We start from the raw sequence: 56337 nt of genomic DNA on the forward strand, positions 1-56337 counted from the left end.
CAGGCAGCCGGAATGACCATGGGAAAACCGTTACCCATGTGTCCCGACAAGCGTTACCTATGTGTCCCGGCAGAACACTTGCGATACCCATCGCCATGGCCTGATGGGTATCGCTTCGCTCGACCCATCCTACGAAGAAGCCCCGAGACAGCCATGACGCGCCATGCGTCATCCGCCTGGCGCAAGCCGAGCGGATACGTCCAAGTTCGGGTCGGATTCGTGCAAAAGAGCGCCCCGGCCTTCTGCTGCAATGCCTTCCAACGACGGGCCAGAAAGGCGCGTCGACCGACAGGAAGCAGCGAGGACGTACGCCATGCAAATGCCCCAGACGATCAGGATCCGCAACGGCCAGAAGGTCCGCCCGACCTTCTCCGAGCAGGAATACGCCAACCGCCAGGCCAGGCTGCGCGCCCACCTGGCCGAGGCGGGCATCGATGCCGCGGTCTTCACCTCCTACCACAACATCAACTACTACTCCGACTTCCTCTACTGCTCCTTCGGCCGCCCCTACGCCCTGGTGGTGACCCAGGACGCCGTGGTCAGCATCAGCGCCAACATCGACGGCGGCCAGCCCTGGCGCCGCACCCAGGGCACCGACAACATCGTCTACACCGACTGGCAGCGCGACAACTACTTCACCGCCATCCAGCAGGCCCTGCCCAGGGCCCGGCGCATCGGCGTGGAGTTCGACCACCTGAACCTGCAGAACCGCGACAAGCTGGCCGCCCGCTACCCCGGCGCCGAGCTGGTGGACGTGGCCGCCGCCTGCATGCGCATGCGCATGATCAAGTCCGCCGAGGAACACGCCATCATCCGCCACGGCGCCCAGGTGGCCGACATCGGCGGCGCCGCGGTGGTCGAGGCGCTGCACGACCAGGTGCCGGAATACGAGGTGGCCCTGCATGCCACCCAGGCCATGGTCCGCGAGATCGCCAAGCGCTTCCCCGACGGCGAGCTGATGGACACCTGGACCTGGTTCCAGTCCGGTATCAACACCGACGGCGCGCACAACCCGGTGACTTCGCGCAAGGTGAACAAGGGCGACATCCTCAGCCTGAACTGCTTCCCGATGATCGCCGGCTACTACACCGCGCTGGAACGCACCCTGTTCCTCGACCACTGCTCCGACGAGCACCTGCGCCTGTGGGAGGTCAACGTCAAGGTCCACGAGGCCGGCCTGAAGCTGATCCGGCCGGGCGCGCGCTGCTGCGACATCGCCCGCGAGCTGAACGAGATCTACCTGGAACACGACCTGCTGCAGTACCGCACCTTCGGCTACGGCCACTCCTTCGGCACCCTCAGCCACTACTACGGGCGCGAGGCCGGCCTTGAGCTGCGCGAGGACATCGACACGGTGCTGGAGCCGGGCATGGTGGTCTCCATGGAGCCGATGATCATGCTCCCCGAGGGCCTGCCGGGCGCCGGCGGCTACCGCGAGCACGACATCCTGATCGTCAACCAGCAGGGCGCCGAGAACATCACCCGGTTCCCCTACGGGCCGCAGCGCAACATCATCCGTAAATGACCCCGCGAGCCGCGTGCGCACAGCACGCGGCTCGTTCGCTTCTGGAGCAAGCACCACCGCCAGTGGCGGTGCCACGACCGATAACGACAACAAGAGGCTGCGCCCGCCGTACCCGCGCAAGCCATGACTCACCCGCTGCCGAACTTCCATTTCGATAACAACAGAGGTATGGGCAATGGTCACCTTCCCGCACGGCGCCAGCGGCGCCCCCGACATCCCCACGCGGCACTACACTGATTCCCACGCACGCCCGGCGGCGCAACGCCCGGGGGGTGCGCAATGAGCCTCTCCCAGCAACCCCTGGCCTACGGCCGAACCGCCATGAACGCCCCCCTCTGCGAGGAACGCCGCGTCCTGCGCCGGGCCGCCGGCGCGGCCTTCATGGGCAACTTCGTCGAGTGGTTCGACTACGCCGCCTACGGCTACCTGGCGGCGGTCATCGCCGTGGTGTTCTTCCCGCAGACCGACAAGGTCTCCGGCCTGCTGGCGACCTTCGCGGTGTTCGCCCTGTCGTTCATCGTGCGGCCCATCGGCGGCATCGTCTGGGGCCACATCGGCGACCGCTTCGGCCGGCGCAACGCGCTGTCGCTGTCGATCCTGATCATGTCCGGCTCGACCTTCTGCATCGCCCTGCTGCCCAGCTACGCGCAGGTCGGCCTGGCGGCGCCCGGGCTGCTGCTGGCCATCCGCCTGGTGCAGGGCTTCTCCGCCTCGGGCGAATACGCCGGCGCCTCGGCCTTCCTCGCCGAGTACGCCCCGGAAGGCAAGCGTGGCTTCTACACCTGCCTGGTGCCGGCCAGCACCGCCGCCGGGCTGCTGGTGGGCTCGCTGTTCGCCGCGCAGCTGTATGCGCACCTGGACGGCACCCAACTGCACGAATGGGGCTGGCGCCTGCCCTTCCTGCTGGCCGCGCCCCTGGGCCTGATCGGCCGCTACATCCGCCTGCACCTGGCCGACACGCCCAAGTTCCGCGAGATGGAAGCGGCCATGGAGCACAGGCAAGGCCAGCACCGCACGCCCATCCGCGAGCTGTTCGGCACCCACCGCAAGCAGCTGCTGGTGGCCGTGGGCGCCACCTGCCTGAACGCGGTGGCCTTCTACCTGATCCTCAGCTACATGCCGACCTACCTGTCCGCCGAGATGGGCATGAGCGAGAGCGACTCCTTCCTCGCCTCCACCGTGTCGCTGGCCACCTACATCGGCTTCATCTTCCTGATGGGCAAGCTGTCCGACCGCTTCGGCCGCAAGACCATGCTGGTGGCCGCCTCGCTGCTGTTCCTGGCGCTCACCGTGCCGCTGTTCCGCCTGCTGGGCGACCAGGGCTTCGCCTTCATCCTGCTGATCCAGATCGGCTTCGGCCTGATGCTGGCGATGAACGACGGCACCCTGCCCTGCTTCCTCGCGGAGATCTTCCCCACCCGCGTGCGCTACACCGGCTTCGCCTTCAGCTTCAACACCGCCAACGCGCTGTTCGGCGGCACCGCGCCCTTCATCGCCACCTGGCTGATCAGCCTCACCGGCAACAAGCTGGCGCCGGCCTGGATGCTGGTGGCCGCGGCGGCGGTGGCGCTGCTGGCGATGCTCTGCGTGCGGGAGACGGCGCACCGGCCGATGGAGGACTGAGCCGGCCCGTGGCAATGAGCGCAAGGCCGTACCCGCGAGGGTACGGCTTTTCGCGTTTCAGGCCCCCAGCGGGCTCTGCTTGCGCTGGCTGCGCGGCGAGCAGCCGAAGAAGCGGCTATAGCACTTGGAGAAGTGCGCCGGCGAGGTGAAGCCGCAGGACAGGGCGATCTCGCGGATCTGCGCCTCGCTGCGCAGCAGCAGGTCGCGGGCGCGGTTCAGGCGCAGCTCCAGGTAGTACTGGCTGGGGGTGCGCTGCAGGTACTTGTGGAACAGCCGTTCCAGCTGGCGCACCGACACCTCGTTGAGCTGCGCCAGCTCCTCCAGCTCCAGCGGCTCCTCCAGGTTGGCCTCCATGATCGCCACTATCTGGCTCAGCTTGGGCTGGGCGCTGCCCAGCTTCTGCCGCAGGGGGATGCGCTGCTGCTCGCGGGAGCCGCGCATGCGGTCGCACAGCAGCAGCTCGGCGGCGCGGGTGGCGATCTCCACCCCGCCCGGCTCGCGGGCGATCAGCTGCAGGGTCATGTCCATGGCCGCGGTGCCGCCGGAGCAGGTGTAGCGGTCGCGGTCCAGCTCGAACAACTGGTTGGAGATGACGATGCCGGGGAAGCGCTCCTTGAGCTGCTCGATGTCTTCCCAGTGGATGGTGCAGCGGTAGTCCTTGAGCAGCCCGGCGCTGGCCAGCAGGTGGCTGCCGGTGCAGATGCCGCCCAGCGGCACGCCCTGGCGGGCCAGCTTGCGCAGCCAGTCGAGCAGGCGCCGGTCGCACTTGGCCGGGATGGGGTTGGAGCCGACCACGAAGAGCGCATCCAGGTGCGGCACCGCCTCGATGCCGTGGTCGGGCACCACGCGCATGCCGTTGCTGGCGCGCACCGGCTCCAGGTCGGCGGCGATCTGCAGGGTGCGGTACAGCGGCCGGTGCGCCGCCAGGTTGGCCATGCGCAGGGTTTCCACCGCCGAGGCGAAGCCGATGGTGGTGAAGTTGGGCACCAGCAGGAAGCCGAAGGTCCTGGTGGCGGTGGCCGGAACGGCGTCGGGGAGACGTTCGCGGCCGCGGGTCGGTACAACGCTGAGCATCATTTCGATACCTCCACTGCGATGGCTGGCGCGGCGATTTCCGCGGGGCGGGGCGACGGCAGTCAGGGCAGCCTGCTTTTCTTGTTCTTCTGCGACATGCGCGGGGGCGATGCCGGCCTCAAGCTTACACCCTTGTCGATGTCGCGCCGACGCCTTCGCGGCCGCCGCGGGCCCGGCGCAGACGAAGCAGGGACGGGCGGTGCAGCGCGTGGGTAGGTTTGGGCATTTTGACGTCGCAAACAGGCAAATGGGGGGGCGGGCTATTGAGCACAATCGATCACAACTGGCTAATACCGACCCCTTCGCGCCGAGCCCCGCAGGCCCCCGGCGCGGGCGGTCAGGGCAGCCTCCACCCACAAGCGACGCGCCTGTCGCACGGAGACCGCGATGTTCAGCAAGCATGACCAGATCCAGGGCTACGACGACGAACTCTTCGCCGCCATGGCCGCCGAGGAAGAACGCCAGGAAGACCACCTCGAGCTGATCGCCTCGGAGAACTACACCAGCAAGCGCGTCATGCAGGCCCAGGGCAGCGGGCTGACCAACAAGTACGCCGAGGGCTACCCGGGCAAGCGCTACTACGGCGGTTGCGAGCACGTGGATAAAGTCGAGCAGCTGGCCATCGACCGCGCCAAGCAACTGTTCGGCGCCGACTACGCCAACGTCCAGCCGCACTCCGGCTCCTCGGCCAACTCGGCGGTGTACCTGGCGCTGCTCAACGCCGGCGACACCCTCCTGGGCATGAGCCTGGCCCACGGCGGCCACCTGACCCACGGCGCCAAGGTCTCCTCCTCCGGCAAGCTGTACAACGCCGTGCAGTACGGCCTGGACACCGCCACCGGGCTGATCGACTACGACGAGGTCGAGCGCCTGGCCGTGGAGCACAAGCCGAAGATGATCGTCGCCGGCTTCTCCGCCTACTCCAAGACCCTCGACTTCCCGCGCTTCCGCGCCATCGCCGACAAGGTCGGGGCGCTGCTGTTCGTCGACATGGCCCACGTCGCCGGCCTGGTGGCCGCGGGCCTGTACCCCAACCCGCTGCCCTACGCCGACGTGGTCACCACCACCACCCACAAGACCCTGCGCGGCCCGCGCGGCGGCCTGATCCTGGCGCGCGGCAACGAGGAGATCGAGAAGAAGCTCAACTCCGCGGTGTTCCCCGGCGCCCAGGGCGGCCCGCTGATGCACGTGATCGCCGCCAAGGCGGTGTGCTTCAAGGAAGCCCTGGAGCCGGAGTTCAAGGACTACCAGGCCCAGGTGATCAAGAACGCCAAGGCCATGGCCGAGGTGTTCATCGACCGCGGCTACGACGTGGTCTCCGGCGGTACCGACAACCACCTGATGCTGATCAGCCTGGTCAAGCAGGGCCTGACCGGCAAGGAAGCCGACGCCGCCCTCGGCCGCGTGGGCATCACCGTCAACAAGAACGCCGTGCCGAACGACCCGCAGAGCCCCTTCGTCACCTCGGGCATCCGCGTCGGCACCCCGGCCATCACCACCCGTGGCCTGAAGGAAGACCAGTGCCGCGAGCTGGCCGGCTGGATCTGCGACGTGCTCGACCACCTGGGCGATGCCGACGTCGAGGCCAAGGTGGCCACCCAGGTCGCCGGGCTGTGCGCCGACTACCCGGTCTATCGTTGAGATTCCCGCTGCCCTCCTTGTAGGAGCGAGCTTGCTCGCGAACCAACCCCCGCTGCGGGGCCATTCGCGAGCAAGCTCGCTCCTACGAAAAGAAAGGGCCGCCTAGAGATACCAGGAGCACCCACATGCAACGCTACTCCGGCTTCGGCCTGTTAAAGCACTCACTGAGCCACCACGAGAACTGGCAGCGCATGTGGCGCACGCCCACGCCCAAGCCGGTGTACGACGTGGTCATCGTCGGCGGCGGCGGCCACGGCCTGGCCACGGCCTACTACCTGGCCAAGGAACACGGCATCCGCAACATCGCGGTGGTGGAGAAGGGCTGGCTGGGCGGCGGCAACACCGCGCGCAACACCACCATCGTCCGCTCCAACTACCTGTGGGACGAGTCGGCGCAGCTCTACGAGCACGCCATGAAGCTGTGGGAGGGCCTGTCCCAGGACCTAAACTACAACGTCATGTTCTCCCAGCGCGGCGTCTACAACCTCTGCCACACCCTGCAGGACATGCGCGACGGCGAGCGCCGCGTCAGCGCCAACCGCCTCAACGGCGTGGACGGCGAGCTGCTGAACGCCCAGCAGGTGGCCGAGGAAATCCCCTACCTGAACTGCACCAAGAGCGCCCGCTACCCGATCATGGGCTCCACCGTGCAGCGCCGCGGCGGCGTGGCCCGCCACGACGCCGTGGCCTGGGGCTTCGCCCGCGCCGCCGACGCCCTGGGCGTGGACCTGATCCAGCAGACCGAAGTCATCGGCTTCCGCAAGCAGGACGGCGCGGTGATCGGCGTCGAGACCAACCGCGGCTTCATCGGCGCCAAGCGCGTCGGCGTGGTCACCGCCGGCAACTCCGGGCACATGGCCAAGCTCGCCGGCTTCCGCCTGCCGATCGAATCGCACCCGCTGCAGGCGCTGGTTTCCGAGCCGCTGAAGCCGATCATCGACAGCGTCATCATGTCCAACGCCGTGCACGGCTACATCAGCCAGTCGGACAAGGGCGACCTGGTCATCGGCGCCGGCATCGACGGCTACAACGGCTACGGCCAGCGCGGCTCCTACCCGGTGATCGAGCACACCCTGCAGGCCATCGTCGAGATGTTCCCGGTGCTCTCGCGGGTGCGCATGAACCGCCAGTGGGGCGGCATCGTCGATACCACCCCGGACGCCTGCCCGATCATCGGCAAGACGCCGGTGAAGAACCTGTTCTTCAACTGCGGCTGGGGCACCGGCGGCTTCAAGGCCACCCCCGGCTCGGGCAACGTCTTCGCCGCCACCCTGGCGACCGGCGAGCCGCACCCGCTGGCCGCGCCTTTCTCCATCGAACGTTTCCACAGTGGCGCGCTCATCGACGAGCACGGCGCTGCGGCTGTCGCACATTGAACATTCGCCCGCAGGGCGACAACTGATTCCCCTCTCCCGCTTGCGGGAGAGGGTGCCCGAAGGGCGGGAGAGGGTGGTTCGGCGAAGAGCCGGCGCCCCGCCTCCCACGGAAGGCAACCCCGGAGGTTTAGACCATGCTTCACATCTTCTGCCCCCATTGCGGCGAGCTGCGCTCCGAAGAGGAATTCCACGCCAAGGGCCAGGCGCACATCCCGCGCCCGCTGGACCCGGGCGCCTGCACCGACGAGGAGTGGGGCGACTACATGTTCTTCCGCGACAACCCGCGCGGCATCCACCACGAGCTGTGGGTGCACGCCGCCGGCTGCCGGCAGTACTTCAACGCCACCCGCCACACCGTGACCTACGAGATCCTCGAAACCTACAAGATCGGCGAGAAACCCAGCGTGACCAGCGCCGAGAAGAAACCCGCCGCCCAGCCCGCAGTCGCGAAGGCCTGAACATGAGCCAGATCAATCGCCTTTCCCGTGGCGGTCGCATCGACCGCAGCAAGCCGCTGACCTTCACCTTCAACGGCCAGCAATACCAGGGCTTCGCCGGCGACAGCCTGGCCGCCGCCCTGCTGGCCAACGGCGTCGACGTGGTCGGCCGCAGCTTCAAGTACTCCCGCGCCCGCGGCATAGTCGCCGCCGGCGCCGAGGAGCCCAACGCCATCCTGCAGATCGGCTCGCGCGAGGCCACCCAGGTGCCCAACGTGCGCGCCACCCAGCAGGCCCTGTACGCCGGCCTTGCGGCCAGCAGCACCAATGGCTGGCCGAACGTGCAGAACGACCTGATGGGCGTGTTCGGCAAGGTCGGCGGCAAGATGATGCCCCCCGGCTTCTACTACAAGACCTTCATGTACCCGCAGTCCATGTGGCTGACGTACGAGAAGTACATCCGCAAGGCCGCGGGCCTGGGCCGCGCGCCCACCGAGGTCGACCCGGACAGCTACGACTGGATGAACCGCCACTGCGACGTGCTGGTGGTCGGCGCCGGCCCCGCCGGCCTGGCCGCGGCCCTGGCCGCCGCGCGCAGCGGCGCCCGGGTGATCCTGGCCGACGAGCAGGAAGAGTTCGGCGGCAGCCTGCTGGACACCCGCGAAACCCTCGACGGCAAGCCCGCCGCCGAATGGGTGGAACAGGTGCTGGCCGAGCTGAAGTCGCTGCCGGAAGTGGTGCTGCTGCCGCGCGCCACGGTGAACGGCTACCACGACCACAACTTCCTCACCATCCACGAGCGCCTCACCGACCACCTCGGCGAAACCGCGCCGCTGGGCCAGGTGCGCCACCGCGTGCACCGGGTGCGCGCCAAGCGCGTGGTGCTGGCCGCCGGCGCCCACGAGCGGCCGCTGGTATATGCCAACAACGACCTGCCGGGCAACATGCTGGCCGGCGCCGTCTCCACCTACGTGCGCCGCTACGGCGTGGCGCCGGGCAAGAAGCTGGTGCTCTCCACCAACAACGACTACGCCTACCGCGTGGCCCTGGACTGGCAGGAAGCCGGCCTGGAAGTGGTGGCCATCGCCGACGCCCGCGCCAACCCGCGCGGCGAGTGGGTGGAAGAAGCCCGCAAGCGCGGCATGCGCGTCATCACCGGCAGCGCAGTGATCGAAGCACGCGGCAGCAAGCGCGTGACTGGCGCGAAAATCGCCGCCATCGACCCCATCCGCCTGAAGGTCACCGCCCCCGGCGACTGGCTGGACTGCGACCTGATCGCCAGCTCCGGCGGCTACAGCCCGGTGGTGCACCTGGCCTCGCACCTGGGCGGCAAGCCCGAGTGGCGCGAGGACATCCTCGCCTTCGTCCCCGGCGAAGGCCTGCAGAAGCGCATCTGCGCCGGCGCCGTGAACGGCGTGTTCCGCCTCGCCGACAACCTGCAGGACGGCTACAACGCCGGTACCCAGGCCGCCGAGGACGCCGGCTTCAAGGCCGCGCCCGGCGAACTGCCGAAGGCCTCCGAGCGGGTCGAGGAGCCGACCGTGGCGCTGTTCCAGGTGCCCCACGAGAAGCCCACCTCCCGTGCGCCCAAGCAGTTCGTCGACCCGCAGAACGACGTCACCGCCGCGGCCATCGAGCTGGCCTGCCGCGAGGGCTTCGAGTCCATCGAGCACGTCAAGCGCTACACCGCGCTGGGCTTCGGCACCGACCAGGGCAAGCTGGGCAACATCAACGGCCTGGCCATCGCCGCCCGCGCCCAGGGCAAGAGCATCGCCGACACCGGCACCACCATGTTCCGCCCGAACTACACCCCGGTGACCTTCGGCGCCGTGGCCGGCCGCCACTGCGGCCACCTGTTCGAGCCGGTGCGCTTCACCGCCCTGCACGCCTGGCACGTGAAGAACGGCGCCGAGTTCGAGGACGTCGGCCAGTGGAAGCGCCCCTGGTACTTCCCCAAGGCCGGCGAGGACATGCATGCCGCCGTGGCCCGCGAATGCCGCGCGGTGCGCGAGTCGGTGGGCCTGCTGGACGCCTCCACCCTGGGCAAGATCGACATCCAGGGCCCGGACGCCCGCGAGTTCCTCAACCGCGTCTACACCAACGCCTGGACCAAGCTGGACGTGGGCAAGGCCCGCTACGGCCTGATGTGCAAGGAAGACGGCATGGTCTTCGACGACGGCGTGACCGCGTGCCTTGCGGACAACCACTTCGTCATGACCACCACCACCGGCGGCGCGGCCCGCGTGCTGGAGTGGCTGGAGCTGTACCACCAGACCGAATGGCCGGAACTGAAGGTGTACTTCACCTCGGTCACCGACCACTGGGCCACCCTGACCCTGTCCGGCCCCAACAGCCGCAAGCTGCTGGCCGAGGTCACCGACATCGACCTGGACAAGGACGCCTTCCCCTTCATGACCTGGAAGGAAGGCAAGGTGGCCGGCGTGCCGGCGCGGGTGTTCCGCATCTCCTTCACCGGCGAGCTGAGCTATGAGGTGAACATCCAGGCCAACTACGCCATGGGCGTGCTGGAAGCCATAGTCGAGGCCGGCAGGAAGTACAACCTGACCCCGTACGGCACCGAGACCATGCACGTGCTGCGCGCCGAGAAGGGCTTCATCATCGTCGGCCAGGACACCGACGCCTCGGTGACCCCGGACGACCTCAACATGGGTTGGGCCGTGGGCCGCACCAAGCCCTTCTCGTGGATCGGCTGGCGTGGCATGAACCGCGCCGACTGCCTGCGCGAGGACCGCAAGCAACTGGTCGGGCTGAAACCTACCAACCCCATGGACGTGCTGCCCGAGGGCGCCCAGCTGGTGTTCACCACCCAGCAGTCGATCCCGATGAACATGGTCGGCCACGTCACCTCCAGCTACATGAGCAGCACCCTCGGCTACGGCTTCGCCCTGGCGGTGGTCAAGGGCGGCCTGAAGCGCATGGGCGAGAAGGTCTACGCGCCCCTGGTCGACGGCCGGGTGATCGAGGCGGAAATCTGCAGCTCGGTGTTCTACGACCCGAAAGGCGAGCGGCAGAACGTGGATTGATTGAAAGCAGCTCCAGGCGGCAAGCCGCAAGCTGCAAGCAAAAGCCGATCCGCCCCCTCTCCCTTCCGGGAGAGGGCTGGGGAGAGGGAAAGCGCCAGAATCCCAAGGTGAACAGAACATGAGCAAAGCGAACCTCTACCAGCAATGCCCCGAGGCCGGGGTGAAAGTCGAGACCCCGCTGCACCACGCCGAGCTGGACAAGCTGGCCTCGCGCAGCGTCGCCAATGCGGGCGTCACCCTGCGCGAGAAGAAGCTGCTCGGCCACCTGGTGCTGCGCGGCAGCGCCCATGACGCGGCCTTCGCCGAGGGCGTGCACAAGGCCCTGGGCCTGGAGCTGCCGGTGGCCCTGACCCTGGTGGCCAAGGGCGACACCTCGCTGCAGTGGCTGGGCCCGGACGAGTGGCTGCTGATCGTCCCCGGCGGCGAGGAATTCGCCGTCGAGCAGAAGCTGCGCAAGGTGCTCGGCGAGGAGCTGCACTACTCGGTGGTCAACGTCGGCGGCGGGCAGACCCTGCTGGAGCTCTCCGGGCCGAAGGTGCGCGAGCTGCTGATGAAGTCCACCAGCTACGACGTGCACCCGAGCAACTTCCCGGTGGGCAAGGCGGTGGGCAGCATCTTCGCCAAGTCCCAGTGCGTGATCCGCCACACCGGCGAGGACACCTGGGAACTGGTGGTGCGCCGCAGCTTCGCCGACTACTTCTGGCTGTGGCTGCAGGACGCCAGCGCCGAGTACGGCCTGCAGATCGCCGCCTGATCCCGGCGGGCGGGCCAGCCGGCCCGCCTTCCCGCGTCGCCACCGGAGCCACGCCATGAGCCGCACCCCCGATACCTGGATCCTCACCGCCGACAGCCCGAGCCTGCTCGGCACCGTCGACGTGGTGACGCGCCACCTGTTCGAACAGCAGTGCTACGTCACCGAGCACCACTCCTTCGACGACCGCCTGGCCCAGCGCTTCTTCATCCGCGTGGAGTTCCGCGCCCCCTCGGGCTTCGACGAGGCAGCCTTCCGCGCCAGCCTGGCCGAGCGCGTCGAGCCCTTCCAGATGAAGACCGAGCTGACCCCGCCGGGCTACCGCAGCAAGGTAGTGATCATGGTCTCCAAGGCCGACCACTGCCTGAACGACCTGCTCTACCGTCAGCGCATCGGCCAGCTGCCGATGGACGTGGCGGCGGTGGTCTCCAACCACCCGGACCTGGAACCCCTGGCGCGCTGGCACGGCATCCCCTACCACCACTTCGCCCTCGACCCGCAGGACAAAGCCGCCCAGGAAGCCAAGGTGTGGCAGGTGATCGAGGAAAGCGGCGCGGAACTGGTGATCCTCGCCCGCTACATGCAGGTGCTTTCGCCGGAGCTGTGCCGCAGGCTGGACGGCTGGGCGATCAACATCCACCACTCGCTGCTGCCCGGCTTCAAGGGCGCCAAGCCCTACCACCAGGCGTACCAGAAGGGCGTCAAGCTGGTCGGCGCCACCGCCCACTACATCAACAACGACCTCGACGAGGGCCCGATCATCGCCCAGGGCGTCGAGGCCGTGGACCACGCCCACTACCCCGAGGACCTGATCGCCAAGGGCCGCGACGTCGAGTGCCTGACCCTGGCGCGGGCGGTGGGCTATCACATCGAGCGGAGGGTTTTCCTCAACGCCAATCGGACGGTGGTCCTTTAGAGCGGCTGCAGGCTGCAAGCCACAAGCTGCAAGCGGGGGCCGCCTGTCGAGCCCCGCGCCGAACAAACCCCCTCTCCCTTCAGGGAGAGGGTTGGGGAGAGGGGCTCTTCATGCTCCTCCCGCCACCCGAGCAACACCGACAGACCCGCCGGCTGCCAGTTGTACCCCGGCCCTGTCGCGCAACAGACGACATCCCAGTGCAAAGCCGCGTGGCCGCCGTGCCGCGCATTTGTACCCACAACGACAAAGAGGAATGCGTATGTCTGGCAATCGTGGTGTGGTTTATCTCGGCCCAGGTAAGGTCGAGGTGCAGAACATCCCCTATCCGAAGATGCAGGACCCGCAGGGCAAGCAGATCGACCACGGAGTGATCCTGCGGGTGGTCTCCACCAACATCTGCGGCTCCGACCAGCACATGGTGCGCGGCCGCACCACCGCGCCCCAGGGCCTGGTGCTCGGCCACGAGATCACCGGCGAGGTGGTGGAGATCGGCCGCGGCGTGGAGACCATGAAGATCGGCGACCTGGTCTCGGTGCCCTTCAACGTCGCCTGCGGCCACTGCCGCACCTGCAAGGAGCAGCACACCGGCGTCTGCCTGACGGTCAACCCGGCCCGCGCCGGCGGTGCCTACGGCTACGTCGACATGGGTGGCTGGGTCGGTGGCCAGGCCGAATACGTGCTGGTGCCCTACGCCGACTTCAACCTGCTGAAGCTGCCGGACCGCGAGAAGGCCATGGAGAAGATCCGCGACCTGACCTGCCTGTCCGACATCCTGCCCACCGGCTACCACGGCGCGGTCACCGCCGGCGTCGGCCCGGGCAGCAGCGTGTACATCGCCGGTGCCGGCCCCGTGGGCCTGGCCGCTGCCGCCTCCGCCCGCCTGCTGGGCGCCGCGGTGGTGATCATCGGCGACGTCAACCCGACCCGCCTGGCCCACGCCAAGGCCCAGGGCTTCGAGATCGCCGACCTGTCCAAGGACACCCCGCTGCACGAGCAGATCGCCGACCTGCTGGGCGAGCCGGAAGTGGACTGCGCGGTCGACGCGGTGGGCTTCGAGGCCCGCGGCCACGGCCACTCGGGTTCGCAGCACGAAGCCCCGGCCACCGTGCTCAACTCGCTGATGGGCATCACCCGCGTGGCCGGCCAGATCGGCATCCCGGGCCTGTACGTCACCGAGGACCCGGGCGCGGTGGACGACGCCGCCAAGCATGGTGCCCTGAGCATCCGCTTCGGCCTGGGCTGGGCCAAGTCGCACAGCTTCCACACCGGCCAGACCCCGGTGATGAAGTACAACCGCCAGCTGATGCAGGCGATCATGTGGGATCGCATCAAGATCGCCGACATCGTCGGGGTGGAAGTCATCACCCTGGACGACGCGCCGAAAGGCTACGGCGAATTCGACGCCGGCGTGCCGAAGAAATTCGTCATCGACCCGCACAACCTGTTCCGCGCCGCGTAACCCGCGGCCAACGCTCCGACCGCGGCGTCCCCCGCCGCGGTTTCTCTCCAGGGGAGCCTTCGGGCTCCCTTTTTTTGCGCCGCGCCTACAGGGACACCCCTTACCTCAACGACCCCCTCACCCTAACCCTCTCCCGGAGGGAGAGGAGACCGTTCGGCGTGTGCAGGGAGGCTGGAGTCAGCCGGAGACAAAGGACCCACAGCCGGCACGCGCCGCATGCTCTTCGTAGGAGCGAGCTTGCTCGCGAACCGCATGGCACCGCGTTTGTTCGCGAGCAAGCTCGCTCCTACGAGAAGCCGTGCCCCCTTGGGGTAGGAGCAGCACGGCCGGCAAGCCCGGACTAAGCTGACCGCTCCCCTTTCCCGGAGCCCGCCATGTCGCTGACCAGCCTTCTCGTCCCCTCGTTCACCCACATGCTCACGAACCTCTCGCAATGGCTCGACAAGGCCGCCGCCCGGGAAAGCGCCGCCGGCAACGACGTCGACGGGCTGATGGCGCAACGCCTGGCGCCGGACATGTACCCGCTGGCCGCGCAGGTGCGCTTCGCCTGCTTCCAGGCGCTGGAGCCGACCTACCGGCTACGCGGCCTGGCCGTTCCGCAGGCGTGGCTACAGGTGCGCAATGACGGCTGGGCGTCGAACGAGCGGCCGGGCACCCTGGCCGAGGCCCAGGCCTGCATCGCCGAAGCACTGACAGCGCTCGCCGACCTGCCCGGCGATGCGCTCGATGGCCGGCCCGAGGCGCCGATCGCGCTCGACCTGCCCAACGGCATCATCTTCGACATGGACAGCGAGCAGTACGCCCGCGATTGGTCGTTCCCGCAGTTCTATTTCCACTGCATCACCGCCTACGCCATCCTGCGCAGCCTGGGCGTCGAACTGGGCAAGGCCGACTACGTCGCGCACGTGCTGGCCTACGTCCGCCCGGGCACGCTGCCGCAGGGCTGAGGCCGCGGTGCCCGGCGAGCCGGGCACCTGCAGCGGCCGTCAGCGCGCCGCCCAGGCGTTGAAGCGCAGTTCCAGTTCCTCGCCGTGGTCGACCCAGAAGGCCGAGTCCACCGAGCGGGCGCCCTGCAGGTTGGCCGGGGCGGTGGGCAGGGCGGCCTGGACGTCGGCCGGCAGCAGTTCCAGGGTGCCCTTGTGCACCGGGCCGTAGGGGATGTTCTCGGAGAACACCTTCTGCGTCTGCGGCTGGCTGGCGAAGGCGATGAACTTCTCGGCCAGGGCCTTGTTCGGCGTGCCCTTGACCACCGCCCAGTATTCCGGGTCGTAGAGGCTGCCCGGCCAGACGATGGCCAGCGGCACGCCTTCCTTCTGCGCGGCGGCGATGCGGCCGTTGTAGGCGGCGCTCATCACCACGTCGCCGGCGGCCAGCCACTGCGGCGGTTGCGCGCCGGCTTCCCACCACTGGATGTAGGGCTTGATCTCGTCGAGCTTCTTGAAGGCGCGGCTGACGCCCTCGGCGGTGCCCAGCACCTTGTACAGGTCCTCGGGCTTCACGCCGTCGGCCAGCAGGGCCACTTCCAGGGTGTACTTGGCGCCCTTGCGCAGGCCGCGCTTGCCCGGGTAGTCCTTGACGTTCCAGAAGTCCGCCCAGGAGGTCGGCGCCTTGGCCAGGCGCTTGCTGTCGTAGGCCATGACCATGGACCAGACGTAGGTGGCCACGCCGCACTCGCTGAAGGTGCCGGGGACGAACTTCGACTCGTCGCCGATGGTGGCCGGGTCGATGCGCTCGAACAGGCCCTCGTCGCAGCCGCGCAGCAGTTCGGGGCTTTCCACCTCGACCACGTCCCAGGTGACCTTGCCGACGTCGACCATGGCCTTCACCTTGGCCATCTCGCCGTTGTACTCGCCGGCGATCACCTTGCCGGCGCCGCTGGCATCGAAGGGTTTGAAGTAGGCCTTATCCTGGGCGGCCTTGGTGGCGCCGCCGAAGGAGATCACCGTGAGATCCTGCGCCTGGGCGGCGCCGGTGGCGGCGAGGACCGCGCAGGCGAGGATGCAATGCAAGGACGATTTCATGGAACGAACTCCCACAGCCGGTTGGCGTTGTTGGTTGAATTGCTGGGCAGTTGCCGAACGGGCGGCAAAAAGGTTCCACGGCACGGGCCTGCGTGGGCCCGCGGCGTTGTTGTTGTTCGTTTTTCGTAGGAGCGGGCTTGCTCGCGAAGTCCGGCGCAAGATGGATTCCCTCTCCCCCCGCCCTGGCTGCGCGCCCCGCTCCGAAGGGAGAGGGCGCTGTTCGGAGCCGCCGGCTGGATCGGTGCTTACCGGCAGCTCGGGCCCAGGGAGAGGGGCCTTTCCGGCCCTTCGCGAGCAAGCTCGCGCCTACAGGTCGTGCCTTAAAGCACGCCGATCTCCTTCGCGGTGCGGTCCACCGCGATGCGCGTCTTGTCCACCAGCTCGTCCAGCTCGGCGCGGCCGGCCACCAGGGCCGGGGCCATGATCATGCGGCCGAGGGTGGAGCGGATGATCACGCCTTCCTCGAAGCCGATGGTGCGGCAGCGCCAGGCCAGGTCGTTCTCGTTGTCGAAGCGCTTGCGGGTGGCCTTGTCCTGCACGAACTGCAGCGCCGCCACCAGGCCTGCGCCCTGGATCTCGCCGATCAGCGGGTGGTTGCCGAACACCTCGCGCAGGCACTGCTGCAGGTAGGGGCCGGTGTCGTTCTTCACCTGGGTGACGATGCCCTCGTCGCGCAGCGCCTTGAGGTTGGCCACGGCCACTGCCGCCGCCACCGGGTGGCCGGAATAGGTCAGGCCGTGGGCGAACACGCCGCCCTGCTCCACCAGCACCTCGGCGATGCGCTTGCTCAGCACCAGGCCGCCCATGGGGATGTAGCCGCTGGTCAGGCCCTTGGCGATGGACAGGGTGTCCGGCTCGAAGCCGAAGTGCTGGTGGGCCATCCATTCGCCGGTGCGGCCGAAGCCGCCGATCACTTCGTCGGCGCACAGCAGCACGTCGTACTTGCGGCAGATGCGCTGGATTTCCGGCCAGTAGCTCTCCGGCGGGAAGATCATGCCGCCGGCGCCCTGGAAGGGCTCGGCGATGAAGCCGGCGACGTTCTCGGCGCCCAGCTCGAGGATCTTGTCCTCCAGCTGCTGCGCGCAGCGGCGGCCGAATTCCCCGGGGGTGAGGTCGCCGCCGTTGGCGAACCAGTAGGGTTCGTCGATGTGGGCGATGTCCGGGATCATGCCGCCCATCTCGTGCATGAACTTCATGCCGCCCAGCGCGGTGGCCGCCAGGGTCGAGCCGTGGTAGCCGTTCCAGCGGCCGATCATGATCTTCTTCTGCGGCTTGCCGAGGATCTGCCAGTAGCGGCGCACGGTGCGGATCAGCACCTCGTTGGATTCGGAGCCGGAGTTGGTGTAGATGGCGTGGCTGTAGTGGCCCGGCAGCAGGCTGAAGAGCAGCTCGGACAGCTCGATCACCGCCGGGTGGGTGGTGTGGAAGAACATGTTGTAGTACGGCAGCTGGTCCATCTGCGCGCTGGCCGCGGCGGTCAGGTCCTTGCGGCCGTAGCCGAGCTGGGTGCACCACAGGCCGGACATGCCGTCCAGGTAGCGGTTGCCATCGTTGTCCCACAGGTACAGGCCCTCGCCGCGCACCATCACGCGCGGGCCTTCGGCGTTCAGCGCCTTCTGGTCGAGGAAGGCGTGGATGTGGTGGGCCGCGTCGGCCGCCTGGTAATCGCGGGTCTCGCGTTGCGCATTGCGGTTGTCGGTCATCGACTTTCTCCTAGTTCCCTCGGCGGTGCTCCGGCAGCCGGCCTGAGGGGTTTGCAGGGGATCGAGGGCGACGGACTTACCTGGGCAGTCTCACCGGCCGTCTCGAGCGGTTCGCTGGGGCAGGACGGGCCGGCGGTGCGCCGCCGGCCCTGCGCCTGCCCTCAGCGCAGCTGGAACCAGGTGGTTTTCAGCTGGGTGTACTTGTCGAACGAATGCAGCGACAGGTCGCGGCCGAAGCCGGACTGCTTGCCACCGCCGAAGGGGATCGCCGGGTCCAGGGCATCCACGGTATTCACCGACACGGTGCCGACGTTCAGCCGGCCGGCCACGCGGTGGGCGCGGTTGAGGTCGTCGCTCCAGACCGAGGCGGCGAGGCCGAAGGGGCTGTCGTTGGCCAGGCGCAGGGCCTCGTCCTCGCTGTCGAAGGCGGTCACCGCCAGCACCGGGCCGAAGACTTCCTCGCGGGCCAGGCGCTGCTGCGGGTCGACATTCGTGAAGATGGTCGGCTCGATGAAGTTGCCCGAGCCGTTGAAGCTCAGCTGGCGGCCGCCGCAGGCCAGGGTGGCGCTGGAGCCGCGGGTTTCCTCGATGAAGCGCAGGATGCTCGCGGTCTGCCTGGCGTCGACGATGGCGCCGGCGCGGCTGGCCGGGTCCAGCGGGTCGCCCGGGGCCCAGTCGCGGGCCTTGGCGATCAGGCGCTCGACGAATTCGTCGTGGATGGAGCGCTCCACCAGCAGCCGCGAGTTGGCCGAGCAGACCTCGCCCTGGTTGAAGAAAATGCCGAATGCCGCTTTTTCAGCCGCAAGATCGAGGTCGCGGCAATCGGCGAACACGAGGTTCGGGCTCTTGCCGCCACATTCCAGCCACACCTGCTTGAGGTTGGACTGGGCGGAATACTGCATGAAGTACTTGCCCACTTCGGTGGAGCCGGTGAACACCAGGCAGTCCACGTCCGGGTGCAGGCCCAGGGCCTTGCCAGCCTGCTCGCCCAGGCCCGGCACCACGTTCAGCACGCCCTCGGGCAGGCCGGCCTCCAGGGCCAGCTCGGCCAGGCGCAGGGCAGAGAACGGCGACTGCTCGGCCGGCTTGAGCACCACCGAGTTGCCGGCGGCCAGGGCCGGGGCCAGCTTCCAGGCGGCCATGTCGAGGGGGAAGTTCCACGGCACCACGGCACCGATCACGCCCAGGGGCGCGCGGGTGATGGTGGCCAGGGCGTTGGGCGCGGTCGGGGCGACCTGGTCGTAGAGCTTGTCCAGGGCCTCGGCGTACCAGGAGAAGACGCCGGCGGCGCCGGGCACGTCGATGTTCCAGGCGTCCATCACCGGCTTGCCCATGTTCAGCGAGTCCAGCAGGGCCAGCTCGTCGCGGTGGGCCAGCATCAGCTCGGCCAGCTTCAGCAGCACGGCCTTGCGCTCGCGCGGCGCCATGCGTGCCCAGGGGCCCTGCTCGAAGGCGCGGCGGGCGCTGCGCACGGCGGCGTCGACTTCAGCGGCGCCGCAGGCGGCGACGTTGGCCAGCAGGCGGTTGGTGGCCGGGTCGATGGAAGCGAAGGTGGCGCCGTCGGCGGCGGCCACGCGGCGGCCATCGATCAGGGCGGCATCGATGAAGGTCTGGCGGGCTGCACGCTGCTGCCAGTCGCTGAGTTGATACACCAGGGCACTCCTGCTCACGAGCAATTATTGTTTTGTTCTGTGGTGCCCTGATGGTCGCGCATGCCCCGGCGGAGGAAAAATATTAAATATGTCTTCGGGGTATATGAAAAAGCTGGGCAGGCGCGCACCGGCAAAGTGCGCCATGCTGGGTTATGGTGCGGCACCTGGAGGCGCTTCGACGCCCACTGGCGCATGCCGGCGGGCCCGAACCTTGCTTCCCGATGAACCGATGACACAACGAGAGCGCGCACGCCACCGGCGAAGCCGCGCCATAGAGGTCTTGCAGTGGCTTCCTATACCTTGCGGCAACTGAAGTATTTCGTGACCACCGTGGAATGCGGCAGCGTGGCCGAGGCCTCGCGCAAGCTCTACATCGCCCAGCCGTCGATCTCCACGGCGATCAAGGGCCTTGAGGAGAGCTTCGGCGTGCAGCTGTTCATCCGCCACCACGCCCAGGGCGTGTCCCTCACCCCCAGCGGCGCGCGCTTCTACCGCAAGGCCCAGGAGCTGCTGCGCATGGCCCACGAGTTCGAGCAGAACGCCCTGGCCGACAACGACGTGGTGGCCGGGCAGATCGACCTGGCCTGCTTCGAGACGGTGGCGCCACTGTACCTGCCGCGGCTGATCGCCGGCTTCCGCGAGCGCTACCCGGGGGTGGAGATCCGCATCCGCGACGGCGAGCAGCAGGAACTGGTGCAGGGCCTGACCTCCGGGCGCTTCGACCTGGCCCTGCTGTACCGCCACGACCTCGACGGCACCATCGAGACCGAGCCGCTGATGCCGGCGCAGCGCCCCTACGCCCTGCTCCCGGCCGACCACCGCTTCGCCCACCAGGCCCAGGTGTCGCTGCGCGACCTGGCGCTGGAGCCGATGATCCTGCTCGACGTGCAGCCCAGCCGCACCTACTTCGTGAGCATCTTCGAGGAACTGGGGCTGACGCCGAACATCGCCTTCAGCTCGCCCTCCATCGAGATGGTGCGCGGCATGGTCGGCCAGGGCTTCGGCTTCTCGGTGCTGGTCACCCGGCCGCATTCGGAATGCACCTACGACGGCAAGAAAGTGGTGATGGTGAACATCGCCGAGGACGTCAGCGCCTCCGGCCTGGTGGCCGCCTGGCTCAAGCGCGCGCAGTTGACCAAGCCGGCGCGGCTGTTCGTCGACTATGCCCGCGAGGAACTGAGCGGCGGGGTGGTGTCAGAGCCCGCACACAAGCCTTCGTAGGATGGGTTGAGCGGAGCGATACCCATCGCCACGACCGCATGGGTTTCAAGCTCAACCCATCCTACGGGGCTGAATGCCAACCCTTGTAGGAGCGGGCCCTGCCCGCGATTCGCGCGCAGGGCGCGCTCCTACAGGGGAATGGCGTGGGTGAGGTCCGCTCCTACGTTGCAGGCGGCATGGCTTCTCGTAGGAGCGAGCTTGCTCGCGAACAGATTCCGTTGCGGGGCTCATTCGCGAGCAAGCTCGCTCCTACGAAGAGCCGCCGGCCCCTACCCTCCGTCCAGCACCGCTGCCCCGCGGCCGGCACAAGCGCTACAATCCCCGGCCTTTTCCGTTGTCCGGCTTCGGCCCCTCGTCATGCTTGTGTTGAAAACCCGCGTGCAGCGCCTGGTGGCGCTGGCCCTCTCGATCCTGGAACGCTACCCGCGGCTGATCGCCCTGTTCGGCTTCTGCTCGGGGCTGTTCAGCTTCATGATGGTCGACCGCCACCGCGCCGGCTTCGCCCGCGTCATGGCCATCGTCATGCTGATCAGCTGGCTCTGGCTGATGCTGGAGAACCTGCTCACCCAGCGCTTCAAGGAGCGCTTCGGCTGGTCGGTGCCGCCGGGGCTGCTGCGCTACGCGACCCAGCTGATCCACCAGGAAAGCCTGTTCTTCGTCCTGCCGTTCTTCTTCGTCACCACCACCTGGAACAGCGGCCAGGCCCTGTTCACCGGCGCCCTGGGGCTGGCCGGGCTGATCGCCATCACCGACCCGGTCTACTACAAGTGGCTGGCGCCGCGGCGCTGGACCTTCCTCGGCTACCACACCCTGACGCTGTTCGCCGTGCTGCTCACCGCGCTGCCGCTGATCCTCCAGCTGAGCACACCGGAAAGCTACCGCTGGGCGCTGGGCATCGCCGTGGCGCTGTCCTTCCCCAGCCTGGTGGTGTCGGTGGGCATCCACAAGTGGTGGCGCTGGTTCGCCCTGCTCGGCCTGACCCTGTGCATCGGCGTGGTCGGCTGGTTCGGCCGCGCCTGGGTGCCGCCCTCCACCCTGTGGCTGGCGGAAATGGCGGTCACCGAGCAGTTCGACAACAGCCAGCGCACCCCCGGCGACAGCGTCGAGCAGGTCAGCGCCGCGCAGATCCGCAGCCAGGGCCTCTACGCCTACACCGCCATCAGCGCCCCGCGCGGCCTGGACGAGCGCATCTTCCATGTGTGGCGGCACAACGGCCAGGAAGTCGACCGCATCGCCCTGGACATCCACGGCGGCCGCGAGGCCGGCTACCGCGCCTGGACGCACAAGCAGAACTTCCCCGGCGACCCGGTCGGGCGCTGGCAGGTGCAGGTGCTCACCGAGGTCGGCCAGGTGATCGGCACCCTGCGCTTCGAGGTCACGCCCTGACCGCCCGGTTCGCTTGACCGCGCCCGGGCCGCTCCCCTAAAAGGACCGGATACCCGCGCCGAGAGCACCGAGCATGACCGATTCCGCCCTGCACCCCTTCGACCGCGCCCTGGCCCTGGAGGCCGACGCCAGCGACGCCGACCTGTTCCACGGCCACACCAGCGACGACTACTGGAACATGGTCGGCCCCTTCGGCGGCATCACCGCCGCCACCCTGCTGCAGGCCGTGCTGCGCCACCCGCGGCTGCTCGGCGCGCCCATCGCGCTGACGGTGAACTTCGCCGCCGCCATCGAGGCCGGCGCCTTCGCCGTGCGCGCCACGCCGATCCGCACCAACCGCTCCACCCAGCACTGGCTGCTGCAGCTGAGCCAGGTCGACGCCGACGGCGTGGAGCAGGTCTCCACCACCGGCACCGCTGTCACCGCCCTGCGCCGCGAGACCTGGAGCGAACTCGACCTGGTGCGCCCGCAGGCCGAGGCGCCGGCGCAGACGCCGCCGCTGAACACCAGCGGCAAGGGCGTGGCCTGGGTGCAGCAGTACGAGATGCGCGCCATCGACGGCGCCTTCCCCAGCACCTGGGACGGCAGCGGCGAGCACAGCCGCACCCGCCTCTGGCTGCGCGACGCCCGGGCGCGGGCGCTGGACTTCCCGGCCCTGGCGGCGATGAGCGACATCTTCTACCCGCGCGTCTGGCTGCGCCGCGCCACCCCGGTGCCGGCGGGCACCGTGTCGATCACCACCTACTTCCACACCGACGCCGCGCAACTGGCCGAAGTCGGCAGCGGCTACCTGCTCGGCGAGGCCCGCGGCCAGGCCTTCCGCAACGGCTACTTCGACCAGGCCGCGGAGCTGTGGAGCGAGGCTGGCGAGCTGCTCGCCACCAGCAACCAGATCGTCTACTACAAGCAGTGACGGCAGGGGCCGGGCGCCGCGGCGCCCGGCCTTGGCAAAAAGCCAGCATGGTTACAAAAACGTAAGATTGCATCGCTATAAACGACGGCCACTCTCAGAAGAAAAAAGGTCGTCGCCATGTCGTTCAAGCCTTCCCCGCTGGCGTTCAGCATCGCCCTCGTCTTCAGCGCCGGCGCCCACGCCGCGCCCGCCGGCCCCATCGTCATCAGCACGCCCAGCACCAGCAAGCAGACCCTGTCCGGCCAGACCAGCCTGCAGGTCACCAGCAGCGGCAGCATCACGGCCAGCGACAAGACCGTCGCCCTGAAGGACGCCACCAGCGGCACGGGCGTGGTGGTCGACAACAGCGGGCAGATCACCGCCACCGCCGGCCGCGCCATCGAAAGCTCGGGCAACACCGCCACCACCCGCGACTACCAGATCTACAACCGCGCCGGTGCCGGCATCAGCGCCACCGACGACGCGGTGCGGGTGAAGGACGGTTTCGACAACGGCAGCCTGCTGCTGGACAACGCCGGCACCATCCGCTCCACCGGCGGCGGCCAGGCAGTGGACTTCGACGACCTGCGCAGCGGCGTGCCGGTGACCATCGTCAACCGCGCCAGCGGGGTGATCCACGGCGACGCCAACGACGGCATCCGCCCCGGCGCCAACGCCACCATCAGCAACTACGGCGAGATCAGCAGCGGCGACATGATCGACGCCGACGCCAAGAACGACGGCATCGACTTCCAGGACGCCGAGGGCGGCACCGTGGAGAACCACGGGCTGATCTCCGGCGGCCGCCACGGCATCACCACCGACGTCGGCGCCACCCTGGTCAACTACGCCGACGGCGTCATCATCGGCCGCAACGGCTCGGGCTACGGCTCCGACGGCAACGGCACCGTCACCAACTACGGGCGCATCACCGGCGCCTACAACGGCCTGGTGCCCGATGGCGACGGCGATGGCGTGGACATCGACCTGATCGGCCACATCGAGAACCACGGCATCATCGAAGGCACGGGCGCGGCTGGCGTCGACAAGGGTGGTCAGCCCAACGGCAGCGAGGGCATCGCCATGGGCGGCGGTAGTGTCTACAACGGCGCCGGTGCCCTGATCAGCGGTGCCAGCCGCGGCATCCTGGTGGACGACGGCTCCGCCGGCAGCGGCTACGGCGCCACCACCCTGGAGAACCACGGCACCATCGAAGGCCTCGCCTCTACCGGCGTGACCCTGGTGGGCGACTTCGCCGACAACGTCATCAACGACGGCCTCATCCACGGCGGCAACGGCATCGCCCTGGAGCTGGGCGGCGGCGACGACAGCCTCACCCTGCTCGCCGGCAGCCGCTTCGAAGGCCTGGTGGACGGCGGCGATGGCCGGGACCTGCTGGCCTTCGACGACGCCCGCGGCGGCAGCTTCGGCCAGAGCCGCGGCTTCGAGCGCCTGGAAGTGCGCCAGGGCGCCTGGACCCTCACTGGCGCCGGCGACTTCAGCGAAGGCGGCGAGGTCTTCGCCGGCGCCCGGCTGACCAACCAGGGTGGCATCGCCGGCAGCCTGCGGGTGGACAGCGGCGCCAGCTACGCCGGCAGCGGCAGCGTCGGCGGCATGGACGTCAGCGGCACCCTGCTGGCCAACCCGCAACAAGGTGCCGCCCAGGTGACCGGCGACCTGGCGCTGCGCAGCGGTTCGACCCTGGCCTACGGCGTGGAGGCCGACGGCAGCCACGCCACCCTGCAGGTGGATGGCCGCGCCACCCTGGACGGCGCGCGCCTGGCCCTGCAGGCCGGCCCTGGCAACTACCCCTGGCAGAGCAGCTACCAGGTGCTGAGCGCCAACGGCGGCGTCGACGGCCGCTTCGCCGAGGTCAGCAGCAACTTCGCCTTCCTCACCCCGAGCCTCAGCTACGGCGCCAACAGCGTGGACCTGCAGCTGACGCGCAACGACGTGCAGTTCGCCGACCTGGCCAGCAGCGGCAACGGCCGCGCCGCCGCCAACGCCCTGCAGAGCCAGGGCCTGGGTACCCTGTACGACGCGCTGATCACCAGCGACGCCGGCAACGCCGGCCGCGCCGTGGAACAGCTGGCCGGCGCCAGCAACGCCAACCTGGCCGCCGCCACCCTGGCCGGCAGCCAGGCGGTGGGCAGCGCCATGCTCGGCGCCCTGCGCCAGCTCGGCGGCGGCCTGCTGGTGGCCAGCGACGACCGCGACACCCCGCAGCTGGCCGCCCTTGGCGTGCCCAGCGAAGCGCGCAACCTGAACGACCCCAACGCCGCCGGCCGCCTCTGGCTGCAAGGCATCGGCAGCCACGGCCAACTGGACGGCGAACACGGCAGCGGCGACCTCGACCAGAACACCGGCGGCACCCTGCTGGGTGCCGACTGGGCAGTGGACGGCCACTGGCGCCTGGGCGTGCTGGGCGGCTACTCGCACACCGACCTCGACGGCCAGGGCGGCGCCGCCGGCGACATCGACAGCTGGCACCTGGGCACCTACGCCCTGCGCCAGGACGGCCCGCTGGCCCTGCGCCTGGGCGCGGCCTACAGCAGCCACGACGGCGAGAGCAAGCGCCGCGTCGAGTTCGACGGCTTCAGCGACCGCCCCAGGGGCGACTACGACGCCCACGGCTGGCAGGCCTTCGCCGAGGCCGGCTACCAGCTCGGCGAAGGCCACCTGAGCGCCGAGCCCTACGCCAACCTCGGCTACCAGTACTACAAGCGCGATGCCTACGACGAGAAAGGCGGCGCCGCGGCCCTGCACGTGGACGAGCAAAGCCAGCACAACTTCAGCAGCACCCTCGGCGTGCGCACGGCCTGGCTCGCCAGCCTGGACAACGGCATGAGCCTGACCCCGCGCCTGGGCCTGGGCTGGCGCCACACCTACGGCGACCTGGACAGCACCACCCGCCAGGCCTTCCTCGCCGGCGGCGGCGCCTTCAGCGTCCAGGGCACGGCACTGGACCGCAACAGCCTGCTGCTGGACGTGGGCCTGGACCTGGGCCTCTCGGCCCGCCACAGCATCGGCCTGGCCTACAGCGGCGAGAAAGGCAGCCAGGCGCAGAACCATGCGCTGGTTGCGCAGTGGCAGATGGTGTTCTGAAACGCCGCGTAGGGCGTATAACCGTTCGCGGTTATACGCCGTTTCACCTTGGCCCAGCCACGAGCCAAGGTCGACCTGGGGTGAACTTCGGCCGTCGCCCAGGTCAGCCTCGGAGTTAGAGACAAGTCTGGTGTAGCGGCGTACAACCGCGAACGGTGTACGCCCTACGACTGGTAAGGGGTTCTACCGGCTTGGCTCGGTATTTGAGCTGAAGAGCGCCCTCTCCCTAACCCTCTCCCTGAAGGGAGAGGGGACTGTTCGGAGCGCATGGGTATTCCTGAGTCAGCCGGCAGCGCTGAAGGTTTCCGGCTGAACCATTCCTCCTCTCGGCACGGACAGGCCCCCTCTCCCTTCAGGGAGAGGGCTGGGGAGAGGGTACGGAACCGATCCAGCGCACAAGAACCGCCGGCTAGCTCGCCCCTACAAAACCTCCTCATCCTCCCCCGGCAACTGCTCATCCAGATGCAACCAGGCAACCCGGCTCTTCACCCAGACATGCCGTTGCGGCGGCGCCACCTCCGGATGATCAAAGGTCGCCACAGTCACATCCAACGTCTCCGGCGTCCTCTCCGTTTCGAACACCACCTGCGCCCCACAGCTCCCACAGAACAACCGCCGATTGCCCGGACTCGACACATAGCAGGCCGGCTCCCCCTTCAACCAACGAAAGCTACTACGCGGCACCGTCGCCCAGGTGACCACGATGCCGCCGCTGCTGCGCCGGCAGATGGAGCAGTGGCAGTGGCCGACGTCGTCCAGCTCGGCGGTGAATTCGTAGCGCAGGGCGCCGCAGTGGCAGCCCCCCTGGTGGGTCTGGCTCATGGCCGGGTTCCTCAGTCGTATTCCGCTGCCTCGTGGTCGCCCAGCAGGCGGCGCTGGCGGGGTGTGCAGGCGGCCAGCACTTCGGGGTCGAAGCGCCAGTCGAGATAGGGCGAGAACTTCTGCGCCACCATGCGCCGGCCATAGTGCACCTGCAACAGGTAGCGCGTGCGCTGGCTCAGGTTGCGGCTGCCGGAATGCCACAGCTCGCTGCGGAACAACAGGCAGTCGCCGGCGCGGCACAGCACCGGCTCGGCCGCCCTGCCCCGCCAGCTGCGCTCGTCCGGGCGCGGCGCGCGGCCGGCGCAGTGACTGCCGGGAATCACCCAGGTCGGGCAGAGTTCATGGTCTATGTCGTCGAGGTAGACCTGCGCCGTGCAGATGAACATCGGCAGCTCGAAGCCGCCCAGCAGCAGCGCCTCCGGCAGGCGCAGCGGCAGGTGGTCCAGGTGCATGTCGCTGCCGATGAAGCCGGGGTGGCAGCGCCAGGCGGTCTGGCCAATGGCGTGGCAGTCCTCGCCCAGGGCCGCCTCGGCCACCTCGATCAGCCCCGGCGGGTCGAGGTACGGCAGCCAGCGCGGCGAGCGGTTGAACACGCACTTGTAATGGTCCACCAGGCCCTCGTAGTCCCAGTGGATCGGCCGCAGTCCGTCGATCAGCCCGCGCACCTCGGCGACCTGCACGGCGTCCAGCAGGCCGGGCAGCAGTACGAAGCCATCCTCGTGCAAGGCGTGCAGCGCGTTCATGCTTCCAGCCCTCCCCTGCCCAGCTGCGCCTGGGCCCGCTCCAGGGCGGCGAGGAAAGCGCCCAGGGCTTCGCCGGGCTCGGCGCCCTGGCGCGTTACGCAGTGGAATTCCGAGTGGTAGGCCAGCTGCGCCGGGCGGATCGCCCGCAAGCGCCCCTCGGCGGCCCAGGCGGCGGCGTAGGGCGTCGGCAGGTAGCCGATGAAGGTACCGCTGAACACCAGGTTGGCGATGGCCTCCATGCTGTAGGCGGTGGTCGTGCGGTTGAACACCAGGCCGTGGGGGCGCCGGCTCTCGGCCATGTAGCCGCGGCCGACGTAGTCGGCGGCGCAGATCGCCTCCAGGTCCGGCTCGTCGTCGGCGCGGGCGAAGAACGGGTGGCCGGGGGCGCAGTAGAGGTTCTGCTCTTCGCTGAACAGCAGTTGGTAGCGCAGCCCGGACAGGCGATGGTGGAAGGCGCCGATGGCCAGTTGCAGGCGCTCCTCCAGCACGGCGTTCTCCAACTCGTCCGGGCGCTGGGTGTGCAGGTTCAGGCGCACGCCGGGGTTGTCCTGGCGGAACAGGCGGATGGCCAACGGCAACGGCCAGCAATGCTGCCCGACCACGCCGTCGACGCAGCCCAGGTACAGGGTCTCGCGGTCGCGCCCGCCAAGGCCGGTGACCTGCTCGCGAAAACGCTCGATGTCGACGAACAGGCCCTGGGCCGCGTCGTACAGTTCCTGCCCCTCCTCGGTGAGCTGGAAGCCGCTGCTGCCGCGGCGGCACAGCGAATAGCCCAGGCGCAGCTCGAGGTCGCGCACCAGCACGCTCAAGCGCGACAGGCTGGTGTTCAGGCGCACCTGGGCGGCGGTGAAGCCGCCGGCCTCGACGATGGCGCAGAAGGTGCGCAGCAGGCGCAGGTCGATGTCGGAAAGGTTGCCGAGCATGAGGGTTCTCGCGGCGGCGGGCGCAGGTCTTCGTTATAGCCCCGCGGGCGCCGCCGCGTGAACCCCCGCGGCGGTCAGCGGCGTTGCGCGAGGGCGTCGGCGAGGATGCACAGTAGCTCGAACATCATGGTCGCGCCGACCAGCGCGGTGGCGCCGCCCAGGTCGAACGGCGGCGAAACTTCCACCACGTCCGCACCGACCAAGTTCAGGCCCTGCAGGCCGCGGACCATGTGCTGCGCCTGCAGCGTGGTCATGCCGCCGATCTCCGGGGTGCCGGTACCGGGGGCGAAGGCCGGGTCGAGCACGTCGACGTCGAAGCTGACGTAGGTCGGCCCGTCACCCACCACCCGGCGCGCCTCGGCGAGGGTCGCCTCGACGCCCAGCGCGGCGAACTCTTCCATGTGGATGACGCGGATGCCGCATTCCTCGGCGAAAGCCTCGTCGTCCGCCGAGTACACCGAGCCGCGGATGCCGATCTGCACGGTGCGCCGCGGGTCCAGCAGGCCCTCCTCGATGGCGCGGCGGAACGGCGTGCCGTGGGTGTAGGGGTTGTCGCCGAAGTAGCGGTCGTTGGTGTCGGAATGGGCGTCGAAGTGGACCATGCCGATCGGCCGCTCGGCGGCCAGGGCGCGGAAGATCGGCAGCGTCACCAGGTGGTCGCCGCCCACCGACAGCGGCACCGCGCCGGCGGCGTGGATGCGCCGGTAGAAGCCCTCGATGCGCTTGAGCGCGTCGAGCAGGTCGATGGGGTTCACCGGGGCGTCGCCCAGGTCGCCGACGCGCACCAGGTCGTAGGGCGCGATGCGGCTGACGTGGTGCACCTTGCGCATCAGGCTCGACTGGTTGCGCACCTCGCGCGGGCCATGGCGGGCGCCGGCGCGGTTGGTGGTGCCGCCGTCCCAGGGCACGCCGACCAGGGCGATGTCCAGCTGGGCCGGGTCCTCGAAGATCGGCAGGCGCATGAAGCTGGGGATGCCGGCGAAACGCGGAATCTCGGCGGCGTCCAGGGGTTGCGGGTAGTCATGGGGCACGGGGTCGTCTCCTGGTCGGGAAGGGCTGTCCGGCTAGCCTGGACCACCCCATGGCGGCGGCAAATCCCGGATGCGGCAACTCGACTTGCGCCGCCGCGAAAGTGCCTTGCAGGCCGCGCCACCCGGGCGTTTCAGCCCATCCTGGCGAAACCGCGGCGCAGCCTCCTCCGGTTTGCCTCCCCTGCCCCGCCGCGATCTTTTCGGCACCGCCAAGTGCCTGATTCGTATACGTATGTTATCGTTGTAAACACTGTATACAGCGTAAACGGACTGCTCAGAAATTGACCACCGTAATCTCCTTCCGCGCCGATGACGCCCTGGCCAGGGCCCTGGACCAGCTGGCCCGGGCCACCCACCGGGACCGCCCCTACCACCTGCGCCAGGCCCTGGCGCAGTACCTGGAACGCCAGAGCTGGCACGTGGCGGCCATCGACGAGGGCCTGGCCGACGCCAACGCCGGGCACCTGCTGCCGCACGCGGAGATAGAAGCCAAGTGGGGGCTGGCATGAGCCTGCAGTGGACGCACAAGGCGGCGGCCGACCTGGACGGCCTGTACGACCACTACGTGGTGCTGATCGGCCCGGAGAAGGCGCTGAAGGCCGTCCAGGACATGGTCGGCCAGGTGAAGGCGCTGGCCGACCTCAGCCTGAGCAGCGTCGGCCGGCCCAGCGAGGTGCCCGGCGTGCGCGAATTGCCCCTCGAACGCTGGCCCTACCAGGCCGCCTACCGGGTGAAAGGTCGCGATGTACAAATTTTGCGCATCGATTCTGTGGATAACCCGGGGTAAAAGTGGTCACACGGTTACAAAATATTTCAAAGTATTGACTTATTTGGTTTGTACAAAAATAGATCAAATGAATCACACAAGGTAATTTGGTCTGTTTGTGACCATAAATCTCAACATCGATCTAGTTACGACCGAACTCTGATAAATCGTCTTTTCATGTAGCGACGCATTTTTCCGAGATCGGAACTTTTCCCGGCATTTCCCTGTCCACTTTCCTGACTTTCCCGGCCATTTCGCCGCCCTGTCCGACGACCCGACCATGCCCAACACAGCCTCCCTCCGCGCCCTCTGCCTGGGCCTGCTGCTGCCCGCCGGCGCGGCCTTCGCCTGGAACGCCAACGACGCCCAGCAACAGCAGCAATGGCAGGAGCAACAGCGCCAGCAACAGGAACAGCAACGCCAGATGGCCGAGCAACAGCGCCGGCAGAACGAGGAACAGCAGCGCCGCCAGCAGGAGCAGCAACGCCAGCAGCAGGAACAGCAGCGGCAGATGGCCGAGCAGCAACGTCGGCAGATGGAGGACCGGCAGCGCCAGCAACAGGAGTTCCAGCGCCAGCGCGACGAACAGCGCCGCCAGGCCGAGCAGCAGCAGCGCCAGGAAGCCCAGCGCCGCCAGCAGGAACAGCAGCGGCGCTGGCAGGAAGAACAACGCCAGCAGGCCGAGCGCGACCGCCAGTGGCAGGATGAACAGCGCCGCCAGGCCGATGAGCGCCAGCGCCAGTGGGAAGAGGCGCAACGCCGCCAGCAGGAGCAGCGGCAACGCGAATGGGAAGACGCCATGCGCCGCCAGGAGGCCGAGCGCCGGCACTGGCAGACCGGCCAGTACCTGCCGCCGGAATACCGCGCGCGGCGTTATTACGTGGAAGACTGGCGCAGCCGCCAGCTACCGCCGCCGGCCTATGGCTACCAGTGGCAGGAAGTGGACGGGAACTACCTGCTGATCGAACTGGCCAGCGGCCTGATCCAGCAGATTCTCAGCGGCCAGCGCTGAACCGCGCCGGCCACGGCGGCAAAGGAAAAGGGCAGGGGGCTCAGCTCCAGTTCACCGGCAGTTGGCCTTCCTTCCAGGCGAAGCGGTCGAGGTGGCTGACCACCACCTGCTGCACCCGCGCCAGGCGTTCGGCGTCTTCGGCCTCGGCCTGCAGATGCAGGGCGGCGGCGTCGGCCTTCAGCCGGCAGGTGCCGAACTCGAAGCTCAGCACGCCGCTGTCCTCGCTCAGTTCCACCGGCAGCTTGTGGGCGAAATGGTTGCACAGGCGCTTGAGGTAGCGGGCGCCATCGGGGGTGGGCACGTCGGCACGGGAAGTCGGCATCGTTCATCCTCTTCTTTCAGAGCCTTCGCATGCTAGGCAGGAGAAAGCCCGGGAAAAACCGGCTATCGTGCCTTTCACTCTTAAGCGGAGCTTCACAATGGACAACCTCCGAGGCATGGCCATCTTCGCCACCGTGGTCACCCGCGGCTCCATGGCGGCCGCCGCCGAGGCCCTGGACATGAGCCCCTCGGCGGTCAGCCAGCAGATTCGCAAGCTGGAGGCGCAGGCCCAGGTGACCCTGCTGCACCGCACCACCCGCAAGCTCACCCTCACCGAGGCCGGCGAGGCCTTCTACCGCAGCTGCGCGCAGATGCTGGCGATCGCCGAGGAGGCCGAGCAGCGCCTGGGCGAGTGGCGCGAAGCACCGGTGGGCGAATTGCGCCTGGCGGCGCCGGTGGGCTTTTCCGGGCGGCTGATCACCGAGGCGCTGCGCCCGCTGCTGGAGAACCACCGCCAGCTGCGCCTGCAGCTGTTCTTCCACGACGAGCAGATCGACCTGGTCGAACAACGCATCGACCTGGCCATCCGCGTCGGCAACCTGGCCGACTCCAGCCTGGTGGCGCGCCACCTGGGCGACTGGCACAACCTGGTCTGCGTGGCCCCGGCCTACCTGCGTCGCTGCGGGGCTATCGACCATCCCGAGCAATTGCTGCAGGTCGACTGGCTGGCGCTGAACACCCGCGGCCACAGCCAGCCGCTGCACTTCGAAGGGCCGGACGGGGAGAGCTGCCGGCTGCGCCTGGAGCCGCGGGTGGCGGCCAACAGCATGCTCGCCCTGCGCCAGTTCACCCTCGACGGCCTGGGCGTGTCGCTGCAGCCGGAGCCGGAGGTGCGCGACGCGCTGGAGGAGGGCAGGCTGCTGCGCCTGCTGCCGCAGTGGCGCCTGCCCACCTATGGCATCTACGCCGTGACGCCGCGGCGCGACGCCCAGCCGGCCAAGGTGCGGGTGGCCATCGAGGCGCTGCGCCGGCACCTCGGCGGGCTGTCGCCGACGGGGCCGCGGGTGGCTGTGTGAAGCGCCCGGGCGTGAGAGGATGGGCGGTCCTTTCCACCTTCCGCCGGAGCCTCACGCCATGGACCTCACCTGGAGCTGCCAACACCACAGCGAGCTGAGCAAGGAGACGCTGTACGCCCTCCTGCGCCTGCGCTGCGAGGTCTTCGTGGTGGAGCAGAACTGCCCCTACCAGGACATCGACGGCCAGGACCTGGCGGGCGACACCTGCCACCTGATGGCCCACGAGGGCGGCCAGTTGCTGGCCTACCTGCGCCTGCTCGACCCGGCGACGCACGACGGCGAGGTGATCATCGGCCGCGTCATCACCGCCGCCGCCGGGCGTGGCCGCGGCCTTGGCCACCAATTGATGCAGCGCGCCCTGGACGAAGCGGCGCGGCGCTGGCCGGGCAGCCCGGTGTACCTCTCCGCCCAGGCGCACCTGCAGGGCTACTACGGCCGCTACGGCTTCGTCGCCGAGGGCGAGGTGTACCTGGAAGACGACATCCCGCACATCGACATGCGCCGCCCGGCCTAGAGCCAGTCCAGGGTCAGCAGCAGGCGCCGCGAGCCCGGCGCCGGGCAGGGCGAGCGGTGGACGATGCCGGCGCCCTCGTTGCCGATCCATTTCTCGCCCTTGAACAGCCCCACGTCGCCCACCTCCAGGCGCTGGACGCACGTCGGCTCAGCCTCGCCGAGGCGATCGCGGGGCAGGGCGCCTTCCTCCAGCCATTCGCTGGCGCAGCCGGCGTAGCTGGTGACCAGCCGCAGCGGCACCTGGTCGACATGGAAGCGCGGGCACATAGCCCGCTCCAGCGCGCGCAAGCGCAGGCCCACGCGGCGCGCGCCGGTGAGGCAGGCGAAGGCTTCCACCAGCCAGGCCAGGTCGTTGGCGAAGAGCGCGGCGCCGGGGCCGTCGCCGAACAGGCCGTCCAGCTGCCGGCTGCGCCCGGCCTCGTCCAGTTCGAGGTTCGCCTGACAGCCGTAGAGCGTCTCACCAGCGAGCAGGTGGGCGGCGAAGGCCGCCACGTCCGGGTACAGGCGGCGGCGCCAGACCGCCAGGTTGACGTCGTCGCGCAGCACCTCGGCGAGCACCTGCGGGTCCTCGCCCAGCACCTGGCGCGGCGTGCGCTGCAACTGCGGGGCGAGCATCAGGCGTCCTCCGTCCAGGACTCGAAGGGGTCGGCCAGGCGCGCCCAGGCCTGGGGCCCGGCGGCGAACTCGGCGTCGTCCAGCAGGCAGGCGTCGAGCTCTTCTTCCAGGCGCTCGAAATCAATGCCCTGGCCGATGAACACCAGTTCCTGGCGGCAATCGCCGGTGTCGGCGCTCCAGTGGCGCAGCACCTGACGCAGGCCGTCCTCGTCCTGCGGCCAGCGTTCCTTCGGCACGAAGCGCCACCAGCGCCCGGCCAGGCCGTGGCGCATCAGGCCGCCGGCCTGGGACCAGCTGCCGGCCTCGCGGTAGCGGCTGGCCAGCCAGAAGAAACCCTTGGAGCGCAGCAGCCGGCCGTTGGCCCAGGGCTGGGCGAGGAAGGCGTGGAAGCGCTGCGGGTGGAAGGGCCGGCGCGCCCGGTAGGCGCGGGAGGCGATGCCGTATTCCTCGGTCTCCGGCACGTGCTCGCCGCGCAGCTCCTTGAGCCAGCCGGGGGCCTGGGCGGCGCGCTCGAAGTCGAAGCGGCCGGTGTCGAGGATCCACTCCAACGGCACCTGGCCCATGACCATGGGGCGGATCTCGGCGTCGGGGTTGAGGCCGCGGAGGATCGCCAGCAGCTCCTCGCGCTCGTCGCTGGAAATGAGGTCGACCTTGCTGACCAGGATGACGTCGGCGAACTCCACCTGGTCGATCAGCAGGTCGGCGATGGAACGCAGGTCTTCCTCGCCCAGGCTCTCGCCGCGGCTGGCCAGGCTGTCGCTGCCCTGGTAGTCGCGCAGGAAGTTGAGGCCGTCGACCACGGTGACCAGGGTGTCCAGCCGCGCCAGGTCGGACAGGCTGCGGCCCTGTTCGTCGCGGAAGGTGAAGGTCTCGGCCACCGGCAGCGGCTCGGAGATGCCGGTGGACTCGATCAGCAGATAGTCGAAGCGGCCCTCGGCGGCCAGCCGCGCGACTTCCTCCAGCAGGTCCTCGCGCAGGGTGCAGCAGATGCAGCCGTTGCTCATCTCCACCAGCTTCTCTTCGGCGCGGTTGAGGCTGACGTCGCGCTGTACCTGCGCGCCGTCGATGTTGATCTCGCTCATGTCGTTGACGATCACCGCCACGCGGCGGTGCTCGCGGTTCTTCAGCACCTGGTTGAGCAGGGTGCTCTTGCCGGCGCCGAGGAAGCCGGAAAGGACGGTGACGGGTAGGCGTTGGTTCACGGTGGTGGCTCTCTTTTCTGATGTTCTTCAGGCGTTGCGCAGGTGCAGCTCGCGACGCTCCTGGCGTTCCTTGGCCTCGACGCTGAGGCTGGCGGTGGGGCGCAGCAGCAGGCGGCGCAGGCCGATCGGCTCGCCGGTCTCGGCGCACCAGCCGTAGTCGCCGCGGGCCAGGCGCTCCAGGGCCTGGTCGATCTTGTCCAGCAGCTTCTTCTCGCGCTCCAGCAGGCGCAGTTGCCACTGGCGCTGCTCCTCGCGGCTGGCGACGTCGGCCTCGTCGCCGGGCCGCTCGTCCTCGCGCAGCGCGTCGAACTCGCCCTCGATGCGCGCCTGCAGCTCCTCGCGCTGGCGCAGCAGCAGGGCCTGGAAGAAGGCCCGCTGGGCTTCGTTCATGTAGGCGCTGGCGGGTTGCGCCAGTAGTTGCCGTTCACTGAGGACCGGCTCGGGTTGCGGGGTCATGGCGGCCTCCGGAAGGATGGGATCGAATTGTTATAATATAACATTTCAGTTTCGACAATCCGACGGCGTACCATGGAGGCCCGCCAAGCCCGCCCCGAGGTCCCGATGAAAGCCGCCGCCCTGACGCTCTGCCTGCTGCTCCTGGCGCCCCTGGCGCAGGCCGCGGGCGAGCCGCCGCTGCCGTTCCCCGGCCTGCCGCCGGCGGCCTGCGCCTGGCTGGCCAACGTGCTGGCCTGCATGGACCGCGACGGCAGCCACTACAGCGTCGCCACCCTGGGCCACGACACCTACCTGCGCGGCTTCGACGCCGCCAGCGGCCAGCGCTGGGCGCAGACCGGCACGCGCTACGGGCGCCTGACCTTCTTCAGCGGCGTGAGCAGCGACGGCCAGGTGTGGGTGGGCTCCAGCCGCGGCATCGGCTGGACCCACGTCAGCCGCCTCAGCAGCTCCGGCGGCGGCCAGGCGAAGCTGACCTGCGGGCGGGTCAGCGGGTGCAGCCAGCGGGTGCGGTAGGGCGCATAACGCCTACGGCGTTATCCGCCGTTTGACCTCGATCCCAGGCGCGCTTCGGGTTCGGCCACGGAGCACCTGTTTCGGGGCACTCCGAGCTCGACCGCGACGCCGGGCATGAGCTGGGTGTAGCGGCGTATAACCGCGAACGGTTATACGCCCTACGCCAAGGGTGGGCCAGGCGTAGGGCGCATAACGCCTACGGCGTTATCCGCCGATTGACCTCGATCCCAGGCGCGCTTCGGGTTCGGCCACGGAGCGCCTGTTTCGGGCCACTCCGGGCTCGACCGCGGCGCCGGACATGAGCTGGGTGTAGCGGCGTATAACCGCGAACGGTTATACGCCCTACGCCTTCCCCTGCTCCCGCAACGCCGCCAACAGGCTCCCCGCCGGCGGGCGCTGGCGGAAATAACCGTGCAGGCCATCGAAGATCGCCCCGGCCAGGGCCTGTTGGTGCCGTGCGTCGTGCAGGCGTCGGCAGTCGGCGTCGTTGGAGATGAAGCCGGTCTCCACCAGGATCGAGGGGATGTCCGGCGACTTGAGCACGGCGAAGCCGGCCTGGTCGACGCGTTCCTGGTGCAGCCGGGTGATACCGCCCAGGCTGCGCAGCACGCTGTGGCCCAGGTCCAGGCTGGAGGCGATGGTGGCGTTCAGCGACATGTCGAGGATCACCTTGGCCAGCGCCGGGTCCTTGTCCTGCAGGGGCAGGTTGCCGCTGGCGCCAATCAGGTCGGCGCCGTTCTCGCGCTGGGCCATGAAGCGCGCCAGGGTCGAGGTGGCGCCGTGCTCGGAGAGGGCGAACACCGAGGCGCCGGAAGCCGTGCGGCGGGGCGCGGCGTCGGCGTGCACCGAGACGAACATGTCGGCGTTGTAGCGCCGCGCCACTTCCACGCGCTGGCGCAAAGGGATGAACACGTCGACGTTGCGCACCAGGCGCGCCCGGAAGCCGGGTTGCCGGTCGATGCGCCGGGCCAGGTTCTGCGCGATCAGCAAGGCCACGTCCTTCTCCCGCTCGCCGCGCGAGCCCAGCGCGCCGGGGTCCTTGCCGCCGTGGCCGGCGTCCACCACCACGAGGATGTCGCGGCCCTTGCCGCTGGCTTTCGCCACGGCCACCGCGGGCGCCGCAGCCGGCGCCCGCGCCGGATGCAGGTCGAGCACCAGGCGATGGCCTTTGCCAGCCTCGGGCGCCAGGGCGAAGGCCTGCAGCCGCACCGGCTCGGCCAGGTCCAGCACCAGGCGCGTGCCGCCGTCGGCCAGGCGCCCGCTGCGCAGGCCGCGCAGCGGGCCGGACGGTGCAGGGGAGGCCAGGGGCGCGCCGAGGCCGGCGCCTTCCAGGTCCACCACAAGGCGTTCCGGCGCGGAAAGGTTGAAGGTGCGGTAGCGGAACGGACCGTCGAGGTCCAGCACCAGGCGCAGGCCGTCGCCGCTGGGCTCGCTGCGGGCGCCCAGCAGGCGCGGGCCGGCGAGCAGGTCCAGGGCGGGGAGCCAGGCGGCGCTGGCGAGCAGGCTTTGCAGCAGGCGGCGTCGATTCATGGCGCTTGCAGGAAGGAGGAGGAAGCAATACGTTATATTATAACATTTACGAGCACCAGCCATTCCCCATGACCGCCTTCCTCCCGGACGTCGCCAGCCAGGCCGCGTCCGACACCCTCGCCCTCGACTGGGTCGGCATGCAGGGCATCGCCCTGCCGCTGCGCCTGCACGGCGAACGCCTGGGCGCGCTGGCCGACGCCGGCGTCAGCCTGGACGACGCCGCCGCCCGCGGTATCCACATGTCGCGCCTGTACCTGGCCCTGGCTCGCCTGGAGCAGGCCGAGCTGGGCCCGCGGCTGCTGCGCGAAGTCCTCGACGACTTCCTCGCCAGCCACGCCGGCCTGTCGCGCCGCGCCAGCCTGCGCCTGGCCTTCGACGCCCTGCTCGAACGCCCGGCGCTGGTCAGCCCGCTCAGCGGTTGGAAGCAGTACCCCTGCGAGGTCCACGCGCGCCTGGACGACCAGGGCCTGCGCCTGGAGCTGCGCCTGCGCCTGGCCTATTCCTCCACCTGCCCCTGCTCGGCGGCCCTGGCCCGCCAGCTGATCCAGCAGCGCTTCGCCGCGGACTTCGCCGGCTGCGAACCGAGCCACGGGGAAGTCCACACCTGGCTCGGCAGCAGCGCCGGCATAGTCGCCACGCCCCACAGCCAGCGCAGCTTCGCCGACCTGCGCCTGCACCTGCGCGAAGAGCTGCCGGGCCTGCCGCTGCGCGAGCTGCTCGACTGCGCCGAGGCCGCCCTGGGCACTGCCGTGCAGACCGCGGTGAAGCGCGCCGACGAGCAGGCCTTCGCCCTGGCCAACGGGCAGAACCTGATGTTCTGCGAGGACGCCGCCCGCCGCCTGCACCGCGCCCTGGCGCAACGCGACGAACTGGACGCCTTCGAGCTGACCGTGGTGCATGCCGAAAGCCTCCACGCCCATGACGCCGTGGCCCGCAGCCAGTGGCGCCGGGAGGCCCCATGATCCATTGCCAGGCCCTGCAGTGGGGCCCGCCGCGCCTGCCGCTGACGCCGCCGCTGAACCTCGACCTGGCCGCCGGCAGCCTGACCGCCGTGGTCGGCGCCAACGGCTGCGGCAAGAGCAGCCTGCTGAAGGTCATCGCCGGCCTGCAGAAGCCCCTGGCCGGGCGCGTGCGGGTGGAATTGCGGCCGCGGGAAATCGGCTACCTGGTGCAGCAGCAGGCCCTCGACCGGCAGTTCCCCATCAGCCTCGGCGAGCTGGTCGGCGCCGGTTTCTGGAACAGCCGCCTGCCCAGCGCCGCGCGCCGCGAACAGCTGCGCCGGGCGCTGGCCGAGTGGCAGCTGGAAGGCCTGGAGCAACGCCCGCTGGCGGCGCTCTCCGGCGGCCAGTTGCAACGCGCCCTGCTGGCCCGCCTGGGGCTGCTGGACAGCCCGCTGCTGCTGCTCGACGAGCCCGACGCCTGCCTCGACGAAGCCGGCCAGGCGCTGCTCTGGCAACGCATCCAGGCCTGGCACCGCGAGGGCCGCACCCTGCTGCTGGTCTGCCACGACCTGGCGCTGGTGCGCGAGCGCGTGCCCGACTGCCTGCGCGTGGCCGCCGAGGGCTGCCGCCACGGCCGCTGCCGCGACCTCCTGGGCCCGGGCGGCCTGGCGCGGGTGGCATGATGGCCCTGCACGCGCTCTGGCAGCCCTTCGTCGAATTCGCCTTCATGCGCCGCGCGCTGCTCGGCGGCGTGGTCCTGGCGCTGAGCGCCGCGCCGCTGGGCGTATTCCTCATCCTGCGGCGCATGAGCCTGATCGGCGACGCCATCGCCCACGGCATCCTCCCCGGCGCCGCCATCGGCTTCTGGCTGGCCGGGCTGTCGCTGCCGGCGCTGACCCTCGGCGGCCTCGGCGCCGGCCTGGCGGTGGCCGGCCTGGCCGCCTGGGTGACGCGCCACACCGGCCTGCGCGAGGACGCCAGCCTGGCCGCGGTCTACCCCATCTCCCTGGCCAGCGGCGTGCTCCTGCTGGGCCTGGCCGGCAAGCGCCTGAACCTGCTGGAGCTGCTATTCGGCTCGGCCCTGGCGGTGGACCGCACGACCCTGCTGGGCATGCTCGGCGTGGCCGTGCTCAGCCTCGGCGTGCTCGCGCTGATCTACCGCAGCCTGCTGCTGGACAGCCTCGACCCGCTGTTCCTGCGCAGCGTCAGCCGCCTCGGACCCTTCGCCCACGGGCTGTTCCTGGGCCTGGTGGTGCTCAACCTGGTGATCGGCTTCCAGGCCCTGGGCGCATTGATGATGGTCGGCCTGATGATGCTGCCGGCCGCCGCCGCGCGCTTCTGGAGCCGCCGCCTGCCGGCGCTGCTGGCGCTGGCCGCGGGCTTCGGCGCGCTCGCGGTGTGGCTGGGCCTGGCGGCGTCCTACGCCTGGTCGCTGCCCAGCGGGCCGGCCATCGTCCTGCTCGCCGGCCTGTTCTACCTGTTCTCCGTGCTGTTCGGCCCGGTGCACGGCCTGTTGCGCCGCGGCCTGCTGCCCATCCCGCAATGACGTCCCCTTCGAGGAAAACCACCATGCGTGTCCTGCTGCTCCTGCTCGCGTTCTGCCTGCCCCTGTCGCTGCCCGCCGCCGAAAAGCCGAGGGTGGTGACCAGCTTCAGCATCCTCGCCGACATGACCCGCGCGGTCGGCGGCGAGCACATCCAGCTGAACAACCTGGTCGGCCCCGACAGCGACGCCCACACCTACGAGACCACCCCGGACGACGCCCGCGCCGTGCGCCAGGCGCAGCTGGTGGTGGAGAACGGCCTGGGCTTCGAGCCCTGGCTCGACCGCCTGGTGAAGAGCACCGAGACCGGCGCCAGGGTCATCCAGGCCAGCCACGGGGTGATCCCGCGCAGCCTGGAGGAGGACGGCCGGACCATCCCCGACCCGCACGCCTGGAACAACCTGGCCAACGCCGACCTCTACGTCGGCAACATCGCCAGGGCCCTGGCGCAGATCGACCCGACCAACGCCGCCGACTACCAGCGCAACGCCAAGGCCTACCTGGAGCAGGCCCACGCACTGCTGGCCTACGCCAAGGACAAGCTCGGCAAGCTGCCCGCCGACCGCCGCACCCTGGTCACCTCCCACGACGCCTTCGGCTACCTCGGCCAGGCCTACGGCCTGAAGCTGCTGGCGCCCCAGGGCCTGTCCACCGAGCGCGAGGCCTCGGCCACGGAAGTCGCCGAGCTGATCCGGCAGATCCGCGAGCAGCACATCCGTGCGGTCTTCGTGGAGAACATCAAGGACCCGCGGCTGATGCGGCAGATCGCCGAGGAAAGCGGCGCGAAGATCGGCGGCACCCTGCATTCCGACGCCCTGGCCAGCGAAGGCCCGGCCAGCACCTACCTGGGCCTGTACCGCAGCAACGTCGATACCCTGTACCAGGCGCTGGGCGACTAGAGCACCAGGCTCAGGCGCAGGCGATCGCGGCAGGGGATGCCGTTCTCGACGATGGGCTCGGGGTAGTTGAGGCTGAAGTAGTCGGGCTCCACCGCGCAGATGCGAAAGCCCATGCGCTGGTAGAGCCCCAGCTGCGCCAGGCTGGAATTGCCAGTGGCGATATCCAGCCGCAGCGCCCCGGCCGCCCGCGCCGCCTCGATGGCCGCGGCCAGCAGCCGCTTGCCCAGCCCACGGCCCTGCCAGGCCTCGTCCACCGCCAGGTTGGTGACCTCCAGCACGCCCCAGCTCACCGGCGTCAGCGCCAGCACGCCGCGGACTGCCTCGCCCTCGACCAGCGCCAGCAGGCGGGATTGCGGGAGGTAGCGTTCGATCTGTTCGCGGCTGGGGTCGGCGAGCAGGAGCAGGGGCCAGGGGGCTTGGGTGAGGGGGAGTTCCTGGAGGGTGGGCACGGGAGGGCATCCGGGCGGGGCTGGAGGGGCATATTGTGCCGCAGAGGAAGCGAGGTTGCTTGAGAACGGAGCGTGCTGGATGCAGTAGTGCTTTGGGGTGACTCAGCTCCCTCTCCCCAACCCTCGGCTGCGCGCCCCGCCCTGAAGGGAGAGGGGGCTTGTCCGTGCCGAGAAAGGATCTGGTGTTAGCCGGGTGCTCGGTACAAGCCGGCTAACGCCGAAACATCAGCGCACACCGAACGGTCCCCTCTCCCTTCAGGGAGAGGGTTAGGGAGAGGGCGCTCTTCAAGGCACGCACCAATCCTCCCGGCAGACAACATCGCGGACAGAGTCCGCTCCTACGGGGAAATGCCACGCCTTCCGGCAACCTGTAGGAGCGAGCTTGCTCGCGAACGGACTCCGCAGCAGGGTTTATTCGCGAGCAAGCTCGCTCCTACGAAGAGCATTTCGGCGCGGGCCGCAAGACAGTTGCTCCTACGAGTGGCCCCGGCACCATGCCCATGTAGGAGCGCGCCCTGCGCGCGAATCGCGGGCAGGGCCCGCTCCTACAGGTGGCACCGGAGCGCGATCTGGCCGCGCCTCAGGCGTAGATATCCCCCCGGCTCCACGGCACCTCGTGGCTGCCGTCCGCGTGGGGCTTGCTGGCGAGGATCTGGTGCAGGTTGATCCAGCCCTTCTTGAAGCCGTAGGCGCAGCCGGCCAGGTACAGGCGCCAGATGCGCAGGGCCTGTTCGGGGACCAGCCTGGCCGCCTCCGCCAGCTTCGCTTCCAGGTTGGCGCTCCAGAAGTCCAGGGTGCGCGCGTAGTGCAGGCGCAGGCCCTCGACGTCGACCACCTCCAGGCCCGCCTCGCTCATGCGCGCCACCGCCAGGGACAGGTGCGGCAGCTCGCCGTGGGGGAACACGTAGCGGTCGATGAAGTCGCCGGCGCCGCGGCCCACCGGGCGGCCGTCGGTGTGCTTGGCGGTGATGCCGTGGTTCATCACCAGGCCGCCGGGGCGCACCGCGTCGTACAACTGCTGGAAGTAGATGCCCAGGTTGGCGTGGCCGACGTGCTCGAACATGCCCACGCTGACCACCTTGTCGAAGCGGCCATCGCGCGGCAGGTCGCGGTAGTCCAGCAGCTCCAGCGTCACCTTGCCTTCCAGGCCCTCGGCCTTCACCCGCTCGCGGCCGAGCTTGAGCTGCTCCTCGCTGAGGGTGATGCCGTGCACCTGGGCGCCGAACTCCCGCGCCGCCAGGCGGGCCAGGCCGCCCCAGCCGCAGCCGACGTCGAGCAGGCGCTCGCCGGGCTTCAGGCGCAGCTTGCGGCACAGGTGGCGCAGCTTGGCCAACTGGGCCGTGGCCAGGTCCTCGGTGCCGGTCTCGTAGTAGGCGCAGGAGTAGACCATCTGCGGGTCCAGCCACAGCCGGTAGAAGTCGTTGGAGAGGTCGTAGTGGTAGTGGATGGCCTCGGCGTCGGTGCGCTTGTCGTGGCTCTCGCGGATGAAGTCGGTGGGGCCGTCGTCGGCGCCCAGGGCCTCGCTCAGGGCATCGCCCATGGCGATCACGTCGCCGATCGGCCCCTCGATGTCCATGCGCTTCTCGACGTAGGCGCGGCCGAGGGCGTCCAGGCTGGGGTGGGTGATCTCGGTCAGCAGCGTGGGATCGCGGACGATCAGCGTCACCTGCGGATCCGGGCCGAGGTCGAAGGCCTGGGCCTCGCCGATGCGGATGCGCAGCGGCAACTGCAGGGACAACAACTCAGAGGGCAGGTTGGCTTTCATGCATTCCTCCTGGTCACGAACAGAAAAACTATAGAACAGGACTCCCATAGCCTTCCCCTATGAGGATTCCCGCCCTTCGTCTATCGATGGATCCGGCGGCAGGTGCGAACGAAGCGCTGCAAAAGCGTAGCAGGAGATTTCTGACAGTCAGCTTGTCCATATCGAGATAGAGCCTTTCCCGGATTGCAAAAGTGCGACAGCGCGCCACAGGCACAATCCGTTAGACTGCTAAGCATCCAACCCGTCCCAACGAATTTTCCTTACGCCCAAGGGGGGTTCTTGAATACCTTCAGCCAGCCGCGTCCGCCGGTGCGCACCATCCTCATCGGGCTGATGCTGGCGATCTTCCTCGGCGCGCTCGACCAGACCATAGTCGCCGTCTCGCTGCCCGCCATCTCCGCCGGTTTCGCCAACTTCGACCTGCTGGCCTGGGTGATCTCCGGCTACATGGTCGCCATGACCATTTCCATGCCCATCTACGGCAAGCTCGGCGACCTCTACGGGCGCCGCCGGCTGATGCTTTTCGCCACCGCGCTGTTCACCTTCGCCTCGCTGCTCTGCGGCCTGGCGCAGAGCATGGAGCAGCTGGTGCTGGCGCGGGTGTTGCAGGGCGTGGGCGCCGGCGGGCTGATGTCGGTGAGCCAGGCGATCATCGGCGACATAGTCCCGCCGCGCGAACGCGGCCGCTACCAGGGCTACTTCAGCAGCATGTACGCGGTGGCCAGCATCGCCGGCCCGGTGCTGGGCGGCCTGCTCACCGAGTACCTGTCCTGGCGCTGGGTGTTCCTGATCAACCTGCCGGTGGGCCTGGTGGCCTTCGCGGTGTCGCGGCGCACCCTGGTCGGCCTGCCGGTGCCGGGCCGGCGGCCGCGCATCGACTACCTGGGCACCGCGCTGATGATCGCGGGCCTGGGCAGCCTGCTGCTGGCCATCACCGACGTCGGCCAGGGCGCCGACTGGCGCGATGCCAGGCTGCTCGGCCTGTTCGCCGCGGCCCTGGCGCTGCTGGTGCTGTTCGTCCTGCAGGAGCGCCGCGCCGCCGAGCCGCTGGTGCCCATGCAGCTGTTCGCCATCCGCGCGGCGACGCTGAGCTGGATGGTCGGCTTCTTCGCCAGCTTCCAGATCATCTCGCTGTCGGTGCTGGTGCCGCTGCGCTTCCAGTCAGTGACCGGCGCCGGCGCCGACAGCGCCGCGCTGCACATGCTGCCGCTGGCCATGGGCGTGCCCATCGGCGCCTACTGCTGCGGCCGCCTGACCACCGTGCTGGGCCGCTACAAGCCGCAGATAGTCGCCGGTGCGCTGCTGCTGCCCTGCGCGGTGGCCGGCCTGGCCCTGACCACACCCTCCAGCTTCTGGCTGTCGGGGCTGTTCATGCTGCTGTGCGGCACCGCCGCCGGCACCCAGTTCCCCACCAGCCTGGTGGCCGCGCAGAGCGCCGTGGAGCATCGCCACCTGGGGGTCGCCACCAGCAACACCACGCTGTTCCGCTCCCTGGGCGGCGCGGTGGGCGTCGCCCTGATGTCGGCGATCCTCCTGGCCATGCTGCAGCCGCTGGCGGCCGGGGAGGGCTTCGGCCACGGCATCTCCGCCAACGAACTGCTCGCCAGCCTCGCCGGCCCCGGCCACGAGGACCGCCGCCTGCTGCTGGACGAGGTGTTCCGCCGGCTGTTCCTGGTCAATGCCGGCGTCGGCGTGCTGGCGCTGCTGATCGCCCTGGCGCTGCCCAACAGCCGCCTGCGCGGCAAGGTGGAGGACTGAGCCTCCACCGGCCGGGGGCGGTCAGTCCTCGTCGTTGAGGTAGCTGACCTTGCGCAGGTCCGGCAGCAGCAGGCAGACCACCAGCGCCACGCCGCACATCACCGAGACGTAGATGTAGAAGTACGATTCCACGCCCAGGTTCTTCAGGCCCAGGGCCACGTACTCCGCCGAGCCGCCGAAGATGGCGTTGCCCACCGCGTAGGACAGGCCCACGCCCAGGGCGCGGATTTCCGGCGGGAACATCTCCGCCTTGATAAGCCCGCTGATGGAGGTGTACAGGCTGACGATGGCCATGGCCACGATGATCAGCACGAAGGCCAGGTAGGGGCTGGTGGTGGTCTTGAGCGCGGAGAGGATCGGCCAGGTGCAGAGCATGCCCAGCACGCCGAACCAGAGCATCGAGGTCTTGCGCCCGATGCGGTCGGAGAGGGCGCCGAACAGCGGCTGCATGCACATGTAGAGGAACAGCGCGAAGGTCATCACGCCGCTGGCCACCTTGGCGTCCATGCCCACGGTGTTGACCAGGTATTTCTGCATGTAGGTGGTGAAGGTGTAGAAGATCAGCGAGCCGCCGGCGGTGAAGCCGAGCACCGTGAAGAAGGCGCGCTTGTGGTGGGCGAACAGCTCGGTGAGGGTGCCGGACTCCTTGCGGTGCAGGTTCTCGTCCTTGGCCGTCTCGCTGAGCGAGCGGCGCAGGTAGAAGGCGATCACCGCGGTGATGGCGCCGACCACGAAGGGAATCCGCCAGCCCCAGGCGCGCAGCTCGTCGTTGCTCAGCAGCTGCTGCAGGATCACCACCACCAGCACCGCCAGCAGCTGGCCGCCGATCAGGGTGACGTACTGGAAGGAGGCGAAGAAGCCGCGCTGGCCCTTGAGCGCCACCTCGCTCATGTAGGTGGCGCTGGTGCCGTACTCGCCGCCCACCGACAGGCCCTGGAACAGCCGCGCCAGCAGCAGGCCGGCCGGCGCCAGCACGCCGACGGTCTCGTAGGTGGGCATCGCCGCGATGGCCAGGGAGCCGCCGCACATCATCAGCACCGAGATCATCATCGCCGTCTTGCGCCCCTTCTTGTCGGCGATGCGGCCGAACATCCAGCCGCCGATCGGGCGCATCAGGAAGCCGGCGGCGAACACCCCGGCGCTGTTGAGCAGCTGCACGGTGGGGTTGTCCGAGGGGAAGAAGGCATGGGCGAAGTAGATGGCGGTGAAGGCGTAGACGTAGAAGTCGAACCACTCCACCAGGTTGCCGGAGGAGGCGCCGACGATGGCGAAGATGCGTCGGGTACGTTCTTCGGCAGAGTAATGCGGTATGGGTGCGTTCATGCGGGCTCTCTCGTCGATGAAGCTGTTATTGGCGTTGTACGGCGGGCCTCCCTGTCCGCCGGACGAGGTGTGGCGGGCCGCAGCCTGCCGACACAATCTGTTACAGGAGTATAGCCCCCTGCCGATAGCCAGCTAACGATGAATCCCGTCCATGGCCGGCGGCCCGGCCATTGAAAGGGCGAATATCGAACGCCCGTTCGGCATTTCCGATTGACCGGCACAAGGCCAGCTTCTATCGTTTCGCCACCCACGCGTGCCTGCCGGGACTACTTGTCAGGTACCCCTCGGTGGGCCGCAGGGTCCGACCTTGTCCACAAGACAAGGTCGATTACCTTCCCCTCGCAGGGCGGCTCCTGCCGCAAAGCCTCGGTGCCCCGTCCACACCCCCGGACGCGCAGGCACCGGGGGGATAATGGTCCCCCCGCCCCCACCTCCCCGTCGTCGCCCCGTGCCCGTCCGCCGCCGCCCGGCTGACGGAATTGTCATGTCCGCCTCATCTCCGGGTCATTCCGCCGTCATCAGGATGGAGCCTGCCCGCGCGCGGCCCCGCCGCCGCGGGCGCACAACGACAACGCGGCGCGCCCCGCGCAGCCGCCTGCACACCATGGAGCGATCGATGACACAGCGGAACATTCCCCTGGCCCTTTCCCTGCTCGCCGCCGGGCTGGCCAGCCCCCTGGCCGGCGCCGAGGAAAGCGCCGAAGGCTTCCTCGAAGGCAGCCGCCTGGACATCCTCAACCGCAACTTCTACTTCAACCGCGACGACCGCCACGGCCAGGCCAGCCCCAAGGGCAACGGCTATTCCGAGGCCTGGGCCCAGGGCCTGGTGGGCCGCTACCAGTCCGGCTACACCCAGGGCACGGTGGGTTTCGGCGTCGACGCCTTCGCCATGCTCGGCATCCAGCTGGACAGCGGCGACGGCCGCAACGGCGGGCACAGCTCCTTCGACGTGCTGCCGGTGGACGCCCGCGGCCGCACGCAGAACGAATACGCCAAGGCCGGCGGCGCCGCCAGGTTGCGCCTGTTCGACACCGAGCTGCGGGCCGGCGACGTGTTCCCGCAGACCCCGGTGGTGCACTACGGCGACTCGCGCCTGCTGCCCGAGACCTTCCGCGGCGTGACCCTGAACAACGCCAGCCTCGAGGGCCTGGACCTGCAGGCCGGGCGCCTGCATTCGATGAGCCAGCCCAACGAGCGCAAGATGAGCGAAGGCTTCTCGACCTTCTACGCCGGCCCCGTGGACGCCCCCTGGATCGCCTACCTGGGCGGCGACTACGCGCTCACCGACAAGGTCAGCGTGAGCCTCTACGGCAGCCGCCTGAAGGACGCCTGGAAGCAGTACTACGCGGCCACCTCGGCGACCTACCCGCTGGCCGACGGCCTCGACCTGTTCGGCGGCTTCACCTACTACAAGTCGGTGGACGACGGCGGCCGCGAGCTGCTGGGCGAATTCAATACCAATATCTGGAGCGGCAAGCTCGGCGTACGCTTCGGCGCCCACACCCTGGCCCTGAGCCACCAGCGCAACAACGGCAGCAACGACTTCGACTACCTGCGCCAGTCGGACTCGATCTACCTGGACAACTCCATCCAGTACACCGACTTCAACTCGCCCAGGGAGCGCTCCTGGATGCTCCGCTACGACCTCGACATGCAGGCCTACGGCGTGCCCGGCCTGAGCTTCATGACCCGCTACGCCCGCGGCAGCGACGCCGACTACAGCCACGCCAACGCGGTGTACATGCGCCGCGACGAAAACGGCGACCCGCTGACCGACCAGAAGCGCTGGGAGCGCGACATCGAGGCGAAGTACGTGGTGCAGGACGGCAGCCTGAAGGACCTGTCCTTCCGCCTGCGCCAGGCGACGACGCGGGCCACGGCCTTCGAGTCGGACCTGGACGAGGTGCGGCTGATCGTCGAGTACCCGCTGCGGGTGCTTTGAGGTTCGGTTGTGGAGAAGGCCCCTGCGGGGGCCTTTTTTCGTTTGCGGGGGTGGTTTGGCTTTTCGTAGGAGCGAGCTTGCTCGCGAATGGTGGTCTGCCGGGATTTCGGTGCCTGGCCTGAAGAACGCCCTCTCCCTAACCCTCTCCCTGAAGGGAGAGGGGACCGTTCGGAGTGCTCGGGTATTTCGGCGTTAGCCGGGCAGCACCGTTGGTTTCCGGCTGAAACCATTCCTCCTCTCGGCACGGACCAGCCCCCTCTCCCTTCAGGGAGAGAGGGCCGTTGGGCAGATGCGGATGTATAAGAGTTAGCCGGCAACTCCGAAGGTTTCCGGCTGACACCACTCCTCCTCTCGGCACGGACTAGCCCCCTCTCCCTTCAGGGAGAGGGCTGGGGAGAGGGAGCGGAGTCAAACCAAAATACCGAGGCCGCCTGGAAACGCTGTTCGCGAGCAAGCTCGCTCCTACACAAAAGCCCAACCTCTCCCTATCAAAATCGTCATCCCCACCTCAGCATCCTGTTACCGACGACAGGTTCCAATAACCCCCGTCAGCCCCCACTCGTGTGAACTGACGGTCGTCTCGGCAGCGAAAGCTCCTTTGGTGAGAGACGGCCCCTGAGGCGCCCAACGCGGGCGCCTTTTTTTCGGCCGGGCTCAGGCCGCCTCGTCGCGGCGGTGGGCCCAGCGGTACAGGGCCGGCAGCACCAGCAGGGTGAGCGCGGTGGAGGAGAGGATGCCGCCGATCACCACCGTGGCCAGCGGCCTTTGCACCTCGGCGCCGGTGCCGGTGGCCAGGGCCATGGGCACGAAGCCCAGGGAGGCCACCAGGGCCGTCATCAGCACCGGGCGCAGGCGCGTCAGGGCGCCCTCGCGGATGGCCGCGTCGAGGCCGCGGCCTTCCTCGCGCAGGTTGCGGATGAAGGCGAGCATCACCAGGCCGTTGAGCACCGCCACCCCGGACAGGGCGATGAAGCCCACCCCGGCGGAGATCGACAGCGGGATGTCGCGCAGCCACAGCGCTGCCACCCCGCCGGTGAGGGCGAAGGGGATGCCGGTGAACACCAGCAGGCCGTCGCGGACGTTGCCGAACATCATGAACAGCAGCACGAAGACCAGCAGCAGCGCCACCGGCACCACCACCCGCAGGCGCTCGGCCGCCGACTGCAACTGCTCGAACTGGCCGCCCCAGGCGGTCCAGTAGCCGGCCGGCACCTGCACTTCGCCGGCCAGGCGCTGTTCGGCCTCGGCGACGAAGGAGCCGATGTCGCGGCCGCGCACGTTGGCGCTGACCACCACCAGGCGCTTGCCGTTCTCCCGGCTGACCTGGTTCGGCCCCTGCAGCAGCTGCAGCCGCGCCACCTGGCCGAGGGGGATGAAGGCGATGCGCCCGTCGGCACCGGCCGGCAACGGCAACAGCAGCCGCGGCAGGCCGTCGACGTCGCTGCGCTGCGCCTCGGGCAGGCGCACCAGCAGGTCGAAGCGGCGGTCGCCCTCGAACAGCGTGCCGGCCTGGCGCCCGCCCACGGCGATGGCCACGAAGTCCTGCACGTCGCCGACGGCCAGGCCGTAGCGCGCCGCCCGCTCGCGGTCGATGTCGAGGGTCAGCACCGGCAGACCGCCGGTCTGCTCCACCTTCACCTCGGAGGCGCCGGGCACCTGGCGCAGGGCCTCGGCGATCTTCCCGGCGGTCTGCTCGAGCACCGCCATGTCGTCGCCGAAGACCTTCACCGCCACGTCGCTGCGTACCCCGGAGATCAGCTCGTTGAAGCGCAGCTGGATCGGCTGCGACAGCTCGTAGTTGCTCCCCGGCACCTCGGCGGCGGCGCGCTGGATCTCCGCCACCAGCTGCGCGCGCGGCTTGCGCGGGTCCGGCCAGTCCTGCTGCGGGCGCAGCATCAGGTAGCTGTCGGAGATGTTCGGCGGCATGGGGTCGGAGGCGATCTCGGCGGTGCCGGTGCGGGCGAACACCCGCTGCACCTCCGGCACCCGGGCGAGGATGTGGCGCTCCAGGCGCGCCTGCAGCGCCACCGACTGCGTCAGGCTGGTGCCCGGCACGCGCAGCGCCTGCAGGGCGAAGTCGCCCTCGCTGAGGCTGGGCACGAACTCGCTGCCCATGCGCGTGGCCAGCAGGCCGGCGCCCAGCACCAGCAGCGCGGCGCCGGCGAACACCCGCGCGCGGTGGCCCATCACCCAGCCCAGCACCGGCTCGTAGCCGCGGCGGGCGCCGCGCATCAGCCAGTTCTCCCGCTCCTGCACCCGGCCGCTGACGAAGATCGCGATGGCCGCCGGCACGAAGGTCACCGACAGCAGCATGGCGCCGAACAGCGCGATGACCACGGTGAAGGCCATGGGGTGGAACATTTTCCCCTCGACGCCGGTGAGGGCGAAGATCGGCAGGTACACCACCATGATGATCAACTGGCCGAAGATCAGCGCGCGGCGTGCCTCCTTCGACGCGGCGAACACCTCGTGCAGGCGCTCGCTGCGCGTCAGCAGGCGGCCGTGGTGCTGCTGGGAGTGGGCCAGGCGGCGGATGGCGTTCTCGACGATGACCACGGCGCCGTCGACGATGATGCCGAAGTCCAGCGCGCCCAGGCTCATCAGGTTGGCGCTGACGCGGTTGGCGAACATGCCGCTGAAGGTGAACAGCATGGCCAGCGGGATGACCATGGCGGTGATCAGCGCCGCGCGGAGGTTGCCGAGGAACAGGAAGAGCACGGCGATGACCAGCACCGCGCCCTCCAGCAGGTTCTTCTTCACCGTGGCGATGGCCTTGTCCACCAGTTGCGTGCGGTCGTACACCGGCACCGCGCGCACGCCCGCCGGCAGGCTGCGGTTGACCTGCTCCAGGCGCTCGGCCACGGCGCGGGCGACGCTGCGGCTGTTCTCGCCGATCAGCATGAACACCGTGCCCAGCACCACCTCGCGGCCGTTCTCGGTGGCCGCGCCGCTGCGCAGTTCGCGGCCGATCTGCACCTGCGCCAGGTCGCGCACGCGGATCGGCGTGCCGTCCAGGTTGGCCACCAGCACGTTGCCGATGTCCTCCAGCCCGGCCAGCTGCCCCGGCGCGCGCACCAGCAGTTGCTCGCCGTTGCGCTCGATGTAGCCGGCGCCGACGTTGCCGTTGTTGCGCTCCAGGGCCGCCAGCAGGTCGGCCAGGGTCAGGCGGTGCGCGGCCAGGCGCTGCAGGTCGGGGGCCACCTGGTACTGCCGGGCCTGGCCGCCGATGGTGTTGATCTCGGCCACGCCGGGCACGTTGCGCAGTTGCGGCTTGACGATCCAGTCCTGGATCACCCGCAGGTCGGTGGGGGTGTAGGGGGTGCCGTCCTCCTTGCGGGCGTCCTCGGCGGCCTCGATGGTCCACAGGAAGATCTCGCCCAGGCCGGTGGAAATCGGCCCCAGCGCCGCCTCGGCGCCTTCGGGCAGCTGCTCGCGGGCCTGCTGCAGGCGCTCGTTGACCAGTTGCCGGGCGAAGTAGATGTCGGTGCCGTCGGCGAAGATCGCCGTCACCTGCGACAGCCCCGAGCGCGAGATCGAGCGCGTCTGCTGCAGGCCCGGCAGGCCGGCCATGGCGGTCTCGATGGGGTAGGTGATGCGCTGCTCGGTCTCCAGCGGCGAGTAGCCGGGGGCGGCGGTGTTGACCTGCACCTGGACGTTGGTGATGTCGGGCACCGCGTCGATCGGCAGCTTCTGGTAGCTGGCCACGCCCAGGGCGGCCATTCCCAGCACGGCGAGCAGCACCAGGTAGCGCTGCTCGATGGCGAAACGGAGGATGCGTTCGAACATGGGGGCTCCGGCGGTCAGTGGGCGTGCTCGGCGCTGGCCTTGCCCAGCTCCGACTTGAGGACGAAGCTGCCGGCGGCGGCGACCTGCTCGCCGGCCGCCAGGCCCTGCAGCACCTCCACCCGGCCCTGGCCGCGGGCGCCCAGGCGCACCGGCTGGGCGACGAAGGCGCCGTCGCGGCGGACGAACACCACGTCCCGTTCCTCCAGGCGCTGCACGGCCGCCTCCGCCACGCTGACCGCCGCCGCCCGCGGCGCGGCGGCCAGCGTCACCTGCACCGGCAGGCCCGGCCGCCAGGCGCCGCCGGGGTTCGCCACCACCACCCGGGCGCTGGCCATGCGCGACTGCTCGCCCAGCAGGCTGCCGACCTGGGCGACACGGCCCTCGGCGCGCATGCCCAGGTCCACCGCCTCGACCTGCGCCGCCTTGCCCAGCTGCACCCAGGCCAGGTCGCGCGGCGCCACGGCGAAGGTGGCCCAGACCCGCGACAGGTCGGAGAGGGTGAAGACGGCGCTGCTGGCATCGACCACCTCGCCCAGCACCAGGTGCTTCTCCACCACCACGCCGTCGAAGGGCGCGCGCAGTTCGTAGCGGTCGCCGCCGGTGCCGCCCAAGGCGCCGAGCTTCTGCCGGGCGTTGGCCAGGGCGATCTCGGCTTCCTGGCGGGCCTGGCGCGCCTGCAGGTAGTCCTGCTCGGCGGAGACCTTTTCCCGCCACAGCTGGCGCTCGCGCTCATCGGTCACCCGCGCCAGCTCGAGGCGCCGCTGCGCCGCCGCCAGTTCGCTGCGCAGGTCGGACAGCTGCGGGCTGGCGATCACCGCCAGCAGCTCGCCGCGCTTCACCGCCTGGCCCAGCTCGGCCGCCACCTGCTGCACCACCCCGGCCACCCGCGGCACCAGGTGCGCGGTGCGGTCGGCGTCGAAGGCGATCTCGCCGGGCAGCGTCAGGCGCGCGGACAACGCCGCCGGCGCGGCAGGCTCCAGCGCCACGCCGGCCGCATGCAGCTGCTCGTCGCTCAGGCGCAGGCCGGCGTCTTCTTCCTCGCCATGCTCGCCGGCCCCGGCGTGGTGCTCGTCGTCGCCGTGGCCTTCGGCATCGGCATGCGCCCCGCTGGCGGCCTCGCCATGGTGTTCGCCGTCGGCGTGGGCGCCCGCTTCGCCGTGCCCTTCGGGCGCCTGGGCGACACCGCCCGGCAACAGCGTGGCGGCGCCACCCAGCGCCAGCAGGAACAGCACGGCGGCGGCGATCTTCGTTTCTCTCGACTTCATGGACTCTCCCGGATGGCCCCGCGCCTCAGGCGCCGATCAGGCTCGACAGCGCGCCCAGGGCGCGGAACAGGTCATGGATGCACCAGTGCCCGGCGGCGAAGCCGTGGGCCTGGCAGGGAAGGGGGCCGCCGGTGGCCAGCGCTACCGCCGCCAGCAACACCGGCGACAGCCGGACGCACAGGGAGCGCCCGGCCATCAGCGCGGAGCCAGGTCGCCGAAGATGCGCTCGGTGCGCCCGCGGGCCTCGGCGAGGCGGGCCAGCGCCTGCAGGTACTGGTCGCGCGCGGCGAGCAGGGTGCGCTGGGCGTCGAGCACTTCCAGGAAGCCGAACTTGCCCATCTCGAAACCGCGGGTGGCGCTGTCCAGGGCCTGGCGCGCGGCCGGCAGCAGGGTGTCGCGCAGGGTCCGCGCCTCGTGCTGCGCAGTGCCCCACAGGTCCAGGGCCTGCTGCGTCTCGCGGCGCAGGCGCAGCTCGGTGGCGTTGCGCAGGTCGCGGGCCTGGTCGGCGCGGCGCGCCTCGGCCAGCAGGCGGCCCTGGTTGCGGTCGAACAACGGCAGCGGCAGGGACAGCCCGACCAGGTTCACCCGCTCGCGGGCCTCGTGGTCGTACTGGCTGCCCAGGCTGACGTCGAGGTTGGGCACGCGCTCGGCCCGCGCCAGTTGCACGGCGGCCTCGCGCTGGTCGACCTGCAGCAGCGCCAGGCGCAGCTCGGCGGCCTCGTCCAGGCGCCGCAGCAGCTGCGCGGCCTGGGGCGGCGCCGGCAGATCGGCGTTGCCAGCCACCTCGGCGAACCCCGCTTCGGCCTGCCCCATGAGCCCGGCCAGCACGCGGTAGGCCTGGTCGCGGCCGATGCGGGCGCGCTGCAGGTCCAGCTCCACCTCGGCCAGTTGCACCTGTGCCCGCGTCGCCTCCAGCGGCGCCGACTTGCCGGCGCGCACCCGCGCCTCGGCAGCGCGCAGGCCGCGCTGGCCAAGCGACACCGATTCCTCGCCCAGGCGCAGGCGCTCCTGGGCCTGCTGGGCGGCCTGGAAGGCCTCGAGCACCTCGGCGCGCAGCGTGTTGCGGCGCACTTCCAGCTCCATTTCGGCGATCGCCTCGCCACGCTCGGCCACGGCCACCCGCGCGCCGCGCTTGCCGCCCAGCTCCAGGGGCTGGGTCAGGGAGAGGGTGGTGGTGGAACGGTCGCGGCGGGTGTCTTCCGTCTCCCAGGACAGGCTCGGGTTCGGCAGCAACGCCGCCTGGCGCCGCTCGCCCTCGGCGATGCCCGGGCCACGGGCCACGGCGGCCAGCTCGGGGTTGGCGCCCAGCGCGCTGCGCAGGGCCTCGTCGAAGCCCAGGGTGCGGGCCTCGACTGGCCCGCCCAGCAGGCCGAACAGCAGCAGGAACAGCGACAGGGGCGCCGGCCACGGACACAAGTCCGCAGCCGGCCGCCGGAACAGGGCACGACGGTAGGACACGGCACACCTCGGGAAACGACCTCGGACGGAAACCGCGGGCGGCTTCCACGTATGAATCGGCGGCAACTTTCGGAAAGTTGCGCCAAGTGTCGCCAAGGTAATGCCGGCCTTTTATCGGCAAGGTGACCTGCCAATTACAAATATGACAGACAAGAAAAAAGCGTTTTATTCCTGTCTACCATTGCCCGTGCCGCTATTCGCGGCCGGCTCCCCATTCCCGGCGCCAGTCAGACAACCCCATATGCATCAGCGGCTTATGCGTCCAGGAAAGGCGCCTGGGCAATATCCGGAAACATCATTGGACGGGCCTGGATATTGACCCTTTAGCAACTACAGCCCTCAGCCTCGCCCACCGTTAATTACCGGAAAGTTCCGAGCGGATATATCCGTAAATCGCACAACGAATATGAACAGAATTGTCAGATTACTGAATGGAAGGTGACTGCCCATATGCGAATCCTAGTGGTGGAAGACGAAGCCAAGACCGCCGATTACCTGCACCAGGGCCTGAGCGAGAGCGGCTTCGTGGTCGACCGCACCGGCAATGGCGTCGACGGCCTGCACCTGGCGCGCCAGGGCAGCTACGAACTGATCATCCTCGACGTGAACATGCCGCAGATGGACGGCTGGGAAGTGCTCCGCCAGTTGCGCCGCGAGAGCGACACGCGGGTCATGCTGCTCACCGCCCGCGGCCGCCTGGCCGAGCGCGTGCGCGGCCTGGAGCTGGGCGCCGACGACTACCTGGTGAAGCCCTTCGAGTTCCCCGAGTTGCTCGCCCGGGTGCGCACCCTGCTACGCCGCAGCGAACGGGTGAGCGCGCCGCCGGTGCTGCAGGTGGCCGCCCTGGAGCTGGACCCGGCGCGCCACCGCGCCTACCGCGAGGGCCGGCGCATCGACCTGACCACCAAGGAGTTCGCCCTGCTGCACCTGTTGATGAGCCGCAGCGGCGAGGTGCTGACGCGCACCCAGATCATCTCGCTGGTGTGGGACATGAACTTCGACTGCGACACCAACGTGGTGGAGGTCACCGTCCGCCGCCTGCGGCTGAAGGTCGACGACCCCTTCGACAGCAAGCTGATCCACACCCTGCGCGGCGTCGGCTACGTGCTCGAGGCCCGCGAATGAAGCCGGCCAGCCTGTCCACCCGCCTGGGCCTGGGCATCGGCCTGCTGTGCGCCGGCCTGGTGGTGGTGCTCGCGCTGCTCGCCTACGGCGCCCTCGACCACGAGTTGCAGAGCCGCGCGCGCAACGAGCTGGCCGACAAGCTCGGCCAGGTGCGCCATGCCCTGGGCGCGGGGCTGGACGACCGCGACCTGGTCCGCGGCCCCCACGAGCTGCTGGACGTGGTGGCCGGCCACGACAACCTGTCGCTGACCCTGCTCGCCCCGCGCCCGGGCCAGGCGCCGCTGCTGGACACCGGCCCGCCGCTGCGCCGCGCCAGCCTCGACCGCCTGCTGCCGGGCGCCGGCCTGGGCTACCACGCCTGGGCCGACGCCGGCGGCCAGCGCCTGCTCACCGCCAGCAGCGTGGTACGCCTGGCCAACGGCGCCAGCGTGCGCGTGCTGCTGACCCTGGAGCGTAGCAACGACGACGCCCTGCTCGGCGCCTTCCGCCGCTCGGTGCTGGCCGGCGTGCCCTTCCTGTTGCTGCTGGTGGGCCTGGGCGCCTGGTACGCGGTGCAGCGCGGGCTATCGCCGCTACGGCGCTTCCGCCGGGTGGCGGCGAACATCTCCACCGAGGACCTCAGCCACCGCATCCCGGTGGAGAAGCTGCCCCTGGAGCTGGGCGAAGTGGCCCAGGCGCTGAACGTGATGCTGCACCGCCTGGACCAGGGTGTGCAGCAGCTCACGCAGTTCTCCGACGACCTCGCCCACGAGCTGCGCTCGCCGATCGGCAACCTGATGGGCAAGGCCCAGGTG

48 protein-coding genes and 1 pseudogene (1 of these 49 only partly in view) are annotated in these 56337 nt (G+C 69.5%); 28 read left to right on the plus strand and 21 right to left on the minus strand.

Annotated elements, in window-relative coordinates; all coding sequences use genetic code 11:
• Window positions 1-313 precede the first annotated feature (313 nt).
• Together VV867_RS01525 and VV867_RS01530 are read left to right on the plus strand one after the other, a co-directional pair.
• Window positions 314-1525 (plus strand): M24 family metallopeptidase, encoded by a 1212-nt coding sequence (locus VV867_RS01525; protein ID WP_328565460.1) that lies wholly within the window; start codon window positions 314-316, stop codon window positions 1523-1525.
• Window positions 1526-1846: 321 nt separating this feature from the next.
• Window positions 1847-3148, plus strand: coding sequence for an MFS transporter (locus VV867_RS01530; RefSeq protein WP_328565461.1), 1302 nt, complete (start codon window positions 1847-1849; stop codon window positions 3146-3148).
• A gap of 57 nt (window positions 3149-3205) precedes the next feature.
• On the opposite strand, the gene VV867_RS01535 is transcribed toward VV867_RS01530, so the two are convergent.
• Window positions 3206-4222 (minus strand): GlxA family transcriptional regulator, encoded by a 1017-nt coding sequence (locus tag VV867_RS01535; protein WP_328565574.1) that lies wholly within the window; start codon window positions 4220-4222, stop codon window positions 3206-3208.
• A 387-nt stretch (window positions 4223-4609) separates the two neighbouring features.
• On the opposite strand from VV867_RS01535, the gene glyA reads away from it, so the two are divergent.
• The 8 genes from glyA (at window position 4610) to VV867_RS01575 (ending at window position 14793) form a co-directional block, all read left to right on the plus strand.
• On the plus strand, window positions 4610-5863 hold the full coding sequence (glyA, locus tag VV867_RS01540) for a serine hydroxymethyltransferase (RefSeq protein WP_328565462.1): 1254 nt from the start codon (window positions 4610-4612) through the stop codon (window positions 5861-5863).
• Window positions 5864-5988: 125 nt separating this feature from the next.
• Window positions 5989-7239 carry a sarcosine oxidase subunit beta gene (locus tag VV867_RS01545; protein WP_009614658.1) on the plus strand — a complete coding sequence of 417 codons (1251 nt, stop codon included), beginning with the start codon at window positions 5989-5991 and terminating at the stop codon, window positions 7237-7239.
• Window positions 7240-7373: 134 nt separating this feature from the next.
• Window positions 7374-7697, plus strand: a complete 324-nt coding sequence (locus VV867_RS01550) for a sarcosine oxidase subunit delta (RefSeq protein WP_009614657.1) — start codon at window positions 7374-7376, stop codon at window positions 7695-7697.
• 2 nt (window positions 7698-7699) lie between these two features.
• The gene (locus tag VV867_RS01555) at window positions 7700-10720 is read left to right on the plus strand and encodes a sarcosine oxidase subunit alpha (protein ID WP_328565463.1); all 3021 of its coding nucleotides are present in this window, start codon (window positions 7700-7702) and stop codon (window positions 10718-10720) included.
• Window positions 10721-10838: 118 nt separating this feature from the next.
• Window positions 10839-11474: a sarcosine oxidase subunit gamma gene (locus tag VV867_RS01560; protein WP_328565464.1), complete on the plus strand. Its 636-nt coding sequence runs from the start codon at window positions 10839-10841 to the stop codon at window positions 11472-11474.
• A gap of 55 nt (window positions 11475-11529) precedes the next feature.
• A complete protein-coding gene (gene purU / locus VV867_RS01565; protein WP_328565465.1) occupies window positions 11530-12387 on the plus strand; it encodes a formyltetrahydrofolate deformylase in 858 nt (285 codons plus the stop codon).
• Between the two features lie 259 nt (window positions 12388-12646).
• On the plus strand, window positions 12647-13846 hold the full coding sequence (fdhA, locus tag VV867_RS01570; RefSeq protein ID WP_109934634.1) for a formaldehyde dehydrogenase, glutathione-independent: 1200 nt from the start codon (window positions 12647-12649) through the stop codon (window positions 13844-13846).
• 374 nt (window positions 13847-14220) lie between these two features.
• Window positions 14221-14793 carry a DUF1993 domain-containing protein gene (locus tag VV867_RS01575; protein ID WP_328565466.1) on the plus strand — a complete coding sequence of 191 codons (573 nt, stop codon included), beginning with the start codon at window positions 14221-14223 and terminating at the stop codon, window positions 14791-14793.
• A 39-nt stretch (window positions 14794-14832) separates the two neighbouring features.
• On the opposite strand, the gene VV867_RS01580 is transcribed toward VV867_RS01575, so the two are convergent.
• The 4 genes and pseudogenes from VV867_RS01580 to VV867_RS01590 form a co-directional block, all read right to left on the minus strand.
• On the minus strand, window positions 14833-15867 hold the full coding sequence (locus VV867_RS01580; RefSeq protein ID WP_328565467.1) for an ABC transporter substrate-binding protein: 1035 nt from the start codon (window positions 15865-15867) through the stop codon (window positions 14833-14835).
• Window positions 15868-16187: 320 nt separating this feature from the next.
• On the minus strand, window positions 16188-17570 hold the full coding sequence (locus VV867_RS01585; RefSeq protein WP_328565468.1) for an aspartate aminotransferase family protein: 1383 nt from the start codon (window positions 17568-17570) through the stop codon (window positions 16188-16190).
• A 39-nt stretch (window positions 17571-17609) separates the two neighbouring features.
• Window positions 17610-17683: pseudogene (locus tag VV867_RS31110) on the minus strand (hypothetical protein); the annotation flags it as partial.
• 48 nt (window positions 17684-17731) lie between these two features.
• Window positions 17732-19222 carry an aldehyde dehydrogenase gene (locus VV867_RS01590; RefSeq protein WP_328565469.1) on the minus strand — a complete coding sequence of 497 codons (1491 nt, stop codon included), beginning with the start codon at window positions 19220-19222 and terminating at the stop codon, window positions 17732-17734.
• Window positions 19223-19507: 285 nt separating this feature from the next.
• On the opposite strand from VV867_RS01590, the gene VV867_RS01595 reads away from it, so the two are divergent.
• The 4 genes from VV867_RS01595 to VV867_RS01610 all read left to right on the plus strand — a co-directional run bounded on the left by VV867_RS01595 (window position 19508) and on the right by VV867_RS01610 (window position 25826).
• Window positions 19508-20443, plus strand: a complete 936-nt coding sequence (locus VV867_RS01595; protein WP_328565470.1) for a LysR family transcriptional regulator — start codon at window positions 19508-19510, stop codon at window positions 20441-20443.
• 357 nt (window positions 20444-20800) lie between these two features.
• A complete protein-coding gene (locus VV867_RS01600; RefSeq protein ID WP_109934367.1) occupies window positions 20801-21829 on the plus strand; it encodes a DUF5924 family protein in 1029 nt (342 codons plus the stop codon).
• Between the two features lie 73 nt (window positions 21830-21902).
• Entirely contained in the window at window positions 21903-22742 is an 840-nt protein-coding gene (locus VV867_RS01605; protein ID WP_328565471.1) for an acyl-CoA thioesterase, read from the plus strand.
• 117 nt (window positions 22743-22859) lie between these two features.
• The gene (locus VV867_RS01610; protein ID WP_328565472.1) at window positions 22860-25826 is read left to right on the plus strand and encodes an autotransporter outer membrane beta-barrel domain-containing protein; all 2967 of its coding nucleotides are present in this window, start codon (window positions 22860-22862) and stop codon (window positions 25824-25826) included.
• Between the two features lie 420 nt (window positions 25827-26246).
• Here the strand turns inward: VV867_RS01610 and VV867_RS01615 are convergent, their stop codons facing one another.
• The 4 genes from VV867_RS01615 to speB all read right to left on the minus strand — a co-directional run bounded on the left by VV867_RS01615 (window position 26247) and on the right by speB (window position 29345).
• Window positions 26247-26648 carry a GFA family protein gene (locus VV867_RS01615; RefSeq protein ID WP_328565473.1) on the minus strand — a complete coding sequence of 134 codons (402 nt, stop codon included), beginning with the start codon at window positions 26646-26648 and terminating at the stop codon, window positions 26247-26249.
• Between the two features lie 11 nt (window positions 26649-26659).
• The gene (locus VV867_RS01620) at window positions 26660-27391 is read right to left on the minus strand and encodes a phytanoyl-CoA dioxygenase family protein (RefSeq protein ID WP_109934371.1); all 732 of its coding nucleotides are present in this window, start codon (window positions 27389-27391) and stop codon (window positions 26660-26662) included.
• The gene (locus tag VV867_RS01625; RefSeq protein WP_109934372.1) at window positions 27388-28314 is read right to left on the minus strand and encodes a LysR family transcriptional regulator; all 927 of its coding nucleotides are present in this window, start codon (window positions 28312-28314) and stop codon (window positions 27388-27390) included. The genes VV867_RS01620 and VV867_RS01625 overlap by 4 nt, the downstream gene beginning before the upstream one ends.
• Window positions 28315-28388: 74 nt before the next feature.
• Window positions 28389-29345 carry an agmatinase gene (gene speB / locus VV867_RS01630; RefSeq protein ID WP_089392791.1) on the minus strand — a complete coding sequence of 319 codons (957 nt, stop codon included), beginning with the start codon at window positions 29343-29345 and terminating at the stop codon, window positions 28389-28391.
• Between the two features lie 281 nt (window positions 29346-29626).
• Here speB and VV867_RS01635 point away from each other — a divergent pair, with 281 nt between their 5' ends.
• The 3 genes from VV867_RS01635 (at window position 29627) to VV867_RS01645 (ending at window position 31123) form a co-directional block, all read left to right on the plus strand.
• Window positions 29627-29854: a CopG family ribbon-helix-helix protein gene (locus VV867_RS01635; protein WP_089392790.1), complete on the plus strand. Its 228-nt coding sequence runs from the start codon at window positions 29627-29629 to the stop codon at window positions 29852-29854.
• Window positions 29851-30132, plus strand: coding sequence for a type II toxin-antitoxin system RelE/ParE family toxin (locus VV867_RS01640; RefSeq protein ID WP_089392789.1), 282 nt, complete (start codon window positions 29851-29853; stop codon window positions 30130-30132). Before VV867_RS01635 ends, VV867_RS01640 begins: the two co-directional genes overlap by 4 nt.
• A gap of 259 nt (window positions 30133-30391) precedes the next feature.
• Entirely contained in the window at window positions 30392-31123 is a 732-nt protein-coding gene (locus tag VV867_RS01645) for an RcnB family protein (RefSeq protein WP_328565474.1), read from the plus strand.
• Window positions 31124-31163: 40 nt separating this feature from the next.
• On the opposite strand, the gene VV867_RS01650 is transcribed toward VV867_RS01645, so the two are convergent.
• Window positions 31164-31445, minus strand: a complete 282-nt coding sequence (locus VV867_RS01650; protein WP_109934375.1) for a DUF2218 domain-containing protein — start codon at window positions 31443-31445, stop codon at window positions 31164-31166.
• 97 nt (window positions 31446-31542) lie between these two features.
• Between VV867_RS01650 and VV867_RS01655 the strand changes: the two genes are divergently transcribed.
• Window positions 31543-32460: a LysR family transcriptional regulator gene (locus VV867_RS01655; protein WP_109934376.1), complete on the plus strand. Its 918-nt coding sequence runs from the start codon at window positions 31543-31545 to the stop codon at window positions 32458-32460.
• A 58-nt stretch (window positions 32461-32518) separates the two neighbouring features.
• Window positions 32519-32974: a GNAT family N-acetyltransferase gene (locus VV867_RS01660; RefSeq protein ID WP_275628085.1), complete on the plus strand. Its 456-nt coding sequence runs from the start codon at window positions 32519-32521 to the stop codon at window positions 32972-32974.
• Here VV867_RS01660 and VV867_RS01665 read toward each other — a convergent pair.
• Genes VV867_RS01665 through dksA form a run of 3 tightly spaced genes read right to left on the minus strand, consistent with a single transcriptional unit; the run spans window position 32971 to window position 35246 of the window.
• Entirely contained in the window at window positions 32971-33588 is a 618-nt protein-coding gene (locus VV867_RS01665; protein WP_109934378.1) for a DUF1826 domain-containing protein, read from the minus strand. The two genes, VV867_RS01660 and VV867_RS01665, sit on opposite strands and share 4 nt — an antisense overlap.
• Window positions 33588-34790 (minus strand): zinc metallochaperone GTPase ZigA, encoded by a 1203-nt coding sequence (gene zigA, locus VV867_RS01670; RefSeq protein ID WP_328565475.1) that lies wholly within the window; start codon window positions 34788-34790, stop codon window positions 33588-33590. Before zigA ends, VV867_RS01665 begins: the two co-directional genes overlap by 1 nt.
• A gap of 27 nt (window positions 34791-34817) precedes the next feature.
• On the minus strand, window positions 34818-35246 hold the full coding sequence (gene dksA, locus VV867_RS01675; RefSeq protein WP_275628088.1) for an RNA polymerase-binding protein DksA: 429 nt from the start codon (window positions 35244-35246) through the stop codon (window positions 34818-34820).
• Window positions 35247-35351: 105 nt separating this feature from the next.
• Between dksA and VV867_RS01680 the strand changes: the two genes are divergently transcribed.
• Entirely contained in the window at window positions 35352-35759 is a 408-nt protein-coding gene (locus VV867_RS01680; protein WP_328565476.1) for a hypothetical protein, read from the plus strand.
• A 342-nt stretch (window positions 35760-36101) separates the two neighbouring features.
• Here the strand turns inward: VV867_RS01680 and VV867_RS01685 are convergent, their stop codons facing one another.
• On the minus strand, window positions 36102-37289 hold the full coding sequence (locus VV867_RS01685) for an N-acetylmuramoyl-L-alanine amidase (protein ID WP_328565477.1): 1188 nt from the start codon (window positions 37287-37289) through the stop codon (window positions 36102-36104).
• Window positions 37290-37357: 68 nt separating this feature from the next.
• Here VV867_RS01685 and folE2 point away from each other — a divergent pair, with 68 nt between their 5' ends.
• From folE2 to VV867_RS01705, 4 genes are read left to right on the plus strand one after another with little or no spacing between them, the layout of a single operon-like run.
• Window positions 37358-38251: a GTP cyclohydrolase FolE2 gene (gene folE2 / locus VV867_RS01690; RefSeq protein WP_328565478.1), complete on the plus strand. Its 894-nt coding sequence runs from the start codon at window positions 37358-37360 to the stop codon at window positions 38249-38251.
• Window positions 38248-38913: a metal ABC transporter ATP-binding protein gene (locus VV867_RS01695; protein ID WP_275628092.1), complete on the plus strand. Its 666-nt coding sequence runs from the start codon at window positions 38248-38250 to the stop codon at window positions 38911-38913. The genes folE2 and VV867_RS01695 overlap by 4 nt, the downstream gene beginning before the upstream one ends.
• A complete protein-coding gene (locus VV867_RS01700; RefSeq protein ID WP_109934385.1) occupies window positions 38910-39776 on the plus strand; it encodes a metal ABC transporter permease in 867 nt (288 codons plus the stop codon). Before VV867_RS01695 ends, VV867_RS01700 begins: the two co-directional genes overlap by 4 nt.
• A 23-nt stretch (window positions 39777-39799) precedes the next feature.
• Window positions 39800-40672, plus strand: coding sequence for a metal ABC transporter substrate-binding protein (locus tag VV867_RS01705; RefSeq protein WP_328565479.1), 873 nt, complete (start codon window positions 39800-39802; stop codon window positions 40670-40672).
• Here the strand turns inward: VV867_RS01705 and VV867_RS01710 are convergent.
• Window positions 40669-41121 (minus strand): GNAT family N-acetyltransferase, encoded by a 453-nt coding sequence (locus tag VV867_RS01710; RefSeq protein ID WP_328565480.1) that lies wholly within the window; start codon window positions 41119-41121, stop codon window positions 40669-40671. The genes VV867_RS01705 and VV867_RS01710 overlap by 4 nt on opposite strands.
• A 580-nt stretch (window positions 41122-41701) precedes the next feature.
• The gene (cfaB, locus tag VV867_RS01715; RefSeq protein WP_328565481.1) at window positions 41702-42886 is read right to left on the minus strand and encodes a C17 cyclopropane fatty acid synthase CfaB; all 1185 of its coding nucleotides are present in this window, start codon (window positions 42884-42886) and stop codon (window positions 41702-41704) included.
• 279 nt (window positions 42887-43165) lie between these two features.
• On the opposite strand from cfaB, the gene VV867_RS01720 reads away from it, so the two are divergent.
• A complete protein-coding gene (locus tag VV867_RS01720) occupies window positions 43166-44644 on the plus strand; it encodes an MDR family MFS transporter (protein ID WP_328565482.1) in 1479 nt (492 codons plus the stop codon).
• 21 nt (window positions 44645-44665) lie between these two features.
• Here VV867_RS01720 and VV867_RS01725 read toward each other — a convergent pair whose 3' ends face one another.
• The gene (locus tag VV867_RS01725) at window positions 44666-45967 is read right to left on the minus strand and encodes an MFS family transporter (protein ID WP_109933187.1); all 1302 of its coding nucleotides are present in this window, start codon (window positions 45965-45967) and stop codon (window positions 44666-44668) included.
• A gap of 616 nt (window positions 45968-46583) precedes the next feature.
• Between VV867_RS01725 and VV867_RS01730 the strand changes: the two genes are divergently transcribed.
• Window positions 46584-47909, plus strand: a complete 1326-nt coding sequence (locus tag VV867_RS01730; RefSeq protein ID WP_109934446.1) for an OprD family porin — start codon at window positions 46584-46586, stop codon at window positions 47907-47909.
• 654 nt (window positions 47910-48563) lie between these two features.
• Here the strand turns inward: VV867_RS01730 and VV867_RS01735 are convergent.
• From VV867_RS01735 to VV867_RS01750, 4 genes are read right to left on the minus strand one after another with little or no spacing between them, the layout of a single operon-like run.
• Entirely contained in the window at window positions 48564-51695 is a 3132-nt protein-coding gene (locus VV867_RS01735; RefSeq protein WP_328565483.1) for a CusA/CzcA family heavy metal efflux RND transporter, read from the minus strand.
• 14 nt (window positions 51696-51709) lie between these two features.
• On the minus strand, window positions 51710-52960 hold the full coding sequence (locus tag VV867_RS01740; RefSeq protein ID WP_328565484.1) for an efflux RND transporter periplasmic adaptor subunit: 1251 nt from the start codon (window positions 52958-52960) through the stop codon (window positions 51710-51712).
• A gap of 25 nt (window positions 52961-52985) precedes the next feature.
• Window positions 52986-53156, minus strand: a complete 171-nt coding sequence (locus VV867_RS01745; RefSeq protein ID WP_328565485.1) for a hypothetical protein — start codon at window positions 53154-53156, stop codon at window positions 52986-52988.
• Window positions 53156-54418, minus strand: coding sequence for a TolC family protein (locus VV867_RS01750; RefSeq protein WP_328565486.1), 1263 nt, complete (start codon window positions 54416-54418; stop codon window positions 53156-53158). The genes VV867_RS01745 and VV867_RS01750 overlap by 1 nt, the downstream gene beginning before the upstream one ends.
• Before the next feature lie 450 nt (window positions 54419-54868).
• Here VV867_RS01750 and VV867_RS01755 point away from each other — a divergent pair, with 450 nt between their 5' ends.
• A complete protein-coding gene (locus VV867_RS01755) occupies window positions 54869-55543 on the plus strand; it encodes a heavy metal response regulator transcription factor (RefSeq protein WP_328565487.1) in 675 nt (224 codons plus the stop codon).
• On the plus strand, window positions 55540-56337 hold the 5' portion of the coding sequence (locus tag VV867_RS01760) for a heavy metal sensor histidine kinase (RefSeq protein ID WP_328565488.1). 588 nt of this gene lie beyond the right edge of the window; 798 of the gene's 1386 nt are visible here — the first part of the coding sequence; the start codon lies at window positions 55540-55542; its stop codon lies beyond the right edge, outside the window. The genes VV867_RS01755 and VV867_RS01760 overlap by 4 nt, the downstream gene beginning before the upstream one ends.

Source organism: Pseudomonas sp. JH-2 (assembly GCF_036231725.1).
GTDB classification, from domain to species: domain Bacteria; phylum Pseudomonadota; class Gammaproteobacteria; order Pseudomonadales; family Pseudomonadaceae; genus Pseudomonas; species Pseudomonas delhiensis.

What these genes read in the sequence shown, in the direction of transcription:
- VV867_RS01525 (WP_328565460.1), top strand. Translation starts at nt 314, where the DNA reads ATGCAAATGCCCCAGACGATCAGGATCCGCAACGGCCAGAAGGTCCGC.
- VV867_RS01530 (WP_328565461.1), top strand. Translation starts at nt 1,847, where the DNA reads ATGAACGCCCCCCTCTGCGAGGAACGCCGCGTCCTGCGCCGGGCCGCC.
- VV867_RS01535 (WP_328565574.1), bottom strand. Translation starts at nt 4,222, where the DNA reads ATGCTCAGCGTTGTACCGACCCGCGGCCGCGAACGTCTCCCCGACGCC.
- glyA (WP_328565462.1), top strand. Translation starts at nt 4,610, where the DNA reads ATGTTCAGCAAGCATGACCAGATCCAGGGCTACGACGACGAACTCTTC.
- VV867_RS01545 (WP_009614658.1), top strand. Translation starts at nt 5,989, where the DNA reads ATGCAACGCTACTCCGGCTTCGGCCTGTTAAAGCACTCACTGAGCCAC.
- VV867_RS01550 (WP_009614657.1), top strand. Translation starts at nt 7,374, where the DNA reads ATGCTTCACATCTTCTGCCCCCATTGCGGCGAGCTGCGCTCCGAAGAG.
- VV867_RS01555 (WP_328565463.1), top strand. Translation starts at nt 7,700, where the DNA reads ATGAGCCAGATCAATCGCCTTTCCCGTGGCGGTCGCATCGACCGCAGC.
- VV867_RS01560 (WP_328565464.1), top strand. Translation starts at nt 10,839, where the DNA reads ATGAGCAAAGCGAACCTCTACCAGCAATGCCCCGAGGCCGGGGTGAAA.
- purU (WP_328565465.1), top strand. Translation starts at nt 11,530, where the DNA reads ATGAGCCGCACCCCCGATACCTGGATCCTCACCGCCGACAGCCCGAGC.
- fdhA (WP_109934634.1), top strand. Translation starts at nt 12,647, where the DNA reads ATGTCTGGCAATCGTGGTGTGGTTTATCTCGGCCCAGGTAAGGTCGAG.
- VV867_RS01575 (WP_328565466.1), top strand. Translation starts at nt 14,221, where the DNA reads ATGTCGCTGACCAGCCTTCTCGTCCCCTCGTTCACCCACATGCTCACG.
- VV867_RS01580 (WP_328565467.1), bottom strand. Translation starts at nt 15,867, where the DNA reads ATGAAATCGTCCTTGCATTGCATCCTCGCCTGCGCGGTCCTCGCCGCC.
- VV867_RS01585 (WP_328565468.1), bottom strand. Translation starts at nt 17,570, where the DNA reads ATGACCGACAACCGCAATGCGCAACGCGAGACCCGCGATTACCAGGCG.
- VV867_RS01600 (WP_109934367.1), top strand. Translation starts at nt 20,801, where the DNA reads ATGCTTGTGTTGAAAACCCGCGTGCAGCGCCTGGTGGCGCTGGCCCTC.
- VV867_RS01605 (WP_328565471.1), top strand. Translation starts at nt 21,903, where the DNA reads ATGACCGATTCCGCCCTGCACCCCTTCGACCGCGCCCTGGCCCTGGAG.
- VV867_RS01610 (WP_328565472.1), top strand. Translation starts at nt 22,860, where the DNA reads ATGTCGTTCAAGCCTTCCCCGCTGGCGTTCAGCATCGCCCTCGTCTTC.
- VV867_RS01615 (WP_328565473.1), bottom strand. Translation starts at nt 26,648, where the DNA reads ATGAGCCAGACCCACCAGGGGGGCTGCCACTGCGGCGCCCTGCGCTAC.
- VV867_RS01620 (WP_109934371.1), bottom strand. Translation starts at nt 27,391, where the DNA reads ATGAACGCGCTGCACGCCTTGCACGAGGATGGCTTCGTACTGCTGCCC.
- VV867_RS01625 (WP_109934372.1), bottom strand. Translation starts at nt 28,314, where the DNA reads ATGCTCGGCAACCTTTCCGACATCGACCTGCGCCTGCTGCGCACCTTC.
- VV867_RS01640 (WP_089392789.1), top strand. Translation starts at nt 29,851, where the DNA reads ATGAGCCTGCAGTGGACGCACAAGGCGGCGGCCGACCTGGACGGCCTG.
- VV867_RS01645 (WP_328565474.1), top strand. Translation starts at nt 30,392, where the DNA reads ATGCCCAACACAGCCTCCCTCCGCGCCCTCTGCCTGGGCCTGCTGCTG.
- VV867_RS01650 (WP_109934375.1), bottom strand. Translation starts at nt 31,445, where the DNA reads ATGCCGACTTCCCGTGCCGACGTGCCCACCCCCGATGGCGCCCGCTAC.
- VV867_RS01655 (WP_109934376.1), top strand. Translation starts at nt 31,543, where the DNA reads ATGGACAACCTCCGAGGCATGGCCATCTTCGCCACCGTGGTCACCCGC.
- VV867_RS01660 (WP_275628085.1), top strand. Translation starts at nt 32,519, where the DNA reads ATGGACCTCACCTGGAGCTGCCAACACCACAGCGAGCTGAGCAAGGAG.
- VV867_RS01665 (WP_109934378.1), bottom strand. Translation starts at nt 33,588, where the DNA reads ATGCTCGCCCCGCAGTTGCAGCGCACGCCGCGCCAGGTGCTGGGCGAG.
- dksA (WP_275628088.1), bottom strand. Translation starts at nt 35,246, where the DNA reads ATGACCCCGCAACCCGAGCCGGTCCTCAGTGAACGGCAACTACTGGCG.
- VV867_RS01680 (WP_328565476.1), top strand. Translation starts at nt 35,352, where the DNA reads ATGAAAGCCGCCGCCCTGACGCTCTGCCTGCTGCTCCTGGCGCCCCTG.
- VV867_RS01685 (WP_328565477.1), bottom strand. Translation starts at nt 37,289, where the DNA reads ATGAATCGACGCCGCCTGCTGCAAAGCCTGCTCGCCAGCGCCGCCTGG.
- folE2 (WP_328565478.1), top strand. Translation starts at nt 37,358, where the DNA reads ATGACCGCCTTCCTCCCGGACGTCGCCAGCCAGGCCGCGTCCGACACC.
- VV867_RS01695 (WP_275628092.1), top strand. Translation starts at nt 38,248, where the DNA reads ATGATCCATTGCCAGGCCCTGCAGTGGGGCCCGCCGCGCCTGCCGCTG.
- VV867_RS01700 (WP_109934385.1), top strand. Translation starts at nt 38,910, where the DNA reads ATGATGGCCCTGCACGCGCTCTGGCAGCCCTTCGTCGAATTCGCCTTC.
- VV867_RS01705 (WP_328565479.1), top strand. Translation starts at nt 39,800, where the DNA reads ATGCGTGTCCTGCTGCTCCTGCTCGCGTTCTGCCTGCCCCTGTCGCTG.
- cfaB (WP_328565481.1), bottom strand. Translation starts at nt 42,886, where the DNA reads ATGAAAGCCAACCTGCCCTCTGAGTTGTTGTCCCTGCAGTTGCCGCTG.
- VV867_RS01725 (WP_109933187.1), bottom strand. Translation starts at nt 45,967, where the DNA reads ATGAACGCACCCATACCGCATTACTCTGCCGAAGAACGTACCCGACGC.
- VV867_RS01730 (WP_109934446.1), top strand. Translation starts at nt 46,584, where the DNA reads ATGACACAGCGGAACATTCCCCTGGCCCTTTCCCTGCTCGCCGCCGGG.
- VV867_RS01735 (WP_328565483.1), bottom strand. Translation starts at nt 51,695, where the DNA reads ATGTTCGAACGCATCCTCCGTTTCGCCATCGAGCAGCGCTACCTGGTG.
- VV867_RS01740 (WP_328565484.1), bottom strand. Translation starts at nt 52,960, where the DNA reads ATGAAGTCGAGAGAAACGAAGATCGCCGCCGCCGTGCTGTTCCTGCTG.
- VV867_RS01745 (WP_328565485.1), bottom strand. Translation starts at nt 53,156, where the DNA reads ATGGCCGGGCGCTCCCTGTGCGTCCGGCTGTCGCCGGTGTTGCTGGCG.
- VV867_RS01755 (WP_328565487.1), top strand. Translation starts at nt 54,869, where the DNA reads ATGCGAATCCTAGTGGTGGAAGACGAAGCCAAGACCGCCGATTACCTG.